This is a genomic window from Pseudobutyrivibrio sp. LB2011 (assembly GCF_000701765.1).
Classification (GTDB): domain Bacteria; phylum Bacillota; class Clostridia; order Lachnospirales; family Lachnospiraceae; genus Pseudobutyrivibrio; species Pseudobutyrivibrio ruminis.
Genome location: NZ_JNJS01000001.1, coordinates 519,044 through 576,714 on the forward strand (window position 1 = coordinate 519,044; position 57,671 = coordinate 576,714).

At 36.1% G+C, this 57,671-nt stretch carries 67 protein-coding genes (2 of these 67 running past the window's edge); 13 read left to right on the forward strand and 54 right to left on the reverse strand.

Annotation, left to right across the window (positions count from 1 at the left end; translation table 11 throughout):
• From T375_RS02330 to T375_RS02380, 11 genes are all read left to right on the forward strand, one after another.
• Positions 1-117, forward strand: partial view of a septum site-determining protein MinC gene (locus tag T375_RS02330; RefSeq protein WP_049960248.1) — the final stretch only. It extends 567 nt beyond the left edge of the window; the window shows 117 of its 684 coding nt (coding positions 568-684); its start codon lies beyond the left edge, outside the window; it ends in the stop codon at positions 115-117.
• Positions 117-1,232, forward strand: coding sequence for an FtsW/RodA/SpoVE family cell cycle protein (locus T375_RS02335; RefSeq protein WP_044934375.1), 1,116 nt, complete (start codon positions 117-119; stop codon positions 1,230-1,232). Before T375_RS02330 ends, T375_RS02335 begins: the two co-directional genes overlap by 1 nt.
• On the forward strand, positions 1,233-1,628 hold the full coding sequence (locus T375_RS02340; RefSeq protein ID WP_028236218.1) for a methylglyoxal synthase: 396 nt from the start codon (positions 1,233-1,235) through the stop codon (positions 1,626-1,628).
• Positions 1,612-2,592, forward strand: coding sequence for a D-alanyl-D-alanine carboxypeptidase family protein (locus tag T375_RS02345; protein WP_155952399.1), 981 nt, complete (start codon positions 1,612-1,614; stop codon positions 2,590-2,592). The genes T375_RS02340 and T375_RS02345 overlap by 17 nt, the downstream gene beginning before the upstream one ends.
• A gap of 78 nt (positions 2,593-2,670) precedes the next feature.
• Positions 2,671-3,093: a cupin domain-containing protein gene (locus T375_RS02350; RefSeq protein WP_044934379.1), complete on the forward strand. Its 423-nt coding sequence runs from the start codon at positions 2,671-2,673 to the stop codon at positions 3,091-3,093.
• Positions 3,094-3,149: 56 nt separating this feature from the next.
• A complete protein-coding gene (locus T375_RS02355; RefSeq protein ID WP_044934382.1) occupies positions 3,150-4,541 on the forward strand; it encodes a biotin/lipoyl attachment domain-containing protein in 1,392 nt (463 codons plus the stop codon).
• A gap of 35 nt (positions 4,542-4,576) precedes the next feature.
• On the forward strand, positions 4,577-5,281 hold the full coding sequence (locus tag T375_RS02360) for a YggS family pyridoxal phosphate-dependent enzyme (RefSeq protein ID WP_044934383.1): 705 nt from the start codon (positions 4,577-4,579) through the stop codon (positions 5,279-5,281).
• A gap of 17 nt (positions 5,282-5,298) precedes the next feature.
• Positions 5,299-5,811 (forward strand): cell division protein SepF, encoded by a 513-nt coding sequence (locus T375_RS02365; protein WP_033154092.1) that lies wholly within the window; start codon positions 5,299-5,301, stop codon positions 5,809-5,811.
• Positions 5,812-5,889: 78 nt separating this feature from the next.
• Entirely contained in the window at positions 5,890-6,981 is a 1,092-nt protein-coding gene (gene aroB, locus T375_RS02370; protein ID WP_044934387.1) for a 3-dehydroquinate synthase, read from the forward strand.
• Entirely contained in the window at positions 6,981-7,511 is a 531-nt protein-coding gene (gene lspA / locus T375_RS02375) for a signal peptidase II (RefSeq protein WP_044934390.1), read from the forward strand. Before aroB ends, lspA begins: the two co-directional genes overlap by 1 nt.
• On the forward strand, positions 7,504-8,418 hold the full coding sequence (locus tag T375_RS02380; protein ID WP_044934392.1) for an RluA family pseudouridine synthase: 915 nt from the start codon (positions 7,504-7,506) through the stop codon (positions 8,416-8,418). The genes lspA and T375_RS02380 overlap by 8 nt, the downstream gene beginning before the upstream one ends.
• Before the next feature lie 19 nt (positions 8,419-8,437).
• Here the strand turns inward: T375_RS02380 and T375_RS02385 are convergent, their stop codons facing one another.
• From T375_RS02385 to T375_RS02545, 31 genes are all read right to left on the reverse strand, one after another.
• Positions 8,438-9,502, reverse strand: coding sequence for a tyrosine-type recombinase/integrase (locus T375_RS02385; protein ID WP_044934396.1), 1,065 nt, complete (start codon positions 9,500-9,502; stop codon positions 8,438-8,440).
• A 354-nt stretch (positions 9,503-9,856) separates the two neighbouring features.
• Complete coding sequence (locus tag T375_RS02390) at positions 9,857-10,780, reverse strand: radical SAM mobile pair protein B (protein WP_044934398.1); 924 nt, start codon at positions 10,778-10,780, stop codon at positions 9,857-9,859.
• A complete protein-coding gene (locus T375_RS02395; protein ID WP_044934401.1) occupies positions 10,756-11,454 on the reverse strand; it encodes a radical SAM mobile pair protein A in 699 nt (232 codons plus the stop codon). Before T375_RS02395 ends, T375_RS02390 begins: the two co-directional genes overlap by 25 nt.
• A 65-nt stretch (positions 11,455-11,519) precedes the next feature.
• Positions 11,520-11,873: a cupin domain-containing protein gene (locus T375_RS02400; RefSeq protein WP_044934403.1), complete on the reverse strand. Its 354-nt coding sequence runs from the start codon at positions 11,871-11,873 to the stop codon at positions 11,520-11,522.
• A gap of 90 nt (positions 11,874-11,963) precedes the next feature.
• Positions 11,964-12,398 (reverse strand): Rrf2 family transcriptional regulator, encoded by a 435-nt coding sequence (locus tag T375_RS02405; RefSeq protein WP_029070341.1) that lies wholly within the window; start codon positions 12,396-12,398, stop codon positions 11,964-11,966.
• 114 nt (positions 12,399-12,512) lie between these two features.
• Complete coding sequence (locus T375_RS02410; RefSeq protein ID WP_049960249.1) at positions 12,513-12,917, reverse strand: GNAT family N-acetyltransferase; 405 nt, start codon at positions 12,915-12,917, stop codon at positions 12,513-12,515.
• A gap of 25 nt (positions 12,918-12,942) precedes the next feature.
• Positions 12,943-13,245 carry a hypothetical protein gene (locus tag T375_RS02415; protein ID WP_044934412.1) on the reverse strand — a complete coding sequence of 101 codons (303 nt, stop codon included), beginning with the start codon at positions 13,243-13,245 and terminating at the stop codon, positions 12,943-12,945.
• A gap of 229 nt (positions 13,246-13,474) precedes the next feature.
• Positions 13,475-14,908 carry a DNA polymerase III subunit alpha gene (locus tag T375_RS02425; RefSeq protein WP_044934419.1) on the reverse strand — a complete coding sequence of 478 codons (1,434 nt, stop codon included), beginning with the start codon at positions 14,906-14,908 and terminating at the stop codon, positions 13,475-13,477.
• 89 nt (positions 14,909-14,997) lie between these two features.
• Positions 14,998-15,708 carry a hypothetical protein gene (locus T375_RS02430; protein ID WP_044934422.1) on the reverse strand — a complete coding sequence of 237 codons (711 nt, stop codon included), beginning with the start codon at positions 15,706-15,708 and terminating at the stop codon, positions 14,998-15,000.
• Positions 15,709-15,732: 24 nt separating this feature from the next.
• A complete protein-coding gene (locus T375_RS02435) occupies positions 15,733-16,938 on the reverse strand; it encodes an MBL fold metallo-hydrolase (RefSeq protein WP_044934426.1) in 1,206 nt (401 codons plus the stop codon).
• Positions 16,925-17,938, reverse strand: a complete 1,014-nt coding sequence (locus T375_RS02440; RefSeq protein ID WP_044934428.1) for a helix-turn-helix transcriptional regulator — start codon at positions 17,936-17,938, stop codon at positions 16,925-16,927. The genes T375_RS02435 and T375_RS02440 overlap by 14 nt, the downstream gene beginning before the upstream one ends.
• A 144-nt stretch (positions 17,939-18,082) precedes the next feature.
• Positions 18,083-18,229, reverse strand: a complete 147-nt coding sequence (locus T375_RS13505; RefSeq protein WP_155952401.1) for a hypothetical protein — start codon at positions 18,227-18,229, stop codon at positions 18,083-18,085.
• A gap of 315 nt (positions 18,230-18,544) precedes the next feature.
• Positions 18,545-19,282, reverse strand: a complete 738-nt coding sequence (locus tag T375_RS02445) for a hypothetical protein (protein ID WP_044934431.1) — start codon at positions 19,280-19,282, stop codon at positions 18,545-18,547.
• Positions 19,283-19,565: 283 nt separating this feature from the next.
• Positions 19,566-20,285 (reverse strand): hypothetical protein, encoded by a 720-nt coding sequence (locus T375_RS02450; protein ID WP_044934434.1) that lies wholly within the window; start codon positions 20,283-20,285, stop codon positions 19,566-19,568.
• A 230-nt stretch (positions 20,286-20,515) separates the two neighbouring features.
• Positions 20,516-21,199, reverse strand: coding sequence for a hypothetical protein (locus T375_RS02455; RefSeq protein ID WP_044934437.1), 684 nt, complete (start codon positions 21,197-21,199; stop codon positions 20,516-20,518).
• A 121-nt stretch (positions 21,200-21,320) separates the two neighbouring features.
• Positions 21,321-21,755: a recombinase family protein gene (locus T375_RS02460; protein WP_242839254.1), complete on the reverse strand. Its 435-nt coding sequence runs from the start codon at positions 21,753-21,755 to the stop codon at positions 21,321-21,323.
• A 711-nt stretch (positions 21,756-22,466) separates the two neighbouring features.
• Entirely contained in the window at positions 22,467-23,300 is an 834-nt protein-coding gene (locus tag T375_RS02475) for a Cof-type HAD-IIB family hydrolase (RefSeq protein WP_044934446.1), read from the reverse strand.
• A gap of 172 nt (positions 23,301-23,472) precedes the next feature.
• Entirely contained in the window at positions 23,473-25,011 is a 1,539-nt protein-coding gene (locus T375_RS02480) for a hypothetical protein (RefSeq protein WP_049960251.1), read from the reverse strand.
• A gap of 265 nt (positions 25,012-25,276) precedes the next feature.
• On the reverse strand, positions 25,277-25,669 hold the full coding sequence (locus T375_RS02485; RefSeq protein ID WP_044934449.1) for a hypothetical protein: 393 nt from the start codon (positions 25,667-25,669) through the stop codon (positions 25,277-25,279).
• A gap of 37 nt (positions 25,670-25,706) precedes the next feature.
• A complete protein-coding gene (locus T375_RS02490) occupies positions 25,707-26,387 on the reverse strand; it encodes a DUF6796 family protein (protein WP_044934452.1) in 681 nt (226 codons plus the stop codon).
• 226 nt (positions 26,388-26,613) lie between these two features.
• Complete coding sequence (locus T375_RS02495) at positions 26,614-27,138, reverse strand: 2'-5' RNA ligase family protein (RefSeq protein WP_044934454.1); 525 nt, start codon at positions 27,136-27,138, stop codon at positions 26,614-26,616.
• 23 nt (positions 27,139-27,161) lie between these two features.
• A complete protein-coding gene (locus tag T375_RS02500) occupies positions 27,162-28,112 on the reverse strand; it encodes a hypothetical protein (RefSeq protein WP_044934456.1) in 951 nt (316 codons plus the stop codon).
• Positions 28,105-29,484: a radical SAM/SPASM domain-containing protein gene (locus T375_RS02505; RefSeq protein WP_044934458.1), complete on the reverse strand. Its 1,380-nt coding sequence runs from the start codon at positions 29,482-29,484 to the stop codon at positions 28,105-28,107. Before T375_RS02505 ends, T375_RS02500 begins: the two co-directional genes overlap by 8 nt.
• Positions 29,485-29,500: 16 nt before the next feature.
• Positions 29,501-30,436 carry a hypothetical protein gene (locus tag T375_RS02510; protein WP_044934461.1) on the reverse strand — a complete coding sequence of 312 codons (936 nt, stop codon included), beginning with the start codon at positions 30,434-30,436 and terminating at the stop codon, positions 29,501-29,503.
• 194 nt (positions 30,437-30,630) lie between these two features.
• Positions 30,631-32,091, reverse strand: coding sequence for a carbon starvation CstA family protein (locus T375_RS02515; protein WP_044934464.1), 1,461 nt, complete (start codon positions 32,089-32,091; stop codon positions 30,631-30,633).
• Positions 32,092-32,211: 120 nt separating this feature from the next.
• Positions 32,212-33,222: a LytS/YhcK type 5TM receptor domain-containing protein gene (locus T375_RS13070; protein ID WP_049960252.1), complete on the reverse strand. Its 1,011-nt coding sequence runs from the start codon at positions 33,220-33,222 to the stop codon at positions 32,212-32,214.
• A 97-nt stretch (positions 33,223-33,319) separates the two neighbouring features.
• On the reverse strand, positions 33,320-33,556 hold the full coding sequence (locus T375_RS02525) for a hypothetical protein (RefSeq protein WP_044934467.1): 237 nt from the start codon (positions 33,554-33,556) through the stop codon (positions 33,320-33,322).
• A gap of 23 nt (positions 33,557-33,579) precedes the next feature.
• Positions 33,580-34,317 carry an alpha/beta hydrolase gene (locus T375_RS02530; protein WP_044934469.1) on the reverse strand — a complete coding sequence of 246 codons (738 nt, stop codon included), beginning with the start codon at positions 34,315-34,317 and terminating at the stop codon, positions 33,580-33,582.
• A gap of 75 nt (positions 34,318-34,392) precedes the next feature.
• Positions 34,393-34,941 carry a DUF3990 domain-containing protein gene (locus tag T375_RS02535; RefSeq protein WP_044934473.1) on the reverse strand — a complete coding sequence of 183 codons (549 nt, stop codon included), beginning with the start codon at positions 34,939-34,941 and terminating at the stop codon, positions 34,393-34,395.
• A gap of 27 nt (positions 34,942-34,968) precedes the next feature.
• The gene (locus tag T375_RS02540; RefSeq protein ID WP_044934476.1) at positions 34,969-35,715 is read right to left on the reverse strand and encodes a lysophospholipid acyltransferase family protein; all 747 of its coding nucleotides are present in this window, start codon (positions 35,713-35,715) and stop codon (positions 34,969-34,971) included.
• A 67-nt stretch (positions 35,716-35,782) separates the two neighbouring features.
• Entirely contained in the window at positions 35,783-36,112 is a 330-nt protein-coding gene (locus tag T375_RS02545) for a LysM peptidoglycan-binding domain-containing protein (RefSeq protein ID WP_049960253.1), read from the reverse strand.
• Between the two features lie 170 nt (positions 36,113-36,282).
• Here T375_RS02545 and lexA point away from each other — a divergent pair, with 170 nt between their 5' ends.
• Positions 36,283-36,897, forward strand: a complete 615-nt coding sequence (gene lexA, locus T375_RS02550) for a transcriptional repressor LexA (RefSeq protein WP_044934479.1) — start codon at positions 36,283-36,285, stop codon at positions 36,895-36,897.
• A gap of 48 nt (positions 36,898-36,945) precedes the next feature.
• Here lexA and rsfS read toward each other — a convergent pair whose 3' ends face one another.
• The 8 genes from rsfS to T375_RS02590 all read right to left on the reverse strand — a co-directional run bounded on the left by rsfS (position 36,946) and on the right by T375_RS02590 (position 41,592).
• Positions 36,946-37,293: a ribosome silencing factor gene (gene rsfS, locus T375_RS02555; RefSeq protein WP_033154117.1), complete on the reverse strand. Its 348-nt coding sequence runs from the start codon at positions 37,291-37,293 to the stop codon at positions 36,946-36,948.
• A gap of 14 nt (positions 37,294-37,307) precedes the next feature.
• Positions 37,308-38,495, reverse strand: coding sequence for a nicotinate-nucleotide adenylyltransferase (nadD, locus tag T375_RS13400; protein WP_081821938.1), 1,188 nt, complete (start codon positions 38,493-38,495; stop codon positions 37,308-37,310).
• A 10-nt stretch (positions 38,496-38,505) separates the two neighbouring features.
• The gene (gene yhbY / locus T375_RS02565) at positions 38,506-38,793 is read right to left on the reverse strand and encodes a ribosome assembly RNA-binding protein YhbY (RefSeq protein ID WP_033154118.1); all 288 of its coding nucleotides are present in this window, start codon (positions 38,791-38,793) and stop codon (positions 38,506-38,508) included.
• Positions 38,794-38,805: 12 nt separating this feature from the next.
• The gene (gene obgE / locus T375_RS02570) at positions 38,806-40,092 is read right to left on the reverse strand and encodes a GTPase ObgE (RefSeq protein WP_033154119.1); all 1,287 of its coding nucleotides are present in this window, start codon (positions 40,090-40,092) and stop codon (positions 38,806-38,808) included.
• A gap of 68 nt (positions 40,093-40,160) precedes the next feature.
• Positions 40,161-40,445, reverse strand: coding sequence for a 50S ribosomal protein L27 (gene rpmA / locus T375_RS02575; protein WP_015549701.1), 285 nt, complete (start codon positions 40,443-40,445; stop codon positions 40,161-40,163).
• A gap of 3 nt (positions 40,446-40,448) precedes the next feature.
• Positions 40,449-40,775: a ribosomal-processing cysteine protease Prp gene (locus T375_RS02580; RefSeq protein WP_033154120.1), complete on the reverse strand. Its 327-nt coding sequence runs from the start codon at positions 40,773-40,775 to the stop codon at positions 40,449-40,451.
• A 2-nt stretch (positions 40,776-40,777) separates the two neighbouring features.
• On the reverse strand, positions 40,778-41,086 hold the full coding sequence (rplU, locus tag T375_RS02585) for a 50S ribosomal protein L21 (RefSeq protein WP_028236391.1): 309 nt from the start codon (positions 41,084-41,086) through the stop codon (positions 40,778-40,780).
• Positions 41,087-41,223: 137 nt separating this feature from the next.
• The gene (locus T375_RS02590; protein WP_044934483.1) at positions 41,224-41,592 is read right to left on the reverse strand and encodes a hypothetical protein; all 369 of its coding nucleotides are present in this window, start codon (positions 41,590-41,592) and stop codon (positions 41,224-41,226) included.
• Between the two features lie 233 nt (positions 41,593-41,825).
• Between T375_RS02590 and T375_RS13075 the strand changes: the two genes are divergently transcribed.
• Positions 41,826-42,905: a GGDEF domain-containing protein gene (locus T375_RS13075; protein WP_049960254.1), complete on the forward strand. Its 1,080-nt coding sequence runs from the start codon at positions 41,826-41,828 to the stop codon at positions 42,903-42,905.
• A 13-nt stretch (positions 42,906-42,918) separates the two neighbouring features.
• Here the strand turns inward: T375_RS13075 and T375_RS13080 are convergent, their stop codons facing one another.
• The 15 genes from T375_RS13080 to rsmD all read right to left on the reverse strand — a co-directional run.
• A complete protein-coding gene (locus T375_RS13080; protein WP_049960255.1) occupies positions 42,919-43,803 on the reverse strand; it encodes a ribonuclease E/G in 885 nt (294 codons plus the stop codon).
• A complete protein-coding gene (locus tag T375_RS02605; RefSeq protein ID WP_044934486.1) occupies positions 43,793-44,509 on the reverse strand; it encodes a TIGR03936 family radical SAM-associated protein in 717 nt (238 codons plus the stop codon). Before T375_RS02605 ends, T375_RS13080 begins: the two co-directional genes overlap by 11 nt.
• On the reverse strand, positions 44,499-46,364 hold the full coding sequence (locus tag T375_RS02610) for a TIGR03960 family B12-binding radical SAM protein (RefSeq protein ID WP_044934489.1): 1,866 nt from the start codon (positions 46,362-46,364) through the stop codon (positions 44,499-44,501). The genes T375_RS02605 and T375_RS02610 overlap by 11 nt, the downstream gene beginning before the upstream one ends.
• A gap of 7 nt (positions 46,365-46,371) precedes the next feature.
• Complete coding sequence (gene hisIE, locus T375_RS02615) at positions 46,372-47,652, reverse strand: bifunctional phosphoribosyl-AMP cyclohydrolase/phosphoribosyl-ATP diphosphatase HisIE (protein WP_049960256.1); 1,281 nt, start codon at positions 47,650-47,652, stop codon at positions 46,372-46,374.
• A gap of 22 nt (positions 47,653-47,674) precedes the next feature.
• On the reverse strand, positions 47,675-48,268 hold the full coding sequence (gene hisB / locus T375_RS02620) for an imidazoleglycerol-phosphate dehydratase HisB (RefSeq protein ID WP_044934491.1): 594 nt from the start codon (positions 48,266-48,268) through the stop codon (positions 47,675-47,677).
• A 75-nt stretch (positions 48,269-48,343) separates the two neighbouring features.
• Entirely contained in the window at positions 48,344-49,630 is a 1,287-nt protein-coding gene (hisD, locus tag T375_RS02625) for a histidinol dehydrogenase (protein ID WP_044934494.1), read from the reverse strand.
• On the reverse strand, positions 49,617-50,276 hold the full coding sequence (gene hisG, locus T375_RS02630) for an ATP phosphoribosyltransferase (RefSeq protein WP_033154127.1): 660 nt from the start codon (positions 50,274-50,276) through the stop codon (positions 49,617-49,619). Before hisG ends, hisD begins: the two co-directional genes overlap by 14 nt.
• Complete coding sequence (hisZ, locus tag T375_RS02635; protein ID WP_044934496.1) at positions 50,273-51,262, reverse strand: ATP phosphoribosyltransferase regulatory subunit; 990 nt, start codon at positions 51,260-51,262, stop codon at positions 50,273-50,275. Before hisZ ends, hisG begins: the two co-directional genes overlap by 4 nt.
• Positions 51,263-51,372: 110 nt before the next feature.
• A complete protein-coding gene (locus T375_RS02640) occupies positions 51,373-52,911 on the reverse strand; it encodes a methyl-accepting chemotaxis protein (RefSeq protein WP_044934498.1) in 1,539 nt (512 codons plus the stop codon).
• Positions 52,912-53,070: 159 nt separating this feature from the next.
• The gene (locus T375_RS02645) at positions 53,071-53,601 is read right to left on the reverse strand and encodes a Holliday junction resolvase RecU (protein ID WP_044934499.1); all 531 of its coding nucleotides are present in this window, start codon (positions 53,599-53,601) and stop codon (positions 53,071-53,073) included.
• Positions 53,588-54,523, reverse strand: coding sequence for an RluA family pseudouridine synthase (locus tag T375_RS02650; RefSeq protein WP_044934500.1), 936 nt, complete (start codon positions 54,521-54,523; stop codon positions 53,588-53,590). The genes T375_RS02645 and T375_RS02650 overlap by 14 nt, the downstream gene beginning before the upstream one ends.
• The gene (locus tag T375_RS02655) at positions 54,492-56,390 is read right to left on the reverse strand and encodes a YgiQ family radical SAM protein (protein WP_044934502.1); all 1,899 of its coding nucleotides are present in this window, start codon (positions 56,388-56,390) and stop codon (positions 54,492-54,494) included. Before T375_RS02655 ends, T375_RS02650 begins: the two co-directional genes overlap by 32 nt.
• A gap of 68 nt (positions 56,391-56,458) precedes the next feature.
• Positions 56,459-57,172, reverse strand: coding sequence for an ATP synthase subunit B family protein (locus T375_RS02660; protein ID WP_044934504.1), 714 nt, complete (start codon positions 57,170-57,172; stop codon positions 56,459-56,461).
• Between the two features lie 5 nt (positions 57,173-57,177).
• Positions 57,178-57,666, reverse strand: a complete 489-nt coding sequence (gene coaD / locus T375_RS02665; protein WP_033154133.1) for a pantetheine-phosphate adenylyltransferase — start codon at positions 57,664-57,666, stop codon at positions 57,178-57,180.
• Position 57,667: 1 nt separating this feature from the next.
• A protein-coding gene (gene rsmD / locus T375_RS02670; protein WP_044934506.1) for a 16S rRNA (guanine(966)-N(2))-methyltransferase RsmD crosses the window boundary here: on the reverse strand, positions 57,668-57,671 show its end. 548 nt of this gene lie beyond the right edge of the window; only the last 4 of its 552 coding nucleotides appear in the window; its start codon lies beyond the right edge, outside the window; the stop codon is at positions 57,668-57,670.

Here is a 57,671-nt window from a genome sequence, read left to right on the forward strand (position 1 = left end):
AAATGGTCTTTTAGAGTTCATAAGAAAGAGATAGAGCCTATGGGCGTATCAGTATGGAATAGAGAGCTCTTAGCTGAGCCTCTTAGCAGTGGATTACTTAGAAGGATTAAAAATTAATGTTTCACAATTATAAGTTTAAAAATCTCGATGTAAAGTTAATAATTGCTGTTATTACTCTTACCATCATTGGTATTTTCGTTATTGGTAGTGCAAATGAAGCAAATCAGCAAAAACAGATTTTAGGAATGATTTTGGGAATCTTTGTAATGGCTGGTATGGCGCTGTTAGACTATGATTTCCTGTTACATTTTCATTGGGTATATTATTTTCTTGTATTAGGCCTTTTGGCATCTGTTTTGCTTTTTGGTGAAAAATCAGGTGGTGCAACACGTTGGATTGATGTTGGTATCAGATTCCAACCTTCTGAGTTGGCTAAGATTTTGCTTATTCTGTTTTTTGCATGGTTCTTTATGATGCATGAAGAAGATATTAATAAGCCAAAAACTTTAGCTATAACTATTGTATTATCAATGTTTCCACTGCTTTTGATTGAAAAAGAACCAGATTTATCAACCACAATTGTCACAATGATGATTATTTGTGTTATGATATTTGTAACGGGAGTTAGTTACAAGTTAGTAGGAGCAATCTTAGGTGTTACAGTACCTGGTATTGCATTATTACTGTTTCTTGTAACAAGAGAAGGTCAGACGATTCTCGATGAATATCAAGGTCTTAGAATTCTTGCATGGCTCAAGCCTGATGAATATCCTGCAAGCTCATATCAGCAGCAGAATTCTATCATGGCCATTGGTTCAGGCCAGCTATTGGGAAAAGGTCTTGGAAATCAGGCGTTTGACTCGGTTAAAAACGGAAATTATATTTCTGAACCTCATACAGATTTTATTTTTGCCGTAGCGGGAGAAGAGTTAGGTTTTGTTGGTTCGGCACTTATAATAATACTTATATTTTTTATAACTATCGAAATACTAATGATAGCCAAGAACGCAAAGGACATTGCTGGCAAGCTTATCTGCATAGGTATGGCTGCTCTTATTGGATTTCAGAGCTTTGTTAATATTTGCGTTGTTACAGGCTTGATGCCAAATACAGGTTTGCCATTGCCATTTGTTAGTTATGGTTTGACCTCACTTGTGACGATTTATTTTGGTATAGGTATTGTTTTAAATGTAGGGCTTCAGTCCAAAAATAACAACGGGAGGCTTTTTTAAATGAATATTGGTTTGGTAGCACACGACTCTAAGAAGAAGCTTATGCAAAATTTCTGTATTGCTTACAGAGGTATCCTTAGCAAGAACGAAATTTTTGCAACAGGTACTACTGGAAGACTTGTAGAGGAAGTTACTAATCTTAGTGTACATAAATACTTAGCTGGACATTTAGGTGGCACACAGCAATTAGGTGCTCAGATTGAGCAGAATGAGATTGATTTGGTTATTTTCCTTAGAGATCCACTTACTGTTAAGTCTCATGAGCCTGATGTTAATAACATTGTTCGTATATGCGATGCTAATAACATCCCTCTTGCTACAAATTTAGCAACAGCTGAGTTACTTATTAAATCACTTGATAGAGGAGATCTTGAGTGGCGTGAGATGTATAAATAAATTATTAAGCTTTATACTGATTATTTGTATATCTTTACCATTTGTTGCATGTGGCAACACCACAGAATCGGTTACATCCTATCAGATGTATGATACTTCCTTTACATACGGTATCACACATAACGGTTCTACATCTAATGTTCAGTTATTTGCTAAGAATCTGTGTGTTGCCGGTACAGATGATTTAGGAACTTCAGCAGTAGATTCACAGGTGGCTGGTGCTGCAGGTGCTTTCAATACTACAGAGCAATCAGTGGTATATGCACAGTCATTACATGAAAAGATGTATCCTGCATCTACTACCAAGATTTTAACGGCTTATATAGCTTGTTTATATGGTAATTTAGATGATTATTATACGGTAAGCGCAAATGCAGTTGATCAAGCTAGCGATTCATCAGTTATCAATCTTAAAGAAGGGGATGTAATTTCCCTGAGAGATTTGCTATATGGTTTGATGCTTAGGTCTGGAAATGATGCTGCAGTTGCTATTGCTGAAGGTATCAGCGGCGATGTAGATACATTTGCGGCTCTTATGAATAGCACAGCCAAATCTCTTGGTGCAACAAATTCAAATTTTGTTACTCCTAATGGCTTGCATGATGAAAACCATTACACAACTGTTTATGATATGTATTTAATATTAAATGCAGCTATGGCTAATGAACAGTTCTATACTATTTTTACAGCAAGCACATACACGGCTAGCTATACAAGTGGTGGAGAAGCAAAGACTCAGGAGTGGAAGACCACAAATCAATACATTACTGGAAATGTAAATACACCTTCAGGCTTCACTATTTTAGGTGGTAAAACTGGTACAACAGGAGCTGCAGGCTATTGTTTGGTTCTTCTTTCAGAAAATGAAGACCACGACAAAATAATATCGATTGTTTTTAACGCAGATTGTCGTTCTAATTTATATCTGCTCATGAATGAAATACTTAGTAACTATTGCCTATAATTTGGCATTTAGTATTTAGGTTTTAACAGCATTATGTTAAAATTGATATAACTAAAAATTTAAGGGAGGTATTTTGACATGGTGGAAATTATTTCAGGCGAAAAGGGTAAAGGCAAGACAAAGTATTTACTTGACAAGGTTAACAGTGATGTCAAAAAGGTTGACGGATCTGTTGTTTACATTGACAAGAATACGAAGCACATGTACGAACTTGATTCGAAGATTCGATTGATAAACATGGGGGATTATCCAGTTGAATCTACAGATGAGTTTTTAGGTTTCCTTAGCGGAGTTTTATCTCAGAATGCGGATATTCAAGAAGTATTTCTTGATAGTTTTCTTACTGTTTCCTACGTTGATTCATCAGACGGTCTTAATGTAGCCCTTAATAAGCTTGATAAGATTTGCAACATGTATGATGTTAAATTCGTTTTATCAGTTAGTAAAAATGAAAAGGATTTGCCAGAAAATGCGAAAGGCAAAATCATTATCTCTTTATAATTTAATGAGTATATTAGGGCACGGTTTGCGTGCCCTATAATTATGTTAGACAATATATGAAAAGAAAAAAGAAAAATGATAACAAAATAATTAAATACCCAAAGCAATACCATTTTTCTATTGGTTTTATCGTCATAGGCGTAATGTTTATCTATATGATGTATCATTTATTTACTTATGTCACTGCAGATAACATTACTGTTTATGAGGTGTCACAGGGTTCTATATCTTCAAATCTAGAATATAATGCCCTTGCTATCAGACAAGAGCAGATTGTGTATGCGGATAATTCTGGAGATATTTTGTACCTTGCTGAAAATTTTGGTAAAGTTGGCTCAAAATCTCAGGTGTACGCGTTAGACACCACAGGTGAAATCTTATCCTCACTGGAGGATTCTGGTGATGATTCAGAGATTGTTTTAGATGAAGAAGATTATTCTAAGATTCAATCTACAGTTTCTAATTATTTAATTGATTATGACGGTATTAATTTTACTAAGACATATTCATTTAAAAATGACTTAGAATCTCAGGTTGAACAATTATATACAGTTTCGGCTATGGAATCTATGGGGGATTCACTGGACTCTGCAATAGCTTCTGGTTCCTTTAATATCTATAACAGTGCCACACCAGGCCTGGTGGTATATTCAATTGATGGAATGGAAGATTTAACAACTGATACATTTACTGCAGATTCTTTTGATACTTCAGAATATTCTACTGAAAATCTTAAAGCACAAGAATCTGTTGTTGTAGGTCAGCCTGTATATAAGCTTATTACATCAGATCATTGGAATTTAGTATTGGAAGTAGATGAGGATTTATATGATTCTCTGCAAGGAGAATCTTATTTAAAGATAAGGTTCTTAGAGGATGATACTGAAACCTGGACAAATCTTGAATTTCAGGAGAAAGCTGGAAAATATTATCTTGTTTTAACTTTAGATGATTCCATGGATCGCTTCGCTGATTCTCGTTATGTACATGTGAAGATTATTAATAACAATATTTCTGGCTTAAAGATTCCTAATTCGTCAATAGTTGAAAAAGAGTTCTATACAATACCAAAGGACTATATGATGCAGGGAAACAATACAGATGATGCTGGCTTTCTTCTTCAATCTGGTTCAGAAAATATGTATATTACTCCAACAATATATTATGAGTCTGATGAGTATTACTATATAGATGATGAAATTGTTACCAGAGGCGATAAGTTAATTAAGCCTAATTCTAATGAGCAGTATGTAGTTGGTTCTACCACTGATAAATTGGAAGGCGTATATAATGTCAATAAAGGCTATGCAGTATTTAAGCAGATAGAAATACTTTATCAGAATGATGATTATTCAATAATTAAAACCGGTACAAACTATGGTATATCCATGTATGATCATATTGTATTACAGGGCGATGAAGTAGAAGAAAATTCAATCATAAATTAATAAATATAATCTTGATTTAATTAAGGAGTTTTTGAATGAGAGAGCATGAATTAAAAGAGAATTTAACAAACGTAGAGGAAAGAGTTGCGGCTGCTTGCAAGAGAGCTGGAAGAGCAAGAGAGGAAGTTACTCTTATTGCAGTTAGTAAGACAAAGCCAGTAGAGGATTTGCAGGTGATTTATGACGCAGGTATTCGCAGCTTTGGTGAGAACAAAGTTCAGGAACTTACAGGAAAGATTCCTGAGATGCCAAATGATATTGATTGGCATTTAATTGGTCACCTCCAGCGTAATAAAGTTAAATATATTGTAGATAAGGTTAAGCTTATTCATTCTGTAGATAGTTACAGATTAGCTGAAGAGATTAATATTCAGGCTAAAAAACATGGAATAGTTGTACCAATTCTTATCGAAGTAAATGCAGCTAACGAAGCTACAAAGTTTGGTGTTAAGCTTGAAGAGACTTTACAGCTTTGTGAAGAAATCTCTCATTTGGAGAATGTTCACATCGAAGGATTAATGACTATAGCACCAAATGTAGTGGTTTCTGAAGAAAATCGACCAATTTTTAACAAAATAAAGGCTTTATCGGTTGACATAGCAAGTAAAAACCTTGATAATGTAGATATGAGAATTTTATCTATGGGAATGACAAATGATTTTGAGGTTGCCATAGAAGAAGGTGCTACTCATGTACGTGTAGGTACAGCAATCTTCGGTGAGAGAAACTATAATATTTAAATAAAGAGGAGTATGTTATGTTTGAAAGAATGCTTGACGCGATGCATCTTAGTGACGACTACGACGATTATGATGATGATGAATTATATGATGAGGAAGAGGATAAATCCTTCTTCAACAAATTCGGAAAGAATTCAGACGAAGAAAGACGTCCAGTTTTGAACAAGCCTTCTGAAAAAGAGACTAGAGCTGCTAAACCAGCTCCAAAGATTACACCTATGAGAAATAAAGGGAAAGGAACTGTTATGGAGGTTTGTGTTATTAAGCCATCTTCATTCGAGGATGCCAGAGAGATTTCTGAGACACTTTTAGCTGATAGAACCGTTTTACTTAATATGAAAGGTTTGGATTTAGGAGTTGCTCAGCGTATCATTGATTTCACATGCGGTACATGTTATGCAATCGATGGTAACCTTCAGAGAATCGAAGATTACATCTTCATTATCACACCTGCAGGAGTTGAGCTATCTGGTGATTTAGCAGGAATCGTTGATGCCTTTGACTTTACAGGAATTCAAACAGGCTTTTAAATTTTAAGCACCAGATTATCTGGTGCTTTTTTCTTTTGACTTATGTTGACTTGCTTTTGATCATTACGGGAGAATAAAATGCTTCAAGAATTACTAATCAATTACGAGAACAAGCCATGTTATAAAATTGTATTTAGACCAGATTTTTCTGATTTAATAAATGTATTTAACTCAGAAGTAAACCATCAATACGATAAGATTTGTATTGTTACAGATTCCAATGTAGCTAAGCTATATTTACATGAAATTATATCAAGATTTAAGAATACCGAATCGGAAGTATACTCATTTAGCTTTGATGCAGGAGAAGAATCTAAGAATCTTAGTGTTGTTAATTTATTATATCAGCATTTAATAAACCATAAATTTACTAGAAACTCACTACTTGTTGCTTTGGGTGGCGGTGTTGTTGGTGATTTAACAGGCTTTGCTGCGGCTACTTTTTTAAGAGGCATTGATTTTATTCAAGTTCCTACTACATTGCTTTCTCAAGTTGATAGTTCTGTAGGCGGCAAAACAGGTGTTGACTTCAACCAATATAAAAACATGGTTGGTGCGTTCTATATGCCAAAGCTTGTTTATATGAATATTGGTTCTTTAAATACACTGGATGATAATAACTTTATTTGTGGTATGGGTGAAGTTGTTAAGAGTGCTCTTATTGCTGATAAGGATTTCTATAATTGGCTTAAGACTAATTCTACTTTGTTAAAAGAGCGCAATTATGATGCCTTGGCATATGCTGTTGGAAAGTGCTGTGGAATAAAAGGCCATGTAGTTGAAATTGATCCAAAGGAAAAAGGTATCAGAGCGTACCTTAATTTTGGTCATACCATTGGCCATGCTATTGAGAAGCTTAAGAATTTTACATTGGGACACGGACAGTGTGTTGGACTTGGAATGGTCTCAGCAATTTATTTATCTAACAAATTATCTTACATATCGGATGATGAGGTTTCTGATATTATTGAGACTTTGAAGGAGTTTGATATTCCTGTTAGTGTAGATGGTTTGAATCCGACAGAAGTTCTTGCAGCTACCAAGTCAGATAAAAAAATGACTGGGAACAAGATTAAATTTACTATATTAAAGGCGGTAGGTCAGGCCGATTCATATTTGGATTTTTCCGATGAAGATTTGCTTTGGGCTATAGATAAGGTGCTAGTTTAATGTTTTACAAATATAAAAAATCAGTTTCATTGCTTTATAGTTTAATACTTACAGTTTTACTTATTGCTCTTGATCAGTTTACTAAGGTTTTGGCTGTGAGACATCTTATGAATAAAGCAGATATAATTCTTATTCCAAATGTATTGCAGCTGCATTATTTGGAGAATACAGGCGCGGCTTTTTCTATTTTAGAGGGAAAGCAGATTGTATTTGCAATTATTACACCGATTCTTCTAGTGGCTCTTTGCTATATTTTGGTAAAGATGCCTCAGACTAAGAAATACCAGGCTTTAGATTATATTATTGTGTTTTTGATTGCAGGAGCTATAGGCAATTATATCGATAGAATCATGAACAACTATGTTGTTGATTTTATTTATTTTTCGCTTATCAATTTTCCTGTATTTAATGTTGCAGATTGCTACGTTACAGTTTCTGTTATTTTACTGTTAATTCTTATTATGTGGTATTATACAGATGAAGATTTAGATGATATTAAAAAAGGATTAAAGATTACAAAGAATGGATGAATTTACTTTATCAATTGAGGATTCTGCAGATTGTGGAGTCAGAATAGATAAATATTTAGCTCAAGCATTACCTGAGAAATCACGAAGCTACTATCAAAAAGCTATTGATAGTGGCTTTGTTTTAGTCAATGGAAAACAGGTAAAATCTAAATATCAGACCAAACTTGGTGACGATATTGTTGTAAGTATAGAGCCGGTAAAAGAGATTGATATTGTGCCAGAGGATATTCCTATTGAAATCCTTTACGAGGATCAGGATGTAATTGTTGTTAATAAACCTAAGGGAATGGTTGTGCATCCAGCTCCAGGTCATTATTCTGGTACACTTGTCAATGCGCTTATGTATCATTGCAAAGATTCATTATCTGGAATTAATGGAGAAATTAGACCAGGAATTGTACATAGAATCGATATGAATACTACAGGGTCTCTATTAGTATGCAAAAACGATAAGGCTCATAATGATATTGCTGCTCAAATTAAAGTGCATTCAGTTAATCGTATATATAAGGGAATCGTTATTGGGAATTTTAAAGAGGACGAAGGCACTGTAAATGCTAGAATTGGCCGAAATCCGAAAGATAGAAAGAAAATGGCTGTAGTAAGCGATGGCCGAGAGGCAATCACTCATTTCAAGGTTTTAGAGCAATATAAAGGCTATTCTTATGTACAGTTTAAGCTAGAAACCGGAAGAACCCATCAGATTCGTGTTCACATGGCTCATATAGGCCATCCTTTGCTTGGGGATGATGTTTATGGAAAGCCAGTTAAGAATCTTCAGGGCCAAACGCTTCATGCTCAAACAATTGGATTTGTTCAGCCTACTACTGGAGAATATGTTGAAGTAGATGCTCCGTTGCCTGCTTATTTTGAAGATTTACTTAATAAATATAGAAAAATGGTATAGGAATTTCCTATACCATTTTTTATGTATCTTTTCTTCGGAAATCTACTGCGTTACGGGCCTGTCGTTTGTGCTCATCTTCAATAGCAGCATAGTAGTCGATAGTTGTATTAATGTTTTCGTGGCCTAATACATCAGCTACAAGCCTGATATCGCCGGTTTCACGATAGAGGGCAGTGCCATAGGTGCTTCGTAGCTTATGAGGCGTGATTTTTTTGTTTGGAACCACAATTTTAGCGTATTTTTTAACAAGATTTTCAATTGCATCTACACTAATTCTTTTTCCTTGAAGGGAATAGAAGAGAGCAGTTTCATGGCCTTCTATAGGATTTATATATTGGCGTTCGCCATTTATATAGTCTTTTAGAACGTCTGCAACCTCCTGATTGAAGTAGATAACGTCCTGTCCGCCTCCCTTTCGAACGATTGTTAAAGAATTAACATGAAAATCTACATCATTTAAATCCAGGCCATTACATTCGCTGACACGTATTCCAGTATTTAGCATCAAAGTAAGGATTGCAAGGTCGCGGCCACGTGTTTTTTGATTATACATGCGTTGTCGCTCAGATGTATAGGCGGTTCCGTTATCAATGGCGTCTAGAATTGCTTGAACCTCATAATTGTTCATTCTAATGATGTTTTTGTCTTTTTTGAGCTTTGGCAATTCAACTGTAGCCGTTGGATCATCGTCAATATTGTGTCTGGTATAGTGATACTTGAACATACCACGTAATGGAGACATTTTACGAGCGATTGCTTTTTTATCATTTTCGTGTTGTTCACCTACAACATTTAATTCTAAGTAACGTTGGTACTCAATAATATCATCAGCAGTAATTTTATTTAAAACGCCGTAATCAATTTTTTTGAGGTCTGAACCATCAATTGTAGGGTTGGAGGCTCCTAAAAATCGAAAAAAAGTTAATAGATCATAGGAATATGAAATTAAGGTGCTAGGCTGAGTTGTATGTTCCTTAGAATAAATATAATCAGCAGCACACTTAGGAAGCTGTGAGATTAACTCACGTAATTTGATTTTTTGATTCTTTGTTTTGTCTTTATAGAACTGTGAATCTTTACCCATATTATAAATCCTCCCAAAAATTTGAAAAACAGGGGATAGATAGAAATGCCGTGTTTTCGGGCTTTTTAATACTATCTATCGGATAAACAGATATTTATCCGATAGATATATTTTACTCTCTTCTGCGATTTTTATCAAGAGTAATGTGAATTCTAAGAGTAACTTTTTTATGTAAATGCAAATTTCTTAAACTTAATGCAACATTATAGAGGTAAAAGCAAAACATACATTACTGTTGCATTTAGTTCTGGAAATAATATGCATAAATAAAGGAGCTAAACCAGCTCCTTATAGTATGTTTATTTAGTTAGACAAACTTGAATTTGTGCGATTAACTTCCGGTTTTTTCTTCAATCAAGGATTATGTATTACATTTCTCTTTCCACTATTGGCAGTTCCTCTTACTTCTTCGTGGTAAAAGTAATCTACGATTGTTGGATGTCCTTTCTCTACTCTCTCATACGGAGTTTCATTATCAACAAACCTGCAATCATACTTTTTAGCCAGCTCTTCTGCTTTCTTTTCCAGCGCTTCAAAATAGCTGCGGTTCTTTTTGTTATAGATTTCGTCATACAGTGGCACCAGATCCGGATGTTTATCGGAAATGTATTTCATGATATCTGCCTTAAACCCTCCGCGAAGATTCAGATTCTCAAGCCATACAAGGTCACACTGATCTTTTGTCCTGTCTATGATTGCCTCTATATCCGTAATCCCCGGGAACACTGGTGAAATGAAGCAAATTGTACGAATGCCTGCCGCATATACCTCTTTCATTGCAGCAAGCCTTCTTTCTATGCTTACTGCCGCATCCATATCATCTTTAAACTCTTCATCGAGAGTATTGATTGACCATGATACTGTAAGTCTATTATTTTCATTGATCTCTTTTAGCAGATCCAGATCTCTAAGTACAAGGTCTGACTTTGTGCAGATAAGTATGTCCGCACCACTGTCCTTTAGTTCCTCCAGAAGTCTTCTTGTATTTTTATATGTTTCCTCTAGCGGATTATAACCATCCGTAACTGTTCCAATAATCACCTTCTGGCCGGCATACTTCTTTGGATTCTTTATTTTAGGCCAGTCTTTCACATCCATGAAGGTTCCCCATTCCTCCGTATGCCCTGTAAAGCGTTTCATAAAAGATGCGTAGCAGTATTTACAGGCATGGGGACACCCCACATAGGGATTCACCGAATATCCTCCAATAGGAGTATTCGATTTTGTCATTACACTTTTTGTTTCTATATGATTTACTTTGATTTCTGGTTGTTCCATATTCTCTGTTCCTCCAGCACTTTGTTAAAAGCATCCGGCATTTCCTGTATCATTTCTTCTCCCATAATCGGAACAAGGTCTTCTTTCCAGAATACAGGAATGTTCAGTTCATGAGCCTGTTCTGTCAATGAATAAACCCACCCGGGATCTGTTTTAACAGTCCTGCTCTTTGCACCTGTCATAGTTCCCACCACAATCCAGTCAATGCCTGTAAGATCAACCTTACCCGGATCATCGAACAAAGGCTCAAAGGTCACATGATAATGCTTTGCCCTTACATTGCTCCGCAGTGCATCAATACGCCATAACTCAGATTTTCTCGTAACTGTAACGCCAAACCATGCATTATCAAGATCTGTTTCAAAAGACAGAAGATCCGGTCGTTTGGTAAGAAAAAGAAACTGGTGCTGAGGATTCTCTGCTATCTTTTTAAAGACTTCCTCTCTCCATTCCTCATGCCAGCCCGAGAAATCGCTCATACCGGTCAGCAGAAAATTCTGCGGCTTTTTCTTTTCCATCATACGAAGCTTGCCTTGAAAAAACTGTGGCTTTTCAAAATCATCTATAATGTGATAACGCCTCGTATTGTTTCTGGCATAGCAGTACGGACATCCAACAGTGCACCCTATAACAAGATTCATGTTCTGAATCTGATCTTTAATACAAATACTCATAGCTCTCCACATAAAAAGTTATGGACATCTGCTTGCAGAAATGCCCACAACTTTAAAACTCATACTTACTCGATTACTGCATCGTCGGCGGTATACGCTACAAGAGAACCTGCCTTCACCTGGATACAGGCATAGCTGATCTCAGAATCATTTGCCGCGAAGAACTGTCTTTTCCCATCCGGCGCAATACGCACGATATCACCGGCAGAAAGCTCTATATCCTCACCGTCAACTACCGCTTTTCCCTTGCCGGAAAGAATGATGTAAATCTCTTCATTGGTCTTATGATAATGAACAAAAGGAACACTCGCACCTGCCGGAAGATGGTTGATGCTGATCTCAGCCCCTGTAAGTCCCAGCTTATCATGTAGTTCAGTTCTCGGATTGCTTGCAACACTTACCTTACTATAGTTAGACATTTCTGATACCTCCATTTGTTGTGATATTGATTGATACAACAGAAGTGTACCACCACCCCGTTGTGACGTCAAGTGTTACAACAAAACTTTTTAAAATTCTATCAGCTTGTTCGCATCCGCCATTACATCAGCTATGGTTATTCGCCGCATTTTATCTTCCATGGCATTCTGTATTTCTTCAAGCCTGTGATCCATGATCCTGTGAATGTTCCGTCCCACAGGGCATAACTCATTCGGATTCTCATGGAAATGAAACAACTGTCCATTTTCGACAGGCTCCACGGCATTGTAAACATCCAGAAGCGTTATCTCCGTCAAGGATTTCTCTATATCGGCACCGCCGCTTCCCCGCTTCACTGTTACAATCTCCGCCTTCTTCAGCTGCTGCAAGAGTCTTCTGATTACCGTCGGATTTACATTTGCGCTGGACGCAAGAAATTCACTGGTGATTTTATGGTCATTCTTAAATGTTTCAATTGCTATAAGCACATGAACCGCTATTGTAAATCTGCTTGAAATCTGCATTCTGACACCTCCATCGACTCTATCTTAAATCATTTTCGTTGTAGTTACAATAGTCACAACAAGATACTATTTTTCCGTTCCTGTCAACTAAAAAAGATTTGATTATATTAAGCCCTATAATACTATTCTCATAGATACCGTTCCATTTTCACAGCCTAATTCCTCAAACTCCATACGCTTATATAATTCATAGGCTGTTTTCATTACTTCTGGTTTAGTAGTAAATGTCAGTTGGTCATACCCAAGCATTCGCGACTTTTCTATCATGGAATTAAGTAGAACTCTTGCATACCCTTTCCCACGAAACTCTGGTTTAATAAACAATCGTTTTCCTTCGCAGGTTGTGACATCTACTTTTTTTATAGCTATACAGCCTGCAGGTTTACCATTTTCATAACCAACGAGAATTGCTCCACCCTTGTAAAAATTATTTAAATCGGCCAATTCTTTATCAAAAGAAACAAAGCATCCCTCGGCACCTTTTATCTGAGAATACTCAATGAATAATGCTTTTGCCACATCAATATCATTACATTCTTTTACCTCAAAAGTTCCCTATTGGCATATCGTTAAGTCCAAATTGTTCCATTATGATAGGGATAAACTCTTCACCAATGTTTATATTCATATATAGTAAAGGCTTGCCTTTATTACTAAATTCCAATCGTCCTCGTGGATAATAATAATATGGTTTGTTACATTTTTTCGGTTTCACATAATCCCATAATAACTTATGATTATAGTTATTTCCTGACTTTGCCACACCAAAATTTATATTGCTATCAAAAGGAACAGCAAGTATTTCACCTTCAATAAGCCAAAACACACCTCGAATATAGTCACTCATAGATTTCTCCGTATTTGACAATTCTCAAATAACCAAAGTGCTTTCTAACATTTCAATTACTTTTCTATAATAAAAGAAGCAATGTGCTGTTTTTAGCACATTGCTCTTTGCATTCAAAGTCGCCATTCGTAGAACATCTTCAAAATCTTCTATACTTGGTCTTTTTACATCCCTTAAGGGATAATAGTCCTTTAGATTATATGATTCCTCTAAGACCATATTTTTTTGGCTAAATCTCTGATTTCAATCCTCTGTATTTTTCTACCGCCTTTATAAACTCTGATCTGAAATAGACTTTAAGCCAGGCCATTTCATATATCATCAGCGAAAAAGACGCAACATGGGATTTATTAAAGCAGTATCTCGCTTCATCCCATAGCACTTCATATATTGCATTTGCAACAGGTGCATCTATACCAGTTTTCTCTTTTGCCCCATTCATAAAGTCCACTCTCATATCCTCAACAGCAAGATGGTGCCTCTTAGATAGTAATCTACGACATAGGTCACTTTTTTCAGGTGAGAATCCCCCTATATCCTGTAATATCCGCATGACCTGTTCCTGATAAATCACACAGCCATAGGTTGTGAGCAAGATTGGTTCAAGCTCCGAGCATTCATAGGTGATGAATTGCTGATTCTTTATGTTATGCAGATACTTCACTACATGCTCTTCAGGCAAGAACCTATCCAAGCTTATTGCTGCCATGAGCTCATCCATTGTTTTAGGCCGTATTGTTTCGAACAAAGTAACGTCCTCAGTAACCAAGGGTTCATGATATTCATGCCAGTTACCATTATCATCAGGACGCCAGCATGTTAAATATGTATGCGGGTCACATCTGTCAAAATAGAGGATTCCCTCTGTTTCATCTGAAGCCAGAAGCTCAAACACAGCTGGATCGTTTTTATCAATTCCTGCTATTTCTATTCTCTGCCCTTTGCCACTTGATATATTATCGATGGCATCTTTGATAATTGATAGTTCCACGCATTCATTAATACTAATGTCCAGCATTTTCAAAAGCCCAGGCATTCCGCTTCCATACTTTTCAGAAAGATATTCAAATATTAAGAACCTGCCGCCTCTCTGCACATCAATCCTAATGCAGTAAGACGGAGTTTCTCTTTCAATGTTTAAGTAGCGCTCAAAAGAAAGGTTCTCTTCTATTGGATCTACTCTTGTTATTCCAAGGCAATATGCCACAAGACACCCTGGTAGAGCGCCACTCCCAGGAGATATCATTAAATTCTTTGATCTCGCATATTTGATGAAGTCTTGAATAATAAGGAATCCACCAACCATTCCTTTTTGTTTTATGATTTCTATCTCGTGTGTCAAGCGAGTATATACATCTGCAGATGCATCCGGGTATCGCTCGGAAATACCTCGCCGGCATAGGTCTTTCAATACATCCAATGCTGTTATATCATCTAGTACTAAGCTGCTCAACAACCCATCCTCACAAAGACCAGAAAAATACGAAATAGGGTCCTGAATTGTTATACCGACGTCATGGCCATCATAAATTGAAGTGTCAGTCACTTTCAAACTTGTTCTTCCTTCGTCAGTAACCCTTTGAGTTGTCACGATATATTTCTTATACTCTTCGCCGAATTTGTACTCTTCCGCCAAAACTATGTCCTTCGCCTCTTTAATCATTATCAGCTTTCCTTTCTGTTCATTTATGCAATAATAAAAAAAGCAATGCGCTTTTTTTAGCACATTGCTCTTTTAGCTACTCCTATTTCTTAATCAAAAGGTTTAATGGTAAATTCGTTTATATTATTTTTCTTTGCATAATCAATAACAAATACCGTTATATGTTCAGTTATTTCTAGCCAATCAGCATCCTTTTTTTTTCTTAATTGGACAATTGTATTATATTGGTTACTGTCTCTAAATACAGCAATTGCAGGTTTAAATTCTAATAATCTATCCACTACCGAATAAGTAAGTATTTCTGAAACCATACGGCTTATAGTCTCTTTACTGTTAGATGGTTTCACTTCCGCACCGTACACTACATTATCATAGTTTAAAACCAAATCAATACCTCCAATTCCTGGAATATCATATCTTGAAGGATATTCAAACTCCTCAATAGATATTGTCCCAACATTTTTCCAGCGTGGTAAATTGCAATTTGTACAATTCTTTGGATAATCTTTGTTGAAATAAAACATGCAATGACATATTTGTTTTTCCCCTCCGCTTCGTGGAGTATCTTTAAAACCTTTGCAACTAGTGTGTTCTGGTTTTAATTCTTTACCTTTCCTGGCATTAGGATCCACTAAAAAATCAGATAATACTTTCGTGTCCATAACACCATTTTTATATGCTTCCTTACATTTTTCAGCTATTTCTTTTAAATATTTTTTTTCCTTTTGCAACGTATCTTCCAAATGCTTACATTGATTCTTTAATGCACGTTTGTTTTTATAGTGCTCTATTTTAATCATATTAAACGCCTCATCTTCTACATTTTACACTTCTATTTCTTTTCCGTCCTGTGTATGTACCAGGCTTGTAGAACTTTGTATTATAAGTTTCTCCTCTCCACTATCAGTTGCAGATGTATGATGAATCAACAACTTCTCCGGCTTTACTATATCAATCGCCCGCTCCAAATCTTCCTGCGTCACATGCCCTGAAACATGTGCCCTTATCAGATTGTCACCAGCATAGTCAACCAGAGTCTTTACATCTGAAAGTTTATTAATATATCCACTCCACATAGAATAGATTAAACATGTGTCTTCTGGGTGTCTTTCAAAAAAATCTTTTACAATTAATTGAAAAGAATGATTACTTCTAACAACCCTTCCAAAGCCGGCCTTCTCAGCCTTTTCTAATACATATTCACTATCGTATAGTACTTTGTTAGATTTGAATTCTTCATCTCTATCCTCATCATATACCTGCATCAAACCGTATTGGTACCTGTCAGTTATCATATAACTTCCAGAAGGTACACATCTAGAAAATGAAGCTATTCTATCCAGTTGTGATGATGATGCCAATAAGAAAACATATTTATACTTTTTAAATGCCTCTACAAAAGCTGGTACTAAAGCCTGCTCCGTAAGATATGGCACATTCAACGAGGTTTCTTTAGAAATATTTGTCCCTTCTGTAATCATTAAATCAATATGTCCAAGATTCATTAATGAAGCCTCTACTTTATCCTTATAGAAACCGTGCAAACGATAATCACCAGTAATAAGAATTCTTTTACCATATGCTTCTATTAAGAACATTACTGAGTTAGCCGCAGAATGGTCTGATTCTAACGCCGTTATAGTGAACTCTTTAATCCTAATAGGCTTACCAATTTCAATCTCATTAACATTATCTGCCCATACTGCTCCCACTACGCCTTTTTTATAATCCTGTTGAAGCTCAAGAATTTTCCGAGCATGCTTTTCCATATAGACTGGAATCGCTACGTCAACAAAATCAACCTCACCGATATGGTCCCCGTGATAGTGCGTGAGAAAGATACCGTCGCAATTGGTAGTGCCAGTAGTAACACCATCTATATCAAGTCTAGCTTGATCACCTTCTCCTTCTAGTGGAGCGCCTATATCAAACAGTAGCCTCGTATTATCTGTAAATACTTCAGTGCACACACCACCTATCTGCTTAGCACCTCTATGTATCCTAACTTTTACAGTTTCATCTGTTCTCATATGCTATCTCCTGTCTTTGGCGATACTTCTTTTCTATTTCCTTGCACGCATTTTTAATACGTTCTCGCATACTCTCAGGTTCAAGTACCTCTATATTCAAGCCATATTGCATAGCCCAATAGAAAAATGTATCCGGATTGCATTTTAAACTGACAATAATCTCATTGTCGCCTTCTGGAATAACTCTAAAATCTTTTCCAAAGCTATCCACCAAGTTATCCATCAGATTTTCATGAGCTTTTAGCTTAATATGAATACTATCCCCAGAATACATATAAAAATGCTCTGCTAAGTGTTCTTTCAGATTAAGACCATTTTCATATCCTTTAATACTTTTAATTGGCTTAGCTTTTTCCTTTAGTATCTCTACATCTGTGATTCTATCCAATCTGTAATGAGATAAATCTTCATACTCCGCATTATTGGCTATAAGATAGTATTTCCCTCTATTGCTAACCATCTGATACGGACTTACAACATATTTAAAATCCCGCTTTGGATGAAGTTTGAAGTCTATTCCATATTGCAAATACGAAAAGGATATCTGCCGACCCTTTGAAATAGCCTCATCAATAACCGCTATAGAATTCATCACCTTTTGGTTATCCGCATTCTTTCCACTGGAAGTACTATGAATATGCGATACATGCGCTTTAAAGTATTTATTAGAATAACGTTCTAGCTTCTTTACAAGTGAATGGGCAGCTTTGTCAGAAATGGCGCCGGAAGTAAAAATACTATCTATCAAAAGACGCAATTCTGCGTCTGTAAAATCTCTAGTATTCAAATAATATCCCTGTTTTGCCACGATATCATAGCCCATCTCTTGAAGGCTTACTATATTATTCTTGACAGCTCTTCTTTCACAATCCATTCCATAATTGGACTTAAGCAAATCAATAATATCCTGTTGTAGAAGCCTATGCTCACTATCTGAATACTCTCGGAGTATATCCAATATAAGCATATTCAGCATTTTCTTTGTTCCAGTTCCATACATAGCCTTGTCTCCTCGTCAAATTTTATCTACTTAGGATAATAACATTAATCTATGTGCATTTTATGGCACATAGATATCCTGAAATAATTCTATCTTGGATTACTCACAGAACTATCATCGCATTCATTTTGAGCTTTTTGTGGTTTACAACATGGCGCTGCCAATAAAAGAAATCTGCACGCTTAATGTTATTATTTCGCAAAAAGCCTTATTCGTTAATTCGCTTCTAGCTTGTTCAGCAAAAACAGGTATCCATAACTTCAATCTAATATCCATGACTTTTTTATCCATAACAAAACGCCCTCCCAATCAGTAGTTTTTTATACTACTAATTTGAAAGGGCGCGTTCGAGAGCTTTATATTTGCCGCTTACACTCCTGTTTAATAAATGGTTTCTATATTTTGTGAACACTTTTTCAAATAATTTTGCACTCCCCAGAATATCAATCAGATGAAAAAATCCGTTGATATTACTGGAAAACGCATTATTTTGATTAACATTGCTCTATTGTAGCATATTTACAAGTATTCGCGTTCACGAAACCAACTATTTTAGTGAACACATGTATATACATATGTAGATAATTATTTTTTAGATTAAAGATATCAATCTGCATTATTTAAGTCTTCAATGTTTAGAGTGTTATTTACATTTTTTATATCTTTTTTTAATTGTTCTTTTAAATAAGTTGAAGCAATAAAAAAGGAAATAGATATCACTGCTTCTGTATTTATGATTGCATTGATGATATTATTTTTCAAATCCGAATATTCTCCGTTGAAACAAATAATGCACATCATTGTAAAGTAGCTAATAAATAGCATCGCTGTTGCTAACCGATTAAGAGCCTTATTACATGCAATGGGGTCATCAAGATTTGTTAAATATAGTTTTCTATAATCCAAATCTTTTTTGTCGTTTAATATGCACTGTGCTTCATATATGCTTCTACAATCTTCAACTGAATAAATGATAGCAGTTGAATTTAATATTGATGTTACAGTCAGTATGAGTACAATAACCATATTATTATTTAGAAAACTAGGCAATATATTGAATGTAAGAAAAATTTCTGCCAAAAAATACATTATAAGAGCTGCGGATAGAATAAAAACTTCTACCTTTTTTTGACCAGCTCTTGTGCGAAGATACAGCATTAGAGCCAATCCGAGCCGTTTTATACCGAGTGCCATTAATATAATTGAAAAGAAAGAAAAGATTAGTTTTATATCAGCATAACTGTTATACGCACATATTAAAAACATTAAAAAAGAAAATGCTAAATATGTGACAGCAAATATTATATTTTTATTTATATGTTTTTTTAGGATATCATTAGGCATAGCTGGTCTCCTTTTTATATTTTATTTATCTCTGCTTTAATAATATTTATTGTCTTAAAAATGTATAGGTTGTGGTTTTGATATACTGTTGATACTATATTATATAGAAGCAGGTGTTGTGCTATGACCTCTCACTTTTTGTGACGTTGTATTTCCAACAGCTGCTTTTTTGTGGAATCATATATATTATCAATCAATTCCTTAGACTTTTAAAGAATAGCGGAGTTTTTTGCAAGCTTTCTATCTTTGATATAAACTCTTCTTTTGTTTTGTATACAGTGCTCTATTTTAGTCGCTTCAATAATTTCAAAAAAATATTATTAAGAGTAGAATTTGATGTAGATGTCTTGTCATTTAGTTGATTATTTTTTAATTCAAAGACATACTTAGCAAAACATATTTGATTATCAATTTCTATATTTGATATATCGTCGATAATAACATTATCTCCCTCTTCACATTGAATACGAGAAACAATCTCTTTTTGAATAATTGAGAGCAGTTTTTCATCTGTACTTGTTAGAATATTAATTAAATCGGGATCATTTTCTATGTCATGGTAACGAAATCCTATTGCTACTCTATTTCCTGAATATAAATTCTTCTGAACATTTTCAAATAAGTAATAATTATCAATTTTGTATGGCTTCACAAACGCTATTGGTTTAAAAGATTTAAGATAAAAGCCACAATATTCGGCATTCCCATCATAATAAGCTATATTATCTTTATAATAATCTTTTAAATCTAAAATTACTCTATTCATTATGGTGTCTACGGATCTCACATCATTTACTTTAGGCTTTGGGGTAAGAACGACTAGATAACCTTCTTCTAGCATAAATTTAGCTGTTTGATATGTAACATCAAACCCGGATAAGAAGCCATATATTTGTTCTTCAAAGTTATAACAATGATGTTTATCATCCTCAACAATTGAAACTGTATGTGGAATACGTGTTATACCTTCCAAAACAGGATAAGGATTTATTTTAATACTCATATTTATACCTCTCAATACATGATAGATTAGTTATAGATTGATTCTATTAGTACAATTATTCTATTTATTAAAAATTGCTACCATTCCAGCCCCAGTCATTCACAGGACGATAAGTTAAATATACGGCATTCCCTGGAATATCATGTTTTTTCTTAATCAAATTACAGATTTGACCTTTGGGCTTATCATATGATTCTGTTGATGCATTACTATATAGACTTACAGAAACACTATTTCTCATTATCGTGGGACGCATGTAATTTTTGCCATATACTTTCCATTATTTTATATAATTCCTCATTTTCTCCTTCAAAACTCACTTTATTTATCACTTCTTTATTCTCGTCGTATAACGGATAGTAAGCTGCTTTGGGAACGAAAAAATCTTCACCATCACTTATTTCTTCATTCTTTCCACCTTTACAATTATAGTTTTCTCTATATCTATAATAGCATCCCTCACTACCCAACGGCTTATCATAGTGATTCTTTATCGACGGTCCTGAGTGACCATCATAGCAACATACTAATTGACAAACCTCTTTCTTATCTAAAGTAGCTACATTATAATCATCTTCTTTAGAATTAGAATGAATATTACCAGTTTTACCATCAATATGCGGGAATGGAGCATACTTTGCTACTCCGTCACCGTTCTTAATAACTCTGTTTTTAACTTTATCTCTAATATTCTCTGTTACTTTCTGTGGAATTAATATGAGGTGTGTATAATTAAAAGGATAATTTTTCTCAGATTCTATGCTGTAGACACACCATCTATGATTAACCAGATTGATAGCACCATGTCTTCTCCCTTCTAATACTAGCTTACATTTTCCAAAATCAGGTACATCAAGTTCATATACATTTGATAACTCATTAAAATTTATGTCAAGGTCTCCTATATTATTCATTTAGCTTCTTTACTTTCAAGTTCCTTTTTTTATACCCTTATTTTCTTTTAAACTATCAATCCAGTCTGGCCCCATTCTCATAAGTGTAGACAAATATCCTTCTGATTTATACTTCCTTTCTTCAAGCCTTCTCATTACCTGATTTAAAGCGCTGCGAAATAATATCTCGTTCCATTTCAGAAAAGACACCCCACATCATAAGCATATCTTTAGTCATTGGATCAATTTCATCTGCAGAGCAATCTACAACAAAGCTGCCTATTACAAGCTTGATTTTTTTATATTGTACAATCTGCATGATTTCACATAAATGTTTCGTAGAACGAGTTAGACGTGAAACCTCTGTAGCGATAATTGTATCTCCTGGCTCAATAACATTTAAAAGTTTCTGAAACTCTTTTCTATCAGTTTTAGTGCCTGATTCATACTCCCAGTATATGAACTCATCATGTAACACGCCCAACGCTTTAAGCTCTCGCTTTTGTCGGTCAATATCTTGCCTAGATTCATTCGTGCGTTGAACGATAGTCACATTTGTGATCCCTTTATTTGTCAAAGGCGCACCTTATATTCCTCTCCACGTCTTCCATTTTTCTTTTTTGTCAGGACAATGAGACCTATAAGTAAAAAAAAAAGTCCCAAAATGATGTACAGCCCAGGGAAAATAAGCTGCGCAAGAGCTATGCCCCCAACATCAGTAGAAAACTGGGCCCTGTAATTTATAAACTTTAGCTCCACCCACGCATAAAAGACAGTCACTGCAACCGTGGCAAAGAGAGTAGATCCATCTCTTACGCAAAAGGACCATCATAATAATGCAAAAAGCAGGAATCAGTACATATCCCCACCCTTCAATCCGTATGATAATATCTGTAAATACATCTGTCATAAACATCCCCCCATCCAAAAAACTCTGCATCATCTAAAGATCACAAAGCACAGTATTCAAATCAGACGTGTAATTGTTCAAAACTCTTATGTATCCTAATCGTATATACGATAGTAATAACAAGGCTTATAAACCATATAACAAAAAATATAAATTCAAATGCTATAAAACTGAGTAGTACATCTACAAATGCATTAAAACCATAAATCTTTTCATCACTATTGAATCCATGATATGTTCCATTAAAAAATGCAATTATGCAATGCTTCATTACATAGGCCGCTGGGACAATTGTGATAACCCACAGTAAACCTTGAATTATACGCTGTATTCTGTTTTTCATAATCACTACCTCTTTATAATTTATTATAAAAATGATTATATTAATCCCAAATGACAAAAGGCTTTGTATAATCCATCATTTTCAACTGAATCTGTGACATAATCTGCAGCTTCCTTTGCCGCAACACGGCCATTGCCCATACAGACACTGTAGCTACAGCATTCAAACATTGGTAAATCTATTTCAGCATCACCGAATGCAATTGTATCTACTTTGCTAGCTCCAAGGTGATTTAGGAGCACTTCTATGGCATGGGCCTTGGTAATATCTTTTACACCGAAATCACCGAAAAGAACTGCTTCTCCAGCTCCTCCCCATGTGCTATTTTGCAAGTCTGGAAACTCATCCTGCGCATCTAGATAATCCTGGTAAGAACCAAGCACATAGCTGACTTTATTGAGATCATCCCTATAAAGATCACCGTCAAAAATCATTTCAGGGAACACATCTCTAACTGTCAATCCGTAAGCATTTTCTTTGCCTTTGCCTGCCGAATATTTTCTGATTGCATCAAGGGCTCCCGTTTCGAAGTTTTCACTTGCAAACAACCCGTTGTTACTTTCAAGATAAAACTCCAGCCCTCTTTCATGAAGCCAATCAACAATGTGTCTACACTGCTCTAAAGTAATCAGCTGATGCATAATTACATTGCCATCAGACTCTACGAAGCTGCCATTTCCACCAATCATTCCATCAAGGCCAATTTCTAGGATATTCGAATACACCTCAGCCTTACTGCGACCAGTAGTAATAAATACCTTATGTCCATTTGCCCTTGCTTTTCTAATTGCATCCACTGCAGATGTTGGTAGATTATTTTCATAATCTACCAATGTGCCATCTACATCTATAAATAGAATTTTTCCCATGCTTCAAATCCCTAAAAAATATAATGTCTCTCCGTTGCTAGCGATATTTCATAGTTTTTCCTCGCCCCATAAACTTCGATTTATCAATGTCTTTATTTTAGTTGATTTAACAGCCTAAAGAAAGCTTTAATTACCATATTTTCAATATTTGTTCATTATTATATTTGAATATTTACGAAATAAACAATGATGGAGCATTTTCCACTAGTTTCTGCATCTCTTCCTGAGTATTCTTTGTTGGATCAAAGCTCTTCATTGTGCCTGATGCAGCATCATAATATAGCGCAGTAACCTGAGGGCTCATATTTCTGGCCGCTTCTACACGTTCCTTTGCAGCCTGCGATGAGGCCTTTGCAGCAGCAACAAACTTATCAAGCCAGTCTCTTACTTGTTCCCCAGTATCTGCCGGTGATGTTATGATTTCTGAGAGTTCATCAAATGGCGTTTCAAATATGATTTCATCAGATACTATCAAATCTATTCCTGCCTTTTCAAACTGCTTCCTAAGTGCATTTACATATTTGTCAGTCGAAAAATCCTGTGTCAGATCAATGATAAATTTTCCACTCTGACATGTCATATTTAGCACAAGACCGCTTGAACAGTTTGAGTACAGGTGTACCTCATCCACAAGTTCACCCGGCATATCAAACTGACCTATGTAACTTATAAGATAAGTGTCCAGCGCAAGATTTTCCATGAATCCAAGGAGTTTCTGTCTTCCTGCAAATGAATGAAAATGTCCTATAACACTCAGAAGCATATTGATATTATTAAATTCTTTTGCACAGTAATCATGCTCTTTCTGGGCATTGAGAAGCCTTTTATATTTCGCAGCTAATTCACTGTCTGAAAGGTTCTCCTCTTCTCTTCCGTAAGGCAGAGTCATACTCTTAACACAGTTTTTGAAGGTGTCATCACAACCTAATATATGTCTTGCGTCCATAGGGAAATTACTTACTATAGTCTTATCACAGTCTAAAGAACTCTCTTTTATCCCTTTGCTCATCAGTATGCTCAGATATGTGATTGGAGATGCGCCTATGCTCTTGCAGGCATCCATAAACTGTTTCTGTGAAAAACTGATCTCATAACGCCTATGATCATCTTTATTCTTTGTTTCAGGAAGCTTATATCCCTTGTCGGACAGGCCTTCAATCTTCATGCTTTTTCCATTTAGCTCATACTTCTTTTCACACGGATCAGCAAGTTCGGCTACCGATAGTTCAGATGCAAGCAAGTGGTGTTCTTCTCTTATCTGCTCATATTCACCCATGTCAGCATTTTTATAATCACTGTAGAATCTGAGCAATGTCTCGAGAAATGTCTTTGCACCTCTTCCATCTGTAAGTCCGTGATGAAAAGAGAGTTTAAGGCTCTTTTCCCAATATGTAACTCCCATGAGATGATAATTGTTACTATGTCCGCCCAGTGGGATAAATCCATCTTTGTGATGTGCCTCAAGCTTCATTTCATTCCTTACCGCATAGAAATCTCCATCCTTTTCTATGAATTTGACGCTAAAGTAAGGGTATCTGATGACAGTGTCTGCTATCGCCAATTCCAGAAGTTCACCATTTATGTCTTCCCTCATCCTGACATCATAAACCTCACTTGGAAGGCCATTGGATCTGTATAAATAAGGCATTCCAGACAAAGCCTTGTCACCATTCTTAAGTATTGTTTCTACATTCTTATTTGTTTTGCTCATTTATCTTTTCCTCTCTTATTTTCAATTTGTTTTCTTGCTCTCTGTTTTGAGCTTGAAGTCATTATAGAAAAATGATCCTGCAAAAAGAACAACATTTTTTGCAAAATATGATGATTTCAGGAGCACAGGTCCCGACAGGTTTTGTAAAAAGTGTTGATTTGTAAGTCAGATATTTCTAGTTTCAGACATAAAAAAAGCTGCCTCATCGGCAGCCTTTAAAGGGAGAATGATATATGAAAAAGTTTTATTATCGCTCTTGCGATGGTTAATATCTAACGAAATCTTTATATCTAAAATATTTTATTAGCAACGAAATATCTATTGTCCATAGAGATAAAATAAAAATAATAATATCCAAAATGAGAAATAATATGCCTTTGCTATCATTCAAGTATTTATAATACCCAAGAGTTAGAAAAACCATAATTGGTATAAAAGGAATCAAAAATAAAAGATTTAAAGGGTTCCAGAATATTTCAGCTGGATTGTAATCACTATATACTACTATTGTTTTTCCAAATTTATTACATATATATTTTTCAGATCCTTTGTATTTTTTCTTTCTAGGACCTTTTTTTTGAGGCATTTTTTTCCAGTTAGCCCCTTCTTTAGCCATTGAGATTATTTTGTCTGCTTGATTTAATCCTTGAATTGACACTTTTTTCTCCTTGTTGAACGATAGTCATATCAGATAGTTATACTCTTTCCTCTTTATTAACTAAAGAAAACGCACAAATCAAGTACATAAGTAACCATCCGAATGATTCAAATCCTGAATCGGCTCCTTCAGAAATGTAATTCATAAGCTGACCCAAAAGTGCAGTAATTACAGGGCAACAAAGGATTCCAATTATTTTAACTGGAATCATCTTTTTTAGAATCATTCCAATCCAGGCTATAGTTACGAATACATCACATACTATAAAACCTACAGCTAATGGTACTGCAATACTTTTCAATACTCTGAAAACCATATTTACAGAGGTTTGAACATCTCCAGTTACTTCCATTCCAGCGTTGAATACAACGGGAAGCATACATATTCCTATATGAATAAATGCGAAGTAGAGAATACCGCCCCAATTTGCTATTTTGAAGAGTTTAAATAGTTTTGAATTTCCTAGTTTGTATTTTTTATCTAATACGCTGATTACTTCCACAGCACCTACGGCAAATAGTGCAGCACACATAAAGCCTAATATAGAAGATGTTGCATATCTCCAATCAGGTACTACATTCCAAGTGATTCCCATATATGCTTCAGGTGAGCTGGAGGTACTAAATGTTTTGTAACCCAGCAGATAATCACCTATCATAGCTAAAATCATCGAATATACGCCAAACATAATCTTCTGGCGTGATGTAAGGTTATTCATACTAATATCCCCCAGATAGTTTTAGAACATTGTTGTTGTCATTGGTATTTCCTCAATTTCTTTAATGTCTATGTTTGCGTAAATAATATTGTTGCCAAATTAAAGCTCCAACAATAAATATAATCGAAAGAATCTGAATAAGCGTCATAGTAAACACCTCCTCTTCTATCTCTATATTTATTATATCGTCAAAAGTTAGTTATGTCTAACCTTATTTAATAAAATGTCATTTTTTCAAGGATATCTCGCTAACATCTTGGTGAGGATTAACCTTTGCAAGGCCTATACGTACTATTTGAGCGTTTAGCACCTTAAAATCATTCATACACATTATGGCATTAGACATTTGATTTTTATTTAAGGTTTTGGCCAATGTAATATGTGGAAGCCATGATAAAGGCTTGTAATAATTGCTGATAGTGGTTTCCGGAATATCAGCAAAAGCTTCGCATATATCCTGCTGAAGATGAAACAAGTACTGATTTAAATATGGCGCAGCATATATCACCTTCGGCATAAACTGGCCTACAGATATTATTGATATATCACCGCCATGTAATTTGTTATTAAGATTTTCAAAAGTAGGCACCAGTACATCTATGCTTCTAGCTTCTATTGCGGTTAGCGTCATATGGGGAGGCACGTTATTATCTAGCATAAAACTATTGCCTGATGCCTCTGCTATTTTGCAAATATATTCCTGAAGCTGTTCAGTTGTATTTTTATCAAAATATGCTGATATTAAATACATTTACACCTCTTCTATAGATTGTCTTATTTATAACTTTCAATTGCTTTATAGATATCCTTAGTGTACAGCTTAGTGCCATAGAAATCTTTTCTAGAGCATCCTGCTCTTCCGCCACCTGCGCATGCGCAAGCACAGGCACAAGCACAGCCGCCTCCTCCTGAGCTGGAACGGTGAGTGTTTGTTACAATTCTGTGATAATTTGCACCAAGTCCTCTTTGAGAAGAATAACCGTCCTGTCGGAATACTTTAGAGTTCCTAATTAACATTATGGCAATTATAAGTCCTACTATTGGAATTACTATAATTAAAACTGTAAGTAGTCTTTTTTGGCTCAGAGTATAATAGTATTCACTTTCAGATATGTTTCCCTCTAAATAGTCGTATTGATTCTCGTCGTAAACTAGTTTTACCGTTTCTCTAAGATTATAACCACCATCATTATTGGTCCACACATAGTATCCATCTATAAGCTCTGGATTTCCCTCTACAGATTCTACATTAGTTGCATTCCATTTTACGGTAATTACATCAACTGGCGTATCTTCGAACCAACCAGGAGTAAACTCGTAGTATGCTCCGTCTTCCTTAAGTTCAAATAGATTAGCCTGATGTAATGAAAACGCCAAGTACAATGTTTCACCGGCCTTGTAGGATCTGTCTAAGTCTAGACGTACATAATCTCCGCCATTGCCGTAGTATTTGATTTTTGAGATATTATCAGTAAGTGCTACAAATTCATCAGCATATTTATTTGGTATACCAACCTTAATCCAAGTGAGCGGACCATCTGTTGTACTATCTAATACTTCCCATTCAATTCTGTACATCAAATCGCAGGAACCATCTTCTCGTACATCAACTGTTATTTCATAATTGTGAATATGGTCTAAAGGAGACTTCGCTTCAACCTTGGTAAAAGGTAAAATAATAAATAAAAATAATATAGCAAGCCTGATTAATATTCTTTTATTCATGGTCCACCTCCATTGAATTCATAATGCGAAGAGGACAAATTCCTTCGGCTTTAGCCGAATTAGCTCGAATATTACGGCATTTACGGCTATTCCAAATCTCCTTCCATTTGTTTGTAAGCATATTTCCTAATGAATCAGAGGATAGCCAACTTTGGCAAGGTATCACTTGTCCATCTGGGGTGATTGCCATGTTGCTAAGGCATGCGCCACAGCTTGGAACTATCATTTTAAGTTCTACGAGTTTATCTTCTTCAATCCATCCAGGAGATGTGAAATCTATTTCCATATCATGGCTATCTGCATAATTTTTAGCATTTTTCAATATTTCATAAAGCTCTTTGCTTGATAGCTGAGATTGCCTTGAATCCTGGGAAGTTGCATTTCCTGTCACTATTAATCCGGAACAGGTAACATATCGAACTCCTAGATTATGAAGAAATTCCAGCATATCCACATAGTCTTTATTCAAAGAACAAAGTGGTGTATTTACACTAAGATTCAATCCGGCTGCCAAGGCATTTTTAATACCTTGCACAGTATCTTTGAAATGCTTGGCACCTACCAAATTATTATGGATTTCTTCTACATGGGAATACAATGTGACCTGTACGCTATCAAGTTCTGCATCTACCAGTTTTTTGACTAGTTCATCGGTAAGTAAGATTCCATTAGTATTTAATCTTGTAACAAACCATCTTGCATAAGAAATCAGCTCAGGCAAATCATCTCTAAGGGTAGGCTCACCGCCTGTGAAAGTCAGCTGAGGTATTCTAGCATTTCGGCATCGATCTATTATTGCTTTCCATTCATTTGTAGATAGCTCTTTAGATTCAGCATATTTTTGGCCAGCAGCATAGCAATGAAGACAATGCTGATTACATGCCCAGTGCCCTTCTTTTGCCATAGCAGAAACCATTAAATCCATTCTATGTGGTGCAGTCATATTAGGAGCATACTCTGCTAAACTCATAGTCCCTATATCGATTGCGGGTATCTGATTTCTTGCGATAGCATCAAATGTTTCGATGATTGTCTTTAAATCATCTCTTAAGATTTTGTCATCAACTGTAGGGTATACTTCTCTTACTCTATGAAAAGCGTCTAATAAAATATCATCGAGAACATCCGAATCCATTGGACTATCACCGTATTCATTTACACCATTTATGAATTCGGTTAAAAGTATCGCCCAAGATTCATTTATCGGAAGTACATCTTGCCCATTTAAAATGACAACAGATGGAACAAATTTGAAAGGTTTGAATTTTGGTGGTATTAAATGAATTCTGATTACACCGGGTCCATTAGGATTCCATGTGGTATGTACAACACCCTTCCACTTTTGAAGTTCATATATTTTTTCACGTATCATTATTTTTCCCTTTGTTTTACATCCAAATTAAAAGCCATTGGAGTGCATAATTTAGTGCTAGTAACAGTAGTAGGTAAATAAAGCCCCAGTAAGGCCTTAGTACGCCTATGCCATCATCTTTTATGAAGCCGACATCATCTGGTAGTGCTTCTCTTATGTTATTTTCATTTAGGTAATTGTAATATGCGCCCTTCAATAAGAAATAAAATATAAAGAATTCTACTAGTCCACACACCAGACATGTAAGAAAAATTCCGGTTTCTCCGCCAACATCTCTGAAAAACCAAAATGCTACCGTGTTACAAGCTAAAACTAAAAATTGATTCCTTCGACTGTATCTGTAAAAACAACGTTTGTCGAGAAAATCTATGTTTTCCTTTGTAAATTTAGGGAGCTGTTGATCCAACATAGGCTGACATTCTACTAAATGCTCCCTGAAGATATTATATCTTCTTTGGGAATCTGTTCTTTCCTTTGATATACCAACATTATAGAAAAATACTAGTTTTTCAAAGCCAAGCCTAAATTCAAAGCCTCTTGGACCAACTTTATAGTGACCAGCAAGTGCCGAATCAGCCCATTCAAGATAGCTGTGCTTATTTTCTATTCCAAAAAACCAAGGGTAATTTATACCATCGCCATCCATAGAAGGAATATGTTTTTCTCTGTATGCTCTAACCTTCTTTCTTGCAAAGATTAAATATAATCCAAAGAGAAACAGCAAATACATAATCACTGCTGCCCATGGTTTCAAATGAATTGAATCATCACCAAAATCACATATGAAAATCATACCTGTTATAAATAAGATAACGCCTCCTATGAATGAATAATCTGAACTCATAAGAGCCTCGCCTGTTTCATATAAAGGAATCTCTTTAAGATGTTTTGGGATTTTTTTATTAATAATTTTTTGGTTTTCTGTGTTTTCTTTGATTTTTCTCTTTTTCATTGTAATTTCTCGTCTTCTAACGTCATTAATTGTCTTTATTTTAGTTGTTTTTAGGCATAATTTAAAGCGTAAATTACCATATTTTTGAGAGATGTATATAAAAAACACTTATGATTGAAAATTTCTAATCAACCATAAGTGTTTTGATTTGTACTATATGCTTACCTTATCGGCTCCTATTTATTCGCATTATATCATACGTGATGCATCATCTTGAAATGAGAAACTGTATCATGTTCTTTTAATGTAGCTCTTATAAATAATCCAAGGAAAACAGCAGCTGCAATTATTCCTATTGGATAAGCTATTTTTGTTGATAGATGTAAGCACTCTGGCGCACAGAAGAAATATGTGACAGAAACTGCTGACATAAATGTTGCAGGAACTGCTGTGAACCAGTAATTCTTTGCATTTTTATATAGATACATTGATGCGGTCCAAAGAGCTATCATTGCAAGTGTCTGATTTGACCAGCTGAAATATCTCCAGATTACACCGTAGTTTAATTGGCTAATCAGTGCACCGGCTGCAAGAAGTGGAACGCAAATATACAGACGGCTAAGGTATGGCTTCTGGTCAATCTTGAACCAGTCAGCGATTACAAGTCGTGCAGATCTGAAAGCTGTATCACCAGATGTAATAGGACATGCTATAACACCTAGCATTGCTAATACGATACCGAAACCACCCATTGTTTTTGTACAAATATCGTATACACAAGTAGCCTGACCATTTGCAAGCATTGCTGTTAAGCCTGTTGTAAGGCCTCCTGTCGTTGCATAAATTGCACTACCTGCTGCTGCCCAGATAAGAGCGATGATACCTTCACTAACCATAGCACCGTAGAATACCATATGGCTTTCTTTTTCTGAAGAACAGCAACGAGCCATTAGTGGTGATTGAGTTGCATGGAAACCTGAAATAGCACCACAAGCAACTGATACAAACATCATTGGCCATATTGGTGTGTTATCTGGATGTAAGTTGGCCAACTGAATCTCTGGAATGGTATAACCGTGTGTAAAAATACCTATGGCTACACCAAAAGCCATAACGATAAGGCATATACCAAATACTGGATAAAACTTTCCGATGATTTTATCGATTGGAATAAATGTGGCAATGAAATAATAAATTAAGATGATTGCCAACCAAAAATACGTGTTAGTCAGAAGACCTGTACCACCCTGATTTCCAATTAATAAAGAAATCAAACCAGCAGGACCAACTGCAAACACTGTACCTACCATTACAAGAAGTACGACGCTGAATATGCGCATAACAGTCTTCATTACATTTCCAAGGTATAAACCTGTAAGCTCTGATACGCTGGCTCCATCATGACGCATGCTCATAAATCCTACAGAAAAATCATGAACTCCACCAGCTAAAATGGTACCTAGTGTGATCCAAAGAAATACTGAAGTTCCCCACTGCGCTCCTGCCAATGCACCATAAATTGGACCAAGTCCTGCAATATTTAGAAGCTGGATTAAAAATAGCTTCCATTTTGGCATTACAACGAAATCGACGCCGTCATTGATTCTCACGGCTGGCGTTTGTCTATCATCTGGTCCGTAGAGTTTTTCTATCACTCTTCCGTAGACAAAGTACCCTCCTATAAGTACTGCCAGACAAATAATAAAACTAATCATATACATTCACCCCCGTTACATTTATTTTGTCCTATAAGGACATCTCTTAACTTGGAGTATAGTATCTAATTTTACCTACAACAACGGGTTTGGACTGAAATGCTAAAAACAGGTACTGATTTACATGCTATAATAGTCCTTTATTTCATGGATTATTTTTCTGCTGATTGGAATAATAGTATGATTATCATCTTTCATACAAAGTGCATATCCGTTATTGGCATCTGGTTGTAAGGAATCACCTTTTGTAAGATTTGCAATATAGCTTCTATGAATTCTTACAAATGAGTTGTCGTCAGATTCTAGTTTCTTCTCCCATTCAATTAGTGGCTCATTGCTATAATAAGCCTGGTTTTTACAATATATTTTTGCTCCTTTATGAATGGCCTCGATGTAATAGATATTATCAGCTTCTACAAGCTCTGTGTGATCTCCTGCCTGCAATCCAAAAGGGCCAATCTTTTGCTTGGCTTTTGTCTTTTCAAGTAAATCGTTGTTTATTGTTTCAAGTCTTTCATTATCTGCTTGAAGCATTTGTCTCATATATACATCTTTAAAAATTGAAAAGAATAAAAGCATACCTATGGAATTAATTATTACCATTGGTATTGTTAACGTCTTTACGATTTCTATTGCTATGGAAAATGGTTTCACGAATATTAAAAGATTTATCATATGAAACCCTTCCGCAGCAGCTGTAATTACAAGTAGCGTGGTCCATTTTAATGTATAATTCTTCTTTTTAAGAACCTGATATATGACAGCTGACAGTATTCCCTCTAAAAATGTAGAAAATGCGCAAGCCAATGTAGTTAATCCATGTGGATCAAATAGAAATCGATGAATAGCACCTATAGTTCCTGCTGTGATTCCTACTATTGGTCCACAAAGTAGCCCGCCAGCTAAAACCCCCAATACTCTTGTATTGGGGATGGCACCTTGGACGACACCTCCAGTGCAGGTTGAAAATATGCAAAATCCACCAAAAATTCCGCCAAGCACAAACCGTCCTAGCTTGGCGTGACCGCTATCTTGGCATAAAATATGGTCAATATATGGAATTTTTGTCAAAGCTAGAGCAATTAACGCCAGTAGCCCTATATTTATTACCATGTCATAACATAATTCCATAAGTCGTCTCCTTTTACATATTTTATTTTACGTCCCAGCGCCACAAGTTGCAATAGGTGTGAAAAAAGGACCTATTCTATGAATAGGTCCTAAAGTATTATCTTGGTGGTTGAGGGTGTGCAGCTCTTTGGCCTTCTATTGCAAATGTCATATCATTTTGTGCATTTATTTCTTCTGAAGGATTTTCAAAAGGAATATCTCCTTTGATTTTATGCTCAGGTATCTTGCCTTGAACCTGTAGTTTATAATCAATCTTTCTTACAATCCATCCAATAAACACTACTGCAATAAATAAGACAAGTAAACCAATTAAATAGTATAGAGCTACATTCATAACTTACCCTCCTTGCAATTAAATCATAAACCCTTTACAAACTCCTTTACAGCTTCAACAGCTTGATCAAGATGGTGATCATAGCAATGAGTATCACCAGGTATAAGCTTCAATGTGCAGTTAGCGAATTTCTTCGATGCTTCAATTCCGTATTCTACAGGTACAGCTTCATCTGCATCGCCATGAACAATTAGAACTGGGCCAGAATATTTCTTTATGGCTGCATCTAAATCAATGGATTGAGCAACTCTTATATAATTGCCACTGAGCTCTCTTCCATCCCATGACTGAAGCATATCTGGAATGTTATCAGGATCGAAAGGCTGCCCCAACAAATCCCCTTGTTTTGCTCCTTCTATTATAACATAAGCTGGAGAAAGTGGAATTAAAGCCTTAATTGTATCCCTTTCCATTGCTGCAGCAAGTGTAACTGCAAGACCTCCCTGTGAGTGGCCGCACATATACATTTCTGTAACAAAATCAAGAGTTTTAGCGTAATCTACAACTGTAAGAATGTTGTTAAGCCATTTATAGAGATTGTGATTCTTGAATTCACCGTCGCTGTTGCCGTGACCATATAAATCTACTCTTAAAGTGGCAACTCCAACTTCATTTAATCCTTTTGATACTGCAAGGATGTGGTCCTCCTCGATGTGTCCTGTGAATCCATGAAATACTAAACATAGTGGACATTTAGTAGCCCCATTTGTAGGCATATCAAGCTTTGCATTTAGCTTAATGCCGTCATCAGTAATAAACATTATTGTCCCCCTTTATATTTTAACTAAAAAACTCCGAAACCATTTTAAATGATTACGGAGCATTTTTACAGCATTTTATGAAAGTATTTGAGATATTGCTTCCTGGTATTCTTCCTCTTCCTTTTTAACAATATCTTGATAGCTAAGCGCTTTTTCGTGACTGAGGATTTCTGAACTAATCCATTTCAGATGAGCTGCTGCTTTATCAGTCTTTAATACTATTTGATAGTAACATCCGCCCTGAATAAGTAGCTCAAGAGCTTCTTTTTTGGAAAGAAAGCCACTAGTTATAATGCCAAAGGTATTGTACAAAGTATCGTTTGCGATGGGACCTTTTATAACGTCGTATTCAGATAAATAGTCATCTTTGGCGGCACGGTTGTTGAAAATATAATCTGCCCACTCTGAGCTACGACTGAATTCCTTAATATGTAGTCCATCTAATTCCAGTTCGTATTTATTAATTATGATGCCATATCCTGCCTTTTCACGGGCCCAACGTCCTGCAAAGTCTGAATCATCAGATGTATAGAAACCCTGACCAAAATCGGCGTTTTTGCGACCGTGATGAATGTCCGGATTTTTGATTTCTTCGTAGGATGTATGGAAAAGATGTAACTTCATATCATATACCTGTATTTCAAATGCAGATTAATACTCAGGATCCTTTTCTGGATTATTTACATATACTCCAAATTCTTCCATGGTAGAAATAATTGTATTTCTAACGATATCTGCAACCTCATAGGTCTTCATATCTTTGTAGGTTTCGTAATAAATAGGCTCACCAAATATTACTTTTGTTGTAACTGGACCAGGCTTAAAGCTATTAAAAGCAAGGTAAGAATCAATAAGTGTAACAGGAATGATAGGCACCTGAGCCTTCATTGCACATTTGAAACTGCCTGGCTTGAAACGCTGGACAATATTACCATTGCTGGCGTATCCACCTTCGGAGAAGAGAATGAAGCGCTTTCCTTCCTTTACTTCCTCTTCTATTTGAGCCATGATACGAACGTTTTGACGTACGTCATCCAATGCTAGGCGCTTGGCTCCAAGCAAATCAACCATCTCACGAACAAGGAAACCGTATGATTTGGCCTTATCCATAACGAAGGTGCATGGATTGTGATGCGCATACATAATTCCAAGAGCATCGTATTTGCCCTGATGGTTTGGATACATCACATATCCGCCCTCTTCAGGAAGGTTTTCTGTGCCATATACCTCTGTGGTAATTCTGGCTGATTTCTTAAGATAACGTATAAGTCGGAGTGCATATGCGTATCTTGTTTTCTCTGGGTATTTTTCTTTATGTTTTATCATTTTACGCATAGTAGGAACTATTTCAGGTCCACGCTTTGCGTTAAATAGAATTGCTATAAAAAAACGAATCATAATAACTCCCTATCCATATTCTCTATATATGATAGTACCATAAATGGGGGAGCCCTGTGAATACTTACTACAACATATCGTATGAAGAGTATTCGATAACGAGATAATTCCCAGCTGTAATATCATCGTCCAGAAGATGATTCATGGATTTAATATTACTGATGAAATCCTGTTTGTCAGTATAATCCGGCCCCATGAATTGATCTGCAATTGACCACAAAGTATCACCAGGCTGGATTTCGTAGCTGGTGTAATAAGTGTAAACCTGACGATTTGTTTCAGCTGCTGCTCTATTTGAAAAGAGAATAAAACCAAACAATAAAGAAGCAATGATAGCAGCTAATAACATGATTTTTCTATTTCTAACGATACGTTCTGACTTGTTATATACCTTCATAATATCAAACCCTCCAAAATAAATGTTCGGAACCTTTGTTCTGGTATCAATATAAATCCGAACGTTCGTTTTGTCAATACTTTTTTCGAACAAAATTTCGGAAAATGTGTTTGCAAAAGTATGTTCTTTGTGCTATTGTAAAATTAATAAAAAAGAAAGGAGCCTTTCCTATGGCATACGGAAAAATTTCTGCAAAACAGCGCGAAATCCTTGAAGTTATTAAAAAAGAAATTTTAAATAAAGGTTATCCTCCTACTGTTAGAGAGCTTTGTGATGCATGTAATCTTAAATCCACATCATCTGTTCACTCTCATTTGGAGACTCTTGAAAAGAACGGATATATCAAGCGTGACCCATCAAAGCCACGTGCTATTGAAATCGTTGATGATAATTTTAATATTGTTCGTCGTGAGGTAGTCAATGTTCCTGTAGTTGGAAATGTTGCTGCTGGTCAGCCACTTCTTGCGGTTCAGAACATCGATGAATACTTCCCTATTCCAGCTGAGCACATGCCTAATCAGCAGGCTTTCATGCTTCGTGTCAAGGGTGAGTCAATGATTAATGCTGGTATTCTTGATGGAGACACTATTATTGTTATGCAGCAAGACACTGCTAAAAATGGTGATATGGTAGTTGCTCTCGTAGATGACAGCGCTACTGTTAAGACATTCTATAAAGAGGATGGACACATTCGTTTACAGCCTGAAAATGACACTATGGATCCTATCATTGTTCCAGACTGTCAAATCCTTGGTAAAGTATTCGGTGTTTTCCGTTTCTTCTAATTTTAGCTATGAAAAAAGCCAATCCTTTCGGATTGGCTTTTATTAATTCTATAAGTCTGCAGCATCAATAAGGATGCCATCTTTCCAAATTCTTTCTAAATCGTAGAATAATCTATCTTCCTCAGAGAATAAGTGAACAATTACATCTTCGTAGTCCATAAGTACCCATGTGCTTTGTCTGTTACCCTCGATAGATTTAGCGTGAATTCCGTTTTCGTAAAGAATTCTATCTACTTCGTCCTGCATTGCATTCATCTGACTCTGGTTTGATGCAGAAGCAACGATGAAATAATCAGCCATGATACTTACATTTGAAATATCGATAGCTTTAACATCGATAGCTTTCTTATCGTCAAGTGCTTTGCAAACGAGTTTTGCCATTTCTCTTGAATCCATATTGTACCTCTCTTCTATTTATTAAGTAATTTACGATAATAATTAAACGTATCTATTGTGGTTGGATCTACCATATCAGGATTGCTATTAAGATAGTTAACAGAATCCTCAAGAATCATATATACACATAAATCTAAATCGCTATAGGCTACAGAACGAATAATATCTAACCTTGGCTGCTTGTCACGGCCTGGTTCAATATAATCTGCTACAAATATGATTTTATCTAATAAACTCATATTTGGACATCCAGTAGTATGAACTTCAATCGCATGAGCGATTTGCTTGTCCTTTACGTCATACTTTTCCTTGGCGTAATAGGCTCCAACTTTGCCGTGAAGTAAGTGAGGATATTTATACTCTATATCAGTTATAGGAATATTGTTTTTCTCACATACGCTGATACGTTTTTCATCTGAGATGCATTTTGCGCAGTCGTGAAGCATACCAGCAACCATAGCGTTTATGGCTGGATAATTCCACTTTATTGCTAAGCTATATGCTGTTTGAGCTACTCCTATGGTATGAACATATCTACTTACTTTTAACTCCTTTTTCATTTCATCATCAAGACGCATGACGTCTTCCATGGTGTATGAATCAGGGGCATAAAGATTATGCTCAAGAATGTAGTTATAAACTGCTTCAGGCATCTGATTTTTAATATCTAGATTTATTCTGATTTTGTTTCTTATTGATGAGGATGCAATATCGTTTGCAATATAATCAATTAAGAAAAAATCACCATCAAAGATATTTTTGCATTCATGGATAGATTGCTCTATTTTATCCATATCATCCCCAGCTCTAGGCGCTGCAAGCACATTGCAATACTGAGAAATGATTTCAGGCTTAACCCAATTTTTGAAATTGATAAGGCTGTCGCTACCCATAATGAAGAATAATTCATCATCAGGGTGCTCTTGATGTAATTCTGTAAATGTAATATAAGAATAACTTTTTCCAGCTCTATATATTTCTCTGTCGTCTATTTCTAGCCCGTCGATGCCTTCGATTGCAAGGCGCACCATATCGTATCTGCATAAATCAGCAACTGTCTCACTAGTATCCTTGTGAGGCGGTGTGCCCGAAATAAGGAAATAGACAATATCTAAGTCAAACTGCCTTTTAGCAGCCTGCGCAATTTCTATATGAGTGTTATGAATCGGATTAAATGTACCACCATAAATGCCAATTCTCATGATGTCTCCTTTACTGTGGAAGCTTAATAACAGGCTTTTTAGCAGCTCTGTAAAGCACGATCTTGCGACCGATAACACGAACAACTTCTGCACGTGTACGCTCAGCTAATACTTGAGCGATTTCCTTAGGATCATCAAAACAATTCTTTAATACATTTATCTTTATAAGCTCTCTAGCCTCTAAAGCTTCATCAACAGCATTTGTATATTCTGGTGTAAGTGAAGCCTTGCCGATTTGTAAAATAGGGCTCATATCGGCTGCTAAAGATGATAAATAAGCTCTCTGTTTATTTGTCATTTCTATACCTCTTTATTTGTAGTAATCAAATACTAGACCATACATACGAACCGTATCGCCTTCCTGAATACCCTTTTCCTCAAGCTCCTTCAAGATGCCTTGCTCTTTGAGGAAGTTCTGGAAGAATAAGAATCCCTTCTCAGACTCAAGGTTAGTGTATCCAAGCATTTTTTCAATACGTGGTCCTTCAACAACGTAATCGCCTTCATCGTTAATTTCTACTGTGTAAGGCTCATCATTGAATGCTCTGATTGTAGGATCAAACTCCTGCTCATAAACGATTGGAGCATCATCACATGTATCAAGAAGTCTTACGACCTCGTATAAAAGTTCTTTAATGCCCTGACCGCTAACTGCAGAAATAGCAAATACTTTGATACCCTTAGGCTCAAATTCTGCTTTTAATTCTTCAAGAACCTGATTAGATTCCTCTCCGATTACATCCATTTTGTTGGCTGCGATAACCTGTGGCTTTTTAAGAAGCGCTGAATCATATGCTTCAAGCTCAGCAGAGATAGTTTTAATATCCTCAACAGGATTACGACCTTCTACAGAAGCGCCATCAACCATATGAATGATAACCTTTGTTCGTTCGATGTGGCGAAGGAATTCATGACCTAATCCTATTCCTTCAGATGCACCTTCGATAAGGCCTGGAATATCAGCAATAACGAAACCATTTATATCATCAACATCAACAACACCAAGATTTGGGCTAAGTGTTGTAAAATGATAATTTCCAATTTTAGGGTCTGCATTTGTTACACGTGATAAAAATGTTGATTTACCAACGTTTGGATAACCTACAAGACCTACATCAGCTATAACCTTGAGCTCAAGGATAACCTCTAATTCAATTGCATCTACACCTGGCTTTGCATACTTAGGTGCCTGCATTGTAGAAGTTGCAAAATGCTGATTTCCAAGTCCGCCTTTACCACCAGGAAGAACGATTTGACGCTTGTTATCGCCAGACATATCTGCAATAACCTTTCCTGATTCGGCATCTTTGATAACTGTTCCTTCTGGAACCTTTAGGATTAAATCCTCTCCATTTTTGCCATGACAATTGTCTTTGCCACCCTCCTGACCTGGAGCTGCAGCAAATTTTCTACGATGTCTATAATCTGTAAGTGTGTTAAGGCCTGGATCTACTTCGAAAATTACATCTCCACCTTTACCACCGTCGCCACCATTTGGACCACCGTTTGGTACATATTTTTCGCGACGGAAACTAACGTGACCATCGCCACCCTTACCTGATTTTATAATAATCTTTGCTCTATCAGCAAATGCCATAAAAATCTCCTTATACTGAAATGAAAAACGACCCGACTTTACGTAACACGTATAGTCGGGTCAAATAATTACTGCTCTACAGGATAGACAGAAGCCTGCTTCTTGTCTCTTCCCTTTCTCTCGAAACGAAGTACTCCATCAACTAAAGCAAAAAGTGTATCGTCTCCACCGAGACCTACATTATTGCCTGGAAGAATCTTTGTACCGCGCTGTCTATAAAGAATGTTGCCAGCCTTAACGAACTGACCATCTGCTCTTTTAGCACCTAATCTCTTAGACTCAGAATCTCTACCGTTCTTTGTAGAGCCTACACCCTTTTTATGAGCGAAGAACTGAAGGTTCATCTGTAGCATGTCTTACACCTCCTTAATTTCTAGTGAAATATACTCATCACCGTATTGTTTTTGAATCTCGCCCAAACCAAGCAACATAGAGTCAATCAAAAGTTGAGCTCTATCAGATAGCTTTTCTGAAAAAGACATAACTAAATGTCCTCCATCCTCAGCTGCCTCAACACTAAAAGCATCATCAGTAAAACGCTCAATGCTGTTAAATGTGTTAATAGCTAGTACTGAAACTGCAGCACAAACGATGTTTTGCCCTGCTTCTTCGGAACCGGCATGGCCGTCCAAAGAAATCTGTTTAATATCTGCTGCTTGCTTGGAAATAATCACGGAAACCATAATTAACCGTTAATCTTTTCAATCTTAACCTGTGTGAAAGCCTGTCTGTGGCCATTCTTCTTGTGGTAACCTGTTTTTCTCTTGTACTTGTAAACGATTACCTTCTTACCTCTGCCTTCTTTAACAACAGAAGCCTCTACTGTTGCGCCCTTAACTGTAGGGTCACCAACCTTGAGATCCTTGTCGCTAACAGCAAGAACCTGATCAAAAGTAACCTTCTCACCAGCTTCAACGCCAAGCTTTTCAATGGTAATGATATCGCCTTCAGAAACTTTGTACTGCTTACCACCTGTTGCAATAATTGCGTACATGGTTGCTCCTCCTTTTTATCATTACTCGCCAGTTTCGGTGGTGCTTCGTTATGAAACACACTTCAAAAACCACACTGAGCGGCATACTCAAGTATAATAGCACAGCAATTGGCTATCGTCAATAATTTAATTAAAGATTACTCTACTGTATGTACATCTCCAAGATGTTTCTTAAGATATTGATCTAAAGATGAAAGATTATGGCCATTACTTTCTCTTATTTTTCTAGCTTCATCTTCGAGACAATGCCTACAAGCTCTGTGCAAATCATCTTGCTCCGTAGTTTCAAACCATTTATCGAATTGCTCTTCTAGGTCAGTGTCTGCTTTAAATCTAAACTTGCTCAATTGCAAAGTAAGCTGTGAAATTGCACGCTGTTTAACAGCATTTTTAGCATCGTCAGTTAAGTTTATCTCAGGAAAATCTTTGTTATATTTTACAATCTCCTGGTCTGCAATCTGTTCAGCCTTTTTCTCTACTACAGGAATTATTTCGTTTAGTTCCATAATAGATGCCTATCCTATGATAAGGATTATTCCTTTCTGAATCAATGTTTTGCACCAAATCATATGAATTATATCATCATATTATGTTTAATCTGTTATAGAACCAGATTTGTAATTATTCCTAATTTCAAAAGTAATTTATTGTTGAAAAAGCTGAGGCTAACGTTATTTACATTGTATGCAATTAAAATTATAATAAAATATGTAATTTATACAACAGTGGAGTATAAAAGATGCCTATTAAAAAGCTTAATGAATGGATAAAAAAAGCGCCAGCTCATAGTGAAGATTCGAGCAGTATGATATCTCTTGTTAGATATCTTCTTTTGGCGTGGATACCTTATAATTGTGCTATTCTGATTTATACCATTATAAGAGGCTACTTTTTATATTCAGCAGTTTTAGCGATAGCTGTTGTGATATATGCTATCGCATTAAATCTTTCCTATAAAATTAGAGTTCGCGCATGCGCTTTCATAGTTATTCTTACAACAATAGCATCTACTTATGTTCTTACATATGGATTTGGATGGCGATGTTCTTTTCAAAATATGATATATATTGCTTTCCTTGTTCTCTGGTATGATGCTATGAGTTCATTAAAAGTAAAAATAAGTCTGAGCTTGATAATAACAGCTATATTTCTTTCATTATCAACTTTAACTCCGTTTGGCGGAACAATCTTAAATCCTGAATCATTAGAATTTAAGATTTTAGTAGGCGCGAACATTATAGAATTTTCAATTTGCCTTTCATTGACAGCATACTTCTACTGCACCTTATATGTAGATGTTGAAAGAACGCTTCGTATTAATAATAAGCAGCTTAAGTTGATGTCTGAAACAGATACACTGACAGGTCTTATGAATCGACGGTTCGCACAGAATGAATTGAAAGATATTGAAAAAGCAAAAGACATTTCATTTATATCTATAGCTATTGGCGATATAGATTTCTTTAAAAACATTAATGATACCTATGGTCATGATTGCGGCGATTATGTTCTTTCGGAGCTGGCTGAGCTTTTCAAGTCTTCCATGACTCTTCCAAATTTTGTGGCACGTTGGGGCGGAGAAGAATTTTTATTTGTGTTTGTAAATAAAAATGGGGATGAAGCTCTCTTGCTATTGGAAGATTTAAGAAATAAGGTTAGAAATTTTGATTTTAAATATAAAGATAAAAGCTTTAATGTGACAATGACCTTTGGCTTGGAAGAATATTCAAGAACCATCGGAACGGTATCAACCATTGAAGCGGCTGATAAAAAATTATACTTCGGAAAACAAGCAGGAAGAAATAGAGTCGTTTTTTAGGCTCTATTTCTTTTTATATTGTAAAGGTTGAAAAGATTTTGCTACGGGTAATTTCAAGAAGACCAAGATTTGAAAAACCATGGATTGTAATCCGAGAAATATCGTCAGTGGTTAAACTATTGGCTACTTCAATCAATTTCTCCTCTTCTGCTTTTGATACTTTAAGTAAGTCTATTAGGATTATTCCTGATATAGAACGTAATCTGATTTCACTGAAAGCTGCTTCCAGTGCCTCTACATTAACCTCAAATGGTTTTTGTTTTCCGTAGTTTTTGCCGGAATTGACATCGATTACAGTCAAAGCTTCTGTTGGTTCAATTACGATGTTCCCACCAGATTTCAAATGACAGATTCTAGAACAAATATTATCTAATAGTTTAGTTAATCCATAGAGATTCCATAATGATAAGGAATCATCGATGTAATATCTAAATGATGGATTAGCTTCATGGATGTCCGGCATATCAGTGATAACTTCTGTATCAGAATCACAATAGTTACCTAAATAGTATTTTATGAATGTAGGATTCTCAGTATAGTCTTCCTGCTTTATGAAGTTACAAGAATATGGCTTAATTCCTTTTCTATCCTGATAAATTTGAACGTAGAATTGATCTTCCTGGCAAACTTTTTTCTTGTCGGAATGCCTTGTGACATAAGAATCTGGAATAAGCTTTTTATTCTCGATATATCCTTTTGTGTTTGAATCAAGCTTTAGGATACAACCGTCTACATCGTTAAGCACTTTTTCTACTGTAGCAAGGTATACCTCGCCGATTTTGGTGACATCCAGATTGATTAAATCTACTGGCTTATCATTTTCATCAAAAGAAACAAGGAGCCGAAGCTCCTTATCTAAATATATTCCTGTTGTAATTACAACTTTTTTAATGTTCATCTCCTATTTCTCCTAGAGAAACAAAGCTGTCTGGTTCTCCTGTGTACATATCTACACGCTGAATATCTAAGGAAAGCTCATCAAATTCAGGCAAACCTAAATACTCGTGAAATGCTTTAACGACAAGCTCAGGCTTGATATTATCTGTACTACCACTTGAAAGAAGCAAGTCGTATACAGGAACGTTATTCTTTACTTCAAGGTTGAAGCGATAAATTAATGGCTTTAAATCAAGCTCTCGTTCACCTTTTTTTGTTTTCTTTACAATGTTTATAGAAGCAGCTTCATCAAAAAACTTTTCTTTTAAATCGATGATGTTATCAATATAGCAAGCATCATCCTTAGGATTTTTATAGGTAACAATATAGCTTGCTGCAGTCACAGCACTCATGCATTTTTCAGCATTATCTGGAAGATATTTAAAGCCTGTAATTGCCAAGCCTTCTACCATATTTTGATTAAGGCTTTCAAGGCCTTCTTTGGAAGATACTTCTTGTTTTAAATCGATATCCATATATTCGCCTGTAGATGTAAGTCCTACACCAAGAGGTGCTGCAAAGGACATTATCTGATGAGGATTGAAACCTTCTGAATATCTTATTGGGAGATTTGCTCTTTTTACAGCCTTCTGGAAAAATCTCATTAAATCCAAATGGCCAACATATCTCATTATTCCTGTTTTTTCAAATTTAACTCTAACGCGCATTGTGACATACCCCCGAACCTATAGATTTTGCGCCACATCCACTGCAGCCCATCTTACAATTTGGAGTAACCTTGCCAGCCATGGCGTTATTCCACTCTCTTTTTAAGAATTCTTTTGTTACATGGCAATCGATGAAATCCCATGGGAAGATTTCGTCTAAATCACGCTGTCTGTATGCATAAAAATCAATTGAAATATTGTTTTTCACAAATGCAGCAAGCCACTTATCAAAATCGAAGTACTCGCCCCACGCATCAAAGAAACAGCCGCTATTGTATGCATCTAATATTGCTGGGCAAAGACGTCTATCACCACGGGCAAATACACCCTCAAGTACAGTAACATCAGAATGATGCCAATTGTATTTAAGTGACTTTTGATTAAGCTGTGCCTTCATCTCGTCATTTACAACCTTTGCGCGACGGAGATATTCTCCTGCTTCATACATTGGAGCCCACTGGAATGGTGTAAATGGCTTTGGAACAAAGAAAGATGTAGATATAGTAATCTGGCATCTGCCCTGACGCTGTTCCTTTGGAACTGTATCATAGTATGCAGCAGCAACTTCATTTGCAAGCTGAGGAATGGCTTTCATGTCCTCGTCTGTTTCACCAGGCAAACCAAGCATGAAGTAGAATTTGACCTTGTTCCATCCGCCCTTAAATGCAAGTGTAGCACCGCCGATAATGTCTTCTACTGTAAGTCCCTTATTAATGACATTACGCATTCTTTGAGAGCCTGCCTCTGGAGCAAATGTGATGCTTGATTTACGAACATCCTGAACCTTGCTCATTACATCCAAAGAAAATGCATCAATACGCAAGGATGGTAATGATACATTTACACCCTCTGACAAGCAATCATCAATAAGGAAATCCATTAACTCACCAAGTGCATGGTAATCACTAGATGAAAGGGAGCTAAGGCTGATTTCTTCGTGTCCAGTAGATGCTAATAATTCTTTGGCCTGTGCCTTCAAAACATCAACTGATTTTTCACGATTTGGACGATAAATCATTCCTGCCTGACAGAAACGACATCCACGAATACATCCGCGCTGAATCTCAAGAACTACTCTATCCTGAATTGCACGTACAAATGGAATAAGCATCTTTGTAGGATAGCTAGATGAATCCATATCTTTAACAACCTGTCTTTCGACAGTTGCAGGAACATCTTCATAGATAGGCTTGAAATCTGCTATTGTTCCATCTTCCTTGTATGATACTTCATAAAGTGATGGTACATAGATGCCTGGAATATGACTGGCTTCTCTGAGGAAAGACTTTCTATCAAAGCCCTTTTTCTTGTGTTCTTTGTATAGTTCGAGAAGTGTTGGATAGCTAGTTTCGCCTTCGCCAACGTATACCAAATCAACAAAATCAGCGATTGGCTCTGGGTTTGTGGCACAAGGACCACCAACAATAACGATAGGATCGTCATTTTCTCTTTCACTGTTAAGTAATGCAACTCCGGCTAAATCAAGAATCTGCAAAATGTTTGTATAACACATTTCGTACTGAAGTGTCATACCGATAAAATCGAAGCCCTTGATAGGGTCCTGAGATTCTAACGCAAAAAGAGGTATATTACGCTCCTTCATCAGATTATGCAAATCTGGCCATGGCGAATATACCCTTTCACAATATGTATCCTGACGCTTGTTGAGCATATCGTAAAGGATGGCAATTCCTAAATGAGACATGCCAACTTCATAGACATCAGGAAAGCACATGGCAAATCTGATGTCTACGTCAGCAGGATTTTTGATTACGCTATTAAATTCATTGCCGATATAACGTGCAGGCTTATCAATCTGCATCAGAATATCGTCTGGTAATGCTAATTTCTTCATAAATAAATTATCTTTGAGCTAACTCCGATGTGATGTCTTCCCATGTTACACCTTTTTCAGCCATGAGAACCATCATATGATAAAGGAAATCAGATATTTCGTATTTAGTCTCCTCAGGGTCAGGATTCTTAGCTGCAATAACGATTTCTGTAGCTTCCTCTCCCACCTTTTTAAGGATTTTATCAAGTCCCTTATCGAATAAATAATTTGTGTATGAGCCTTCCTTTGGATTCTTTTTTCTATCCATAATGACGGCATAAACATCTTCGAAAACCTTAAGTGGATTTCGCTCAACATACTCCTTTTTAACTATTTCGTTGAAGAAGCAGCTTGGTGCGCCAGTATGACATGCTACTCCAACTTGAGAAACTTTCGCCAAAATAGTATCAAAATCACAATCAGCAGTCAATGACTTGACGTACTGTGTATGGCCACTTGTTTCTCCTTTAACCCAAAGAGCTTTTCTTGAACGAGAATAATATGTCATCTTGCCAGTACGTATAGTAGAGTTCAATGATTCTTCGTTCATGTAGGCAAGCATGAGAACTTCGCCTGTCTGAAAATCCTGAACTACAACTGGTACAAGGCCATCTGAGTTTGGCTTTAAATCTGACCAGCTAAGCTTTGGCTCAAAGTTGTCCATTTTAATGCCAGAATCTGAAAGTTCACTCTTTAACTGCATGATATCTGTATCGGTATCATTTATAAATGCACCAGAGATGCCTCTGATTTGATCTGATTTAAGTAATTTCTCAACATATGCAAAATCATTGTTATCAACCTGAACAATGTATGGAATGCTTGTGATATTTTCAAGGCCCTCCAAAAGAGTGGTGTTCATGATTAAAAGCTCGTGAACATTATCCTGAAGGAAATCCTTTGTTTTGAAAAGGAAATCTACAGTTGAAAGTGAAACAAGCATTTTGTTAGCACCAAATCTTGCGGATGCTTCTTTTATTAAGTCGATTGTCTCAGGCTTTGAACCATTTAAAATGACTTCGATACAGCCAGCATACAAAAGCTTTTTAACGTCCTCAAGACGCTTAATATTTCCACCGCCTGCTGTCTTAACCTGAACGTTTCGATTGATCTCTCTGATTGCTAAAATGTTTTTCTCGTGCTCTTCATCTGTAGATGATAAATCGTAGCAAATGATTTTATCGATTCCGCTATCATCATAAACAGATGCAAGCTCTAATACGTCCTTTTTATTTTCAAGCTCTGTTGGACTTTTAACTGCCATTCCATCTTTGATGTAGATGGTGGCAACTATATTTTTGTGCTCCATTGTAAATACCGCTCCTTTAATACTAGATTGAACCCTTTGTTGTCATCGTATCTGCAATTCTAGGATCAATAGTGGTTGCCTGGTCTAAGGCTTTTGCAAAAGCTTTAAAAATCGCTTCACACATATGATGAGAATTGCCTGGTGTTAAAACTTTGATGTGAAGGTTCATAGCTGCAGAATATGAAATCGCATAGAAAAATTCTTTTACCATTTCTGTGTCCATATATCCTATTTTTTCTGTAGGAAAATCTGCTTCAAAGGATAAATATGGGCGATTGCATAAATCTACTGCAACAAGAACTAAAGTCTCATCCATAGGAAGAATGCAACTACCGTATCGCTTCATGCTCTTTTTGCTGCCGCATGCTTTTTTGATAGCATTGCCTAAAACTATACCTGTATCTTCGATGGTATGATGGCAATCTACCTGCAAATCCCCTCTGATTTCTGCAGTCATATCAAATAAGCCATGTCTTGTAAATGCATCAAGCATATGATCAAAAAATCCAATGCCTGAATTTACCTGACAGTTACCTGAACCATCTATTTTAAAATCGATGGTAATGTCTGTTTCTTTTGTTTTTCTAGCAACACGTGCTCTACGTTCTTCCGACATAACACCGCCCCAAATAATTATTTTTACAACCTTTTTTATTATACCTAAATATTACAAAATATTAAAGTAACTATATTACTCAAAACGCACTTTAATTGAGTTGGCATGAGCTGTGAGTTGCTCGTTGTTTGCAAACTTAACAATGTCAGGATAAACCTTTTCTAATGCTTCCTTTGAGTATGAAATAATGCTTGATTTCTTGATGAAATCGTCTACTGATAGAGGTGAGAAAAATCTCGCTGTACCATTTGTTGGAAGCACATGATTAGGTCCTGCAAAGTAATCACCTAATGGCTCAGATGAATACTGACCAAGGAAAATTGCTCCCGCATTTTTTATATAAGTCATATCTTCAAATGGATTTGCGGTTACGATTTCTAAGTGCTCTGATGCAATAGCATTTACGCATTCTATGGCGTCTTTTTTGTTCTCTGCAATCAATAGAAATCCGAAGTTATCCAAAGACTTTTGAATGATATCTTTTCTAGATAGTATTTTTACAAAACGCTCTATCTCGCTCTCAACCTTATCTGCTAGTTCGGCTGATGTAGTTACTAAAATTGCAGATGCCAATTCATCATGCTCAGCCTGTGAAAGAAGGTCTGCAGCTACATAGGTTGGATTAGCTGTTTCATCTGCAAGTACCAATATCTCAGAAGGACCAGCAATAGAATCGATTGAAACATATCCAAATACAGCCTTCTTAGCAAGAGCCACAAATATATTGCCAGGGCCAACAATCTTATCTACTTTTGCAATAGATTCAGTTCCGAAAGCAAGAGCTGCTATAGCCTGTGCACCACCACACTTGTAAATTACATCAACTCCGGCTTCATTAGCGGCTACTAGTGTACTTGGGTTGACTTTTCCTTCTTTGTTACAAGGTGTTGTCATGTAGATTTCAGGTACTCCAGCAACCTTTGCTGGCATAACATTCATTAGAACCGATGATGGATATACAGCCTTTCCTCCAGGTACGTAAACTCCAACTCTTGCAAGAGGAGATACTTTCTGGCCAAGGATAATTCCTTCCTCAGATGTAAACCAGCTGTTCTGCTTTTGTTTTGCGTGATAGCTTTCGATGTTTACAAGGGCTTTTCTTATTACCTCAACAAGCTCTTCTGGAACAAGACTGTAAGCCTCTTCAATTTCTTCTTTTGTAACAACAATATTAGTAGCGTTAATATCTGCTCCGTCGAACTGCTTCGTATATGCGAATACCGCTTCGTCTCCCTTTTCACGAACCGTATTTACGATATCATTAACAGTGCTTTCATACTCAGTGTATTGACTAGGACTACGCTTAAGTAGTGATTCTAGTATGTTGTTAATTGTGTCTTTAGTGAGCTTAAGCTTTCTCATTTTCTAATGCTCCCTTCAGCTTTTCAATAAGGTCAGTAATTCTTTCGTTTTCCATTTTCATCGATACCTGGTTTACTACCATTCTGGCTGATAATGGACAAACCTCTTCCAGAACCACAAGACCATTTTCCCTAAGTGTTGATCCAGTTTCTACAATATCTACAATCACCTCAGATAGACCAACAATAGGTGCTAGTTCGATAGAACCGTTTAGCTTTATTATTTCTACTGTCTGATTTTTGATATTATAAAAATAGTCTTTTGCGATTCTAGGATATTTACTTGCTACACGAATAAGCTCATGATGCTTTAACAGCTCTGCTGCTTCTGCTGGTCCACAGACGCACATGCGACATTTTCCAAAGCCAAGATCCAATACCTCGTAAATATTTCTATTTTCCTCCAGAATTGTATCTTCTCCAACAACGCCAATATCTGCAGCACCATACTCTACATATGTAGGCACATCAGGGCCTTTGGCTAGGAAAAATTTAAGCTTTAAGTCTTCATTAACAAAGATAAGCTTCCTTGTATCAGGATCTTTCATTTCTTCACAAGTAATACCAATAGTTTCAAAGAGCTCTAAGGTCTTTTTTGCTAAACGTCCTTTTCCAAGGGCAAATGTTAAATATCTATCTTCACTCATGACTGTCTCCTAAGTGCTAACATTAATTGATCAACTGTAATTGCAAAACCAATGGCTGGAGCTTCCTTTCCAAAGTGGCTTAGGAGGGAATCATATCTACCTCCTTTTACCAAAGGCTCTCCAACGCCATAGGAATATCCTGTAAATATGATGCCTGTATAGTATTTGTATTCAGAAATCATTCCAAGCTCAAATGAGATGTAATCCATCACCTTATTTTTGTTTAAAAGCTCGTAAAGCTTTGTAAGGTATTCCAAGGCATCATATACTTTTTTATATTTCTTTGCCTTCTCCAAATAAGGAGCCCATTCTTTAGGTGAATTCATGATTTTGCCTGTAATATCAAACAAATCTATTAAACCCTTGCTTACTTCTGCTTGCTGCAATAGCTCCTTTGCTCCAAAGAAATTCTTGTTTGAGATAAGATTGATAAGCTTTTCTTCCTGGTCGTCAGAAAGGTTTGCTGCTTCAATTAATCCTCTAACAACATCGATATGGCCCACACCAATTTCGAATTCTTTTAAGCCTAGCTTCTTTAACGCATTTACGGTAATTGTAAGAATCTCTGCATCAGCATCTACAGAGCTATCTCCGATAAATTCGCAACCAGCTTGAGTGCTTTCTTTCAATCGACCCTGCAGACTATGATAATTAATAAAAACATTTCCTTCATAGGAAAGCTTCACTGCCTCATCTGTATCCGAAAAATACATTGCAGCAGCTCTAGCTACTGAAGGTGTAATGTCAGGTCTGAGAACAAGTGTATTGCCGTCTCTGTCAAAGAATTTGAACATCTCGTTAGATTTGCAGCTTCCTACTTCTTTTGAAAAAGTGTCAAAATATTCAAATGTAGGTGTAGATATTGGAGAATATCCAGCCTCCTTAAAACACTTTCTAAGATTATAAAGTGCATCCAATCGCTGCTCATATTCACTGTTATAAATGTCTCGAACTCCTTCTGGAGTGTGTAATGTAAGATTTTTCATTTCGCACCTCTTGTACAAAATTATACTTTAGTCTGCTAATGTAATAAAGTGATTATACAATATAATTGCCCCATAGTCAAATAGACCATGAGGCAACGTTTTTTACTATACTAGCTATTTAACAAACGGCTTATTTCATCTACCATTTCATTGATAGTCTTAGCTTGAGCTGCGACTTCTTCAGTATTTTTGGCATTGCTTTCTGCCATAGATCTGATAGCAACAAATTGCTCATTTTCATCTCTGATGCTTTCTGCAATATTCTGGTTAATGTCAACGGTTTGCCTTATAATATCTGCCTGTCTTTGAATAGCGGTATTCATTTCATTGACTGCATCTACAGATTCACGAAGCATGACGCTCATATCTCTAATATCGCCAAATACTTTCTTGAACTGTTCATTCTGTTCGTTTAGCTTAGTTGCATTGTTTTCTACTTGAGTTGTAATTTCTTTAACATTCATTTGAACTCTATCAATTACAGCGCCTACATCGTTTAGTGAATTAGAGGTGCTTTCAGCAAGTTTACCAACTTCTGTTGCTACTACAGCAAATCCTTTGCCTGCTTCACCTGCTCTAGCTGCTTCAATTGATGCATTTAATGCAAGAAGGCTTATTGAAGATGAAATTCCTTGAATTAATTCTAAGGTAGTTCCTATTTCTTCCACTGCTTTTGATAATCTTTCCGCCACATCAGTTGTAGTAGCCATAGATTCAGAAACTTCGGTGTTAATTCCTTGCAAATCATTAAGAGATCTTTCGTTTTCATTAGATTTGATAAGGAGATTATCTGAAGTTGTTTCTACCTTTCCTACATTTTCTTCCACGATGTTCTCACAATCGCTAAGCTCTGAAAGGTTATTCATGCTTTCATCTGCTTTAACACTCAGCTGATTACTACTTTCAACAAGATCATCACTAGTAGCTGATAATTCTTCTGCTGAAGCGCTTTCATCGGATGCAATATCAAGTAGCGCCGACCCTGCAGTAACCATTTTTTCAGAAATGCTTTTTACTGCATCCATTACGCCTACAACTCTTCTATTATTTTCTTCTAATTCGTCTTTTTTTGCAGTTACAAGGAAGTGAGAAACAAAGAATATGAACAGTGTAATACCTGCCAATGAAATGGTTAATCCTACAATACACATTATAATATCAGTTACAAAAAGTTCGTCCTTAGCAGGCAATAATGCGCTTCCTCTTACAATCCAACCGCTTATAAGAGAAACTATACAAATGACACCTGTTATTAGTAACTGTTTAATATCCAAGAAAAATCCTATGAGTGTTAAAAAGAAAGCTAAAAATCCCCAGAAATTACGGGTAGGACACATGTATACAATGTAAGTCCATTGAATGATTAGAACTACTGAGCAGAAAATCTTACCTAATTGTAATTTTCCATCAAGAAGATATCCTTCGTCATCAAAGGATGTTTTTAAAATAAACATTCCAGCCAAAAGGAAGCCTACATCCATTAAAGCAAAGCAGATCACGGCGAGCCATGGCATTGTCTGGTAGAAACCTAAAAGTTTTTCTACTATGAACATACAAGTAGCAAACATACATGCACCTGTTAAAGCTATAATACCCCACTTAAATACAGTTGACAGGTATACTTCAAAAGCAGTTTTTTTCGCACCCATTGAATATAACCTCCTCAATATATTTATCAAGAAAGATTATATCAATGGATTATGACGAAGTTGTTAACAATAATCACCATATTTTGTAAATTGAAGATTTTATAAAAAGAAAAAAGAGTTGCAATCAGGCAACTCTTTTTTATGTTCATTTATAATGCTTTATGTTCTTGAAGACAAATCAATATTTATCATATCAAGATAAGGTACTAGCAGATTAGGCTTTGTAGTAAAGAAATATTTTTCATCAAGCTCTTCTATTCTAAAGCTTTTTCTGCCGCCTTCTTGCATTCTATCCCAGAATTCCTTTAGCTTTTCAAAGGTCAGGTAATAATATACATCTCTCTCGCTAAAGAAAATCAGAATAAATGCCAGGCCATCTTGTGCCTCCCAATTTCCCATGAAATTTACCTGGTGCTCATGTATGTTTTGGAGAGGGAATGTGTCTTTATTGCACTCTTTTGCATCAAAACACACAGGAATACCTTGGATGGCACCTACATAATCGACAGTGGATTTTTGATCAAAGTAAGCAAGTGTTATATGACCCTTATTATCCATATCAATAGGTGTGATTGGTGTTGGAATCTTTTGAATGAGGGCCAAACCGTTTTCGGCGTACACCTCATTTGTTTTATTAATAAATTCTTCGAATGTGGAACCACGAAGTCCACGTGATTTATATGTAGCCATTAAACTCCCTTGGTAAATCACAGACAAACTTTCTACCATCTTCAAACTCTATTGAGTACGCATGTAAAAGCTGTCCTCTAACATTTTCTTTTTTATTAATTGATGTGTTTCCGTATTTGTTATCACCTAATATAGGATGACCAATTGAAGCAAGGTGTGCTCTTATCTGATGGGTTCTACCTGTGATTAAGTGAATCTCCAGTAAGGTAAATTTATCAACCACATGGGATATAGGCCTATAAGCTGTTTTAATAGGCTTAGAATCCTTTGTTTCGGTATGTGTTATAGAAACCTTATTAGTTGCTTCATCCTTTGATAAAAAGCCTTCTATCTGCTGATTTTGCTCGATATTACCAAGCACAACTGCACGATACAATTTCTTACAGCTACGCTCCTTCAAAGCTTCCCCAAGTTCCTGTGCGGCCTTTAATGTCTTAGCAAATAAAACTATGCCTGAAGTATTTCTATCCAGTCTGTTGCATATGCTAGGGTGAAAGTGCTTGAAGCTTTCTTCTGTAAGGCCTTTTTCGTTTATCAAATAAGATATAGCCATCTCATTAATCGAGATATCTGATGGTGTATCTTTTTGAGACTTAATACCAGCAGGCTTGTTGATGATAATCATTTCATCATCTTCGTAAATCACATTGATATTATGGTCTACTTCTTTAAGAGAATAATACAATTCATCTCTTTCTCCAGCTCCAGTCATTTTTGCATATGTTTCATCCGAAAACCAAATCTTTACAATATCGCCAGTATTTAGTTTTTCTGTGCCATCAGCTTTTTTATCGTTAAGTGTGATGTTCTTTTTACGAAGCATTTTGTATATAAAGCTGGAGCTTGCTTCGCTAAGAACACGTTTCAGATATTTGTCAAAACGCTGATTACTATCGTTTACGTCTATTTTTAGTTCTTTCATTTGTCTTACTTTGTTTTCCAGAAGTCTGTTTTCTAGTATTTTTATTATTCTTTTTGAATTCCTTGCCTTTAATCTTTCTAGGTGGAATCAAGCATTCTTCTCCAAATCCAATCAAATCCTCTCTTCCAGCTTTGATAAGAGCTTCTTTTACGAGATCATAGTTTTCAGGTCTCTTGTACTGTATAAGAGCTCTTTGCATTGCTTTTTCATGAGGATTCTTGCATATATAAACGGGCTTCATATCCCTTGGGTCAATCTCTGTATAGTACATTGTTGTAGAGATTGTGCTAGGTGTTGGATAGAAATCCTGCACCTGCTCTGGCGATAAATGATGGTCGCGAAGATACTCTGCCAAGGCGATTGCATCATCTAATGTGCTTCCCGGATGAGAACTCATCAAATATGGCACCAAATACTGCTTTAAACCAAGCTCTTTATTAATCTTGGCATATTTATCGCAGAAACTGTTGTAAACGGAAATATCAGGCTTTCCTAAGTAGCTGAGTACATTGTTTGAAATATGTTCTGGAGCCACCTTCAGCTGGCCACTAACATGATACTTACAGAGGTCACGGAGGAAGGTGTCGTCTTTGTCATACATTACATAATCGAATCTGACGCCGGAACGTACAAATACTTTTTTTACCTTTGGAAGCTTGCGTAGCTTTGTGAGAAGGCTTACATAATCCTTGTGATCTACTTCTAGATTAGGACACTTAGTAGGGAATAGACACTGCCTATGCATACATACGCCCTTTTCCATCTGCTTTTTACAAGAAGGATTCCTGAAGTTGGCTGTTGGTCCACCAACATCATGGATATAACCCTTAAATTCTGGATCCTGAGTTATAAGCTTTGCTTCATTTATAATAGATTCATGGCTGCGTGATTGAATAATTCTACCCTGATGGAATGTTAAGGCACAGAAATTACATCCTCCAAAGCAGCCGCGGTTACTAATCAATGAAAACTTAACTTCTTTGATAGCTGGGATACCACCATCTTTTTCATAGATAGGATGATATGTGCGCATATATTCTATAGCATATACATCATCCATTTCCTGTCTCGATAAAGGCTTTTGAGGTGGATTTTGAATTACATACATTGCACCATCGTATGTTTCAACAAGCTTTTTTGCTGTGAATGCATCCGTATTTACGTACTGAGTATAGAAGCTTTTTGCGTATGTAGCTTTATCTGCTTTTATATCTTCATAAGAAGGTAACATGATTGCATCTTCAGTGAAGGATTTATCTCTAGTTTTGAATACAGTGCCATCGATATATGTGATATCCTTAACATCCATTCCAGATGCAAGACAATCAGCTATTTCTACTACAGAACGCTCTCCCATTCCATAAGAAATCAAGTCCGCACCAGAATCTAAAAGTATAGAACGACGAACCTTATTTGACCAATAGTCGTAATGCGCAAGTCTTCTAAGTGATGCTTCTATTCCACCTATAATAATCGGTTTCTTTTTGTATGTGTGTCTAATTAAATTACAGTAAACTACTGTTGCATAATCTGGTCTAAGACCAATTTTGCCACCTGGAGAATAGTTGTCGTAATCTCTACGGTGCTTTGAAACACTATAATGATTTACCATTGAATCCATGTTTCCTGCACTTACAAAAAATCCCAGTCTTGGCTCACCAAGAATATTGATAGAATTATCATCCTTCCAATCTGGTTGAGCTATAATACCCACTGTATATCCATGTAATTCAAGTATACGGCAGATTATTGCAGCACCAAAGGATGGGTGGTCTACATAAGCATCTCCACAGACGTAGACGAAGTCTAGCTGTTCGATACCTCTATCTTTCATATCTTGCTTACTAATTGGTAAAAATTGTGCCATATAAACCTCTTAAATAAAATAAGCCAACTGTATGTAATACAAGTTGGCTGTAAAATCTAAACTTATGATTATTCCTTGTTAAAGAACTGCTCAGGAATATCAAGTGCTGGTAAATCCTCATCAGCATCATTACCGTTTGAAGTGACATCTGCCTGCTGTTGTGGAGCTGGCTCATTCACAGCTGCATCACCTGTAGAATCTAAACTCTGAGCTGGATCAGAATCGCCGTCATTTAATGAATCAGGAACAAGCGCTGCTCTGTTTCCATTAACTGTATCTAAGTAAACTTGCATTGTGCCAAGGAATGCCTCGTCACGTGCTCTGGTTGTGTCAATTGCATTTGCAAGTATAGTTTGGATATTTGCTAATAGCTCATCTGTATAAGCGATAGCACCCATTCTGATGTTGTTAGCATCTTCTGTAGCTCTATCGATTTTCTCTTGAGCGTTTTTCTGCGCAATAAGAATAACTTCATTTGCCTGAGCATATGCTTGCTGCATAATTTGATGTTCAGAAACAAGTTCGTTTGTCTGAATCTGTGCCTGACTAATTATTTCATCAGCCTTTGCCTTTGCATCTGCGAGAATCTGCTCTCTGTTTGCAATCATTCGCTGATATTTTCTGATTTCATCAGGAGTCTTTGTTCTAAGTTCCTGTAAAAGTGATTCAAGCTCGTCCTTGTTAACTACGATTTTGTTTGTAGAAAAAGCAGATGGCTTACAATCATCAATATAAGCTTCGATTTCGTCAATGATATCTTCAATTTTGCTTGTACTTGCCATGGTAATTACTTCTCCTTGTCTTTAATTTTGGCTTCTATGAGAGGTATAACCTGAGGTGGAACAAATAGGCTGATATCTCCTCCATAAGACGCAAATTCCTTTGCGACTGTAGAACTCAAATAAGAATATTTTAAAGATGTAGGCATAAATAAAGTCTCTAAATCTGGATATTGAACTTTATTAGATTGAGCTATTTGAATTTCGATTTCAAAATCAGTAACAGCTCTAAGCCCTCTAATTATTACCTGTGCATCCTTTGCCTTTGCAAAGTCTACTGTAAGTCCCTCAAAAGAATCGACCTTAACATTGTCTAAATTTTCAGTCAATTCTCTTATCATGTTAACACGTTCATCAATGGAAAACAACGGATTTTTTTGCTTGTTATTTAAAACGCCAACAACAAGTTCATCACAAAGCTTGCTAGCCCTTTTAATAATGTCAAGATGCCCATAAGTGATTGGGTCAAAGCTTCCTGGATAAATTGCTCGTCTCATTTTAC

Coding starts and splice junctions, on each gene's coding strand:
- T375_RS02335 (WP_044934375.1), top strand. CDS start 117: ATGTTTCACAATTATAAGTTTAAAAATCTCGATGTAAAGTTAATAATT.
- T375_RS02340 (WP_028236218.1), top strand. CDS start 1,233: ATGAATATTGGTTTGGTAGCACACGACTCTAAGAAGAAGCTTATGCAA.
- T375_RS02350 (WP_044934379.1), top strand. CDS start 2,671: ATGGTGGAAATTATTTCAGGCGAAAAGGGTAAAGGCAAGACAAAGTAT.
- T375_RS02355 (WP_044934382.1), top strand. CDS start 3,150: ATGAAAAGAAAAAAGAAAAATGATAACAAAATAATTAAATACCCAAAG.
- T375_RS02360 (WP_044934383.1), top strand. CDS start 4,577: ATGAGAGAGCATGAATTAAAAGAGAATTTAACAAACGTAGAGGAAAGA.
- T375_RS02365 (WP_033154092.1), top strand. CDS start 5,299: ATGTTTGAAAGAATGCTTGACGCGATGCATCTTAGTGACGACTACGAC.
- aroB (WP_044934387.1), top strand. CDS start 5,890: ATGCTTCAAGAATTACTAATCAATTACGAGAACAAGCCATGTTATAAA.
- lspA (WP_044934390.1), top strand. CDS start 6,981: ATGTTTTACAAATATAAAAAATCAGTTTCATTGCTTTATAGTTTAATA.
- T375_RS02380 (WP_044934392.1), top strand. CDS start 7,504: ATGGATGAATTTACTTTATCAATTGAGGATTCTGCAGATTGTGGAGTC.
- T375_RS02385 (WP_044934396.1), bottom strand. CDS start 9,502: ATGGGTAAAGATTCACAGTTCTATAAAGACAAAACAAAGAATCAAAAA.
- T375_RS02390 (WP_044934398.1), bottom strand. CDS start 10,780: ATGGAACAACCAGAAATCAAAGTAAATCATATAGAAACAAAAAGTGTA.
- T375_RS02395 (WP_044934401.1), bottom strand. CDS start 11,454: ATGAGTATTTGTATTAAAGATCAGATTCAGAACATGAATCTTGTTATA.
- T375_RS02400 (WP_044934403.1), bottom strand. CDS start 11,873: ATGTCTAACTATAGTAAGGTAAGTGTTGCAAGCAATCCGAGAACTGAA.
- T375_RS02405 (WP_029070341.1), bottom strand. CDS start 12,398: ATGCAGATTTCAAGCAGATTTACAATAGCGGTTCATGTGCTTATAGCA.
- T375_RS02415 (WP_044934412.1), bottom strand. CDS start 13,245: ATGAGTGACTATATTCGAGGTGTGTTTTGGCTTATTGAAGGTGAAATA.
- T375_RS02425 (WP_044934419.1), bottom strand. CDS start 14,908: ATGATTAAAGAGGCGAAGGACATAGTTTTGGCGGAAGAGTACAAATTC.
- T375_RS02430 (WP_044934422.1), bottom strand. CDS start 15,708: ATGATTAAAATAGAGCACTATAAAAACAAACGTGCATTAAAGAATCAA.
- T375_RS02435 (WP_044934426.1), bottom strand. CDS start 16,938: ATGAGAACAGATGAAACTGTAAAAGTTAGGATACATAGAGGTGCTAAG.
- T375_RS02440 (WP_044934428.1), bottom strand. CDS start 17,938: ATGTATGGAACTGGAACAAAGAAAATGCTGAATATGCTTATATTGGAT.
- T375_RS13505 (WP_155952401.1), bottom strand. CDS start 18,229: ATGGATAAAAAAGTCATGGATATTAGATTGAAGTTATGGATACCTGTT.
- T375_RS02445 (WP_044934431.1), bottom strand. CDS start 19,282: ATGCCTAATGATATCCTAAAAAAACATATAAATAAAAATATAATATTT.
- T375_RS02450 (WP_044934434.1), bottom strand. CDS start 20,285: ATGAGTATTAAAATAAATCCTTATCCTGTTTTGGAAGGTATAACACGT.
- T375_RS02455 (WP_044934437.1), bottom strand. CDS start 21,199: ATGAATAATATAGGAGACCTTGACATAAATTTTAATGAGTTATCAAAT.
- T375_RS02475 (WP_044934446.1), bottom strand. CDS start 23,300: ATGGGAAAAATTCTATTTATAGATGTAGATGGCACATTGGTAGATTAT.
- T375_RS02480 (WP_049960251.1), bottom strand. CDS start 25,011: ATGAGCAAAACAAATAAGAATGTAGAAACAATACTTAAGAATGGTGAC.
- T375_RS02490 (WP_044934452.1), bottom strand. CDS start 26,387: ATGAATAACCTTACATCACGCCAGAAGATTATGTTTGGCGTATATTCG.
- T375_RS02495 (WP_044934454.1), bottom strand. CDS start 27,138: ATGTATTTAATATCAGCATATTTTGATAAAAATACAACTGAACAGCTT.
- T375_RS02500 (WP_044934456.1), bottom strand. CDS start 28,112: ATGAATAAAAGAATATTAATCAGGCTTGCTATATTATTTTTATTTATT.
- T375_RS02505 (WP_044934458.1), bottom strand. CDS start 29,484: ATGATACGTGAAAAAATATATGAACTTCAAAAGTGGAAGGGTGTTGTA.
- T375_RS02510 (WP_044934461.1), bottom strand. CDS start 30,436: ATGAAAAAGAGAAAAATCAAAGAAAACACAGAAAACCAAAAAATTATT.
- T375_RS02515 (WP_044934464.1), bottom strand. CDS start 32,091: ATGATTAGTTTTATTATTTGTCTGGCAGTACTTATAGGAGGGTACTTT.
- T375_RS13070 (WP_049960252.1), bottom strand. CDS start 33,222: ATGGAATTATGTTATGACATGGTAATAAATATAGGGCTACTGGCGTTA.
- T375_RS02525 (WP_044934467.1), bottom strand. CDS start 33,556: ATGAATGTAGCTCTATACTATTTAATTGGTTTACTTGTCTTATTTATT.
- T375_RS02530 (WP_044934469.1), bottom strand. CDS start 34,317: ATGTTTATTACTGATGACGGCATTAAGCTAAATGCAAAGCTTGATATG.
- T375_RS02535 (WP_044934473.1), bottom strand. CDS start 34,941: ATGAAGTTACATCTTTTCCATACATCCTACGAAGAAATCAAAAATCCG.
- T375_RS02540 (WP_044934476.1), bottom strand. CDS start 35,715: ATGATTCGTTTTTTTATAGCAATTCTATTTAACGCAAAGCGTGGACCT.
- T375_RS02545 (WP_049960253.1), bottom strand. CDS start 36,112: ATGAAGGTATATAACAAGTCAGAACGTATCGTTAGAAATAGAAAAATC.
- lexA (WP_044934479.1), top strand. CDS start 36,283: ATGGCATACGGAAAAATTTCTGCAAAACAGCGCGAAATCCTTGAAGTT.
- rsfS (WP_033154117.1), bottom strand. CDS start 37,293: ATGGATTCAAGAGAAATGGCAAAACTCGTTTGCAAAGCACTTGACGAT.
- nadD (WP_081821938.1), bottom strand. CDS start 38,495: ATGAGAATTGGCATTTATGGTGGTACATTTAATCCGATTCATAACACT.
- yhbY (WP_033154118.1), bottom strand. CDS start 38,793: ATGACAAATAAACAGAGAGCTTATTTATCATCTTTAGCAGCCGATATG.
- obgE (WP_033154119.1), bottom strand. CDS start 40,092: ATGGCATTTGCTGATAGAGCAAAGATTATTATAAAATCAGGTAAGGGT.
- rpmA (WP_015549701.1), bottom strand. CDS start 40,445: ATGCTACAGATGAACCTTCAGTTCTTCGCTCATAAAAAGGGTGTAGGC.
- T375_RS02580 (WP_033154120.1), bottom strand. CDS start 40,775: ATGGTTTCCGTGATTATTTCCAAGCAAGCAGCAGATATTAAACAGATT.
- rplU (WP_028236391.1), bottom strand. CDS start 41,086: ATGTACGCAATTATTGCAACAGGTGGTAAGCAGTACAAAGTTTCTGAA.
- T375_RS02590 (WP_044934483.1), bottom strand. CDS start 41,592: ATGGAACTAAACGAAATAATTCCTGTAGTAGAGAAAAAGGCTGAACAG.
- T375_RS13075 (WP_049960254.1), top strand. CDS start 41,826: ATGCCTATTAAAAAGCTTAATGAATGGATAAAAAAAGCGCCAGCTCAT.
- T375_RS13080 (WP_049960255.1), bottom strand. CDS start 43,803: ATGAACATTAAAAAAGTTGTAATTACAACAGGAATATATTTAGATAAG.
- T375_RS02605 (WP_044934486.1), bottom strand. CDS start 44,509: ATGCGCGTTAGAGTTAAATTTGAAAAAACAGGAATAATGAGATATGTT.
- T375_RS02610 (WP_044934489.1), bottom strand. CDS start 46,364: ATGAAGAAATTAGCATTACCAGACGATATTCTGATGCAGATTGATAAG.
- hisIE (WP_049960256.1), bottom strand. CDS start 47,652: ATGGAGCACAAAAATATAGTTGCCACCATCTACATCAAAGATGGAATG.
- hisB (WP_044934491.1), bottom strand. CDS start 48,268: ATGTCGGAAGAACGTAGAGCACGTGTTGCTAGAAAAACAAAAGAAACA.
- hisD (WP_044934494.1), bottom strand. CDS start 49,630: ATGAGAAAGCTTAAGCTCACTAAAGACACAATTAACAACATACTAGAA.
- hisG (WP_033154127.1), bottom strand. CDS start 50,276: ATGAGTGAAGATAGATATTTAACATTTGCCCTTGGAAAAGGACGTTTA.
- hisZ (WP_044934496.1), bottom strand. CDS start 51,262: ATGAAAAATCTTACATTACACACTCCAGAAGGAGTTCGAGACATTTAT.
- T375_RS02640 (WP_044934498.1), bottom strand. CDS start 52,911: ATGGGTGCGAAAAAAACTGCTTTTGAAGTATACCTGTCAACTGTATTT.
- T375_RS02645 (WP_044934499.1), bottom strand. CDS start 53,601: ATGGCTACATATAAATCACGTGGACTTCGTGGTTCCACATTCGAAGAA.
- T375_RS02650 (WP_044934500.1), bottom strand. CDS start 54,523: ATGAAAGAACTAAAAATAGACGTAAACGATAGTAATCAGCGTTTTGAC.
- T375_RS02655 (WP_044934502.1), bottom strand. CDS start 56,390: ATGGCACAATTTTTACCAATTAGTAAGCAAGATATGAAAGATAGAGGT.
- T375_RS02660 (WP_044934504.1), bottom strand. CDS start 57,172: ATGGCAAGTACAAGCAAAATTGAAGATATCATTGACGAAATCGAAGCT.
- coaD (WP_033154133.1), bottom strand. CDS start 57,666: ATGAGACGAGCAATTTATCCAGGAAGCTTTGACCCAATCACTTATGGG.